Genomic DNA, 57671 nt, shown 5'->3' on the forward strand with positions numbered 1-57671 from the left:
TTCGACGAGGGAGGGCGCAAGGTGTACGATACGATAGCCGGCCGCAGGAGGCGGCTGGGGCTGGCCGCCTAGGCCGTCCGGAAAAACGTCCGCACCCCCTATGTGGGCGAATATGGGCTAATTATTTGGCTAAAATACCGTGGAACAACCTGCAACCTGGGAAACCCCGTGAAACGCCAGGGTCATTAACCCAAAACCCTGCCAATCGGCGATCCTGCGATTCCATATTGCGAACGCAAAGCTTCGCGTCCTCCTCCCTTCGTAGAAAAATCCTCTCGCGCCCCTCCGATGGGGCGAATAGAACCGAATAGAACCGAAAAACACCCCTCTCGTTTGCTGCTTACCCGTCCATTCCCAATAATCTATCCAAATATCAAAGAAGAGATGTTTCTTTTCGGAAAGCCGAAGACGGAGAAACGAGCGGGGGGATCTCAGCAGCTTTTTCAAATACCAAAGCGATGGGGGCCGCTAATGGGTCCGGCGATCGCAGCCCTGCTGGTTTGATTTGATAGGCAGGCCGTAGCGTTGCTCAATCTTGAATCGCGTTTGCCTCAGCCGCCCGGCGATGTGCAGATGAGCTGAATGACGGAGCAGATCCGGTGTTTTCCGGATCTGCTCGGTATCGCCAGGTCAAGTGGAAGAGCCGGTCTTCATAAGAACTCATGCTTCATCTGCAACTGCCCAGAAGAAAGGCGGCAGCCGCAATTGCTAGTTCAACGTTACGTCGTAAGATGCCAGCGTCTCGTAAGTGTCATTATCCCAGACCTCAATAACCATCTCGACGTTCGTCATTTCGCTAACGCTTGCGACATCATCGGAATCGGCATAGAAGAACGCGCCCTCTGCCAGCTTGCCAGGCAATACGACTTCGCCGCCCCAGAAATCGACCATCTTGCCATTGACGGAGCACGCATCAGAGGGAACCGTTACGTAGATGGGCTTGTCGGATTTATTGTTCACGTCAACAACGTAGCCCGAGCCTCCCCATTCGTCGCTCTTCTTCGCCACGACGTCAATCGTCCACATGTCGTCGTCAACAACGGCGACGGGAGTGAAGGAGGCATCGTAGGTCACTCCGCTGTCGGCAGAAGTAGCGTCATCTCCCTCGTCGCTAAGGATGCCCTCCATGCTCGCGGCATCTTCTTTGATCTTCGCTGCCTCTTCTGCGCTGACCTTCTGGAAGGTCATCTCCTCGCCATCAACAGCAATCGTAAGCTCTTCGCCATTCAGTTTGCCCGTTGCGGAACTGCCTTCGATGGTCAGCGTGAGTTCGGTACTGCTCTTTGCTTCCCAAGTGCCCGATATTTCCTCGCCCATCATATCAAGAACAGCAGTTTTGTCTTCGTTGAGGTCGAGTACGACGCTTATGCCGAACGCCTCCATGGCCGCAATGTCGTCTTCGGTTGCGCCTGCTACGTTCGTCATCTTCCAGTTTCCCTGGAAGTTCGCCGAAGCGTCTTTTTGCGCGCCGCTGCAGCCGGTAAACGCAAGGCTCAAAGCGATTACGAGCGCCAGCGCGGTGATCGATAACAGTCTCTTCATGATTTCCGTCCTCCTCAGTTCGAACGTTTTGTTCGTGAGACGGTTGCCTCACACCGCTATTGATACACTTCGAAAGTCTGCTAATCCATTACCTCGTTGGGTATTTTCTTGGGGCAAAAGAAAAAATACTTAAATTGAGTAGTGTCGCTGTCTTATGCATAACCGCAGTTCAATCACATGATTTCTGAATCCAAGGCCTAAATCGAATACTTCGGTTCTGAAAGTTGATGCGCGGACAATGTTTTGCTGGCATAATGAGCCGTGAGACTCGATCTTTTTCCTATCTGCTGCAATCAACGATATGAATGGGGGGTTGTGCGTATGAGAAGGATAGTCGGCATCATTCTTTCGTTGGCGCTCGCCTGCGGGCTGTTGCTCGGTGCCGGCTGCGTCCGCTCGCAGAGCAACCAGCCGACCACCATCACCATCTGGCACGTCTACGGTGGCCAGACGGATTCTCCGCTCAACGATCTCATCGATGTTTTCAACAACACGGTTGGTGTCGAAGAGGGCATCCAGGTTGAGGTCGCCATGGTGTCGGACAACAAGAACATCCACAACGGCATCATTGCCGCAGCGGCGGGAGAGCCAGGGTCGCCGAAGCTGCCCGATATGTTCGTTTCCTATCCGAAGACCGTTCTTGCTCTGCCTGATCAGAGCATCCTTGTCGATTATCGCGATTACTTCACCGAAGACGAGCTTGCAGCCTTCGTGCCGGCTTTTCTGGAAGATGGCGAAGTCGACGGCCATCTTGTGTGTTTGCCCGTTGCCAAGTCAACAGAGTTGTTCTTCGTCAACAAAACCGATTTCGACCGCTTTTCCGCTGCAACAGGCGTAACCCTTGACAGTTTGAGAACGTGGGAGGGTCTCTTTGACGCTTGTTGCGTCTACGAGGAATGGACCGACAGCCTTACGCCGGATATCGAAAGCGATGGGAAGGCGTTTTTCGCCCATGATTACCACTTCGATTACTTCCAAGTGGGCATTGAGTCTCTCGGAACGTCGTTTTTCGACGGTGACGACATCTCGTTCAACTCGACGTTCGCCCGCGTGTGGCAGCCTTATGCGCGCGCGGCAATCAGCGGAGGCCTGTGGCTGGGAGGCGGCTATGCGACCGATCCCCTTCGGACGGGGGAGGTGATTGCCAGCGTTGGCTCTTCGGCGAGCGTTCTGTATTACACCAACGAAGTTATTCGCGCCGACAACACCTCCGAAATCGTCGAGTTCGACATCATGCCCGTCCCGACATTCGCCGGCGGGGAGAAGATGGTGATGCAGCGAGGGGCAGGGATATGCACGGTAAAGTCGACGCCCGAAAAGGAGCAAGCCGCCATCCGGTTCCTGAAGTGGCTTACCGACCCCGAGCGCAATAGCCAATTTGCCGTAAGCACCGGCTATATGCCCGTTGTTCAGGAGGCGTACGATTCCTATTTGCCACAATGCATTGAAAAGCTAACCGACCAAAGATACGTTGAGCTTTATCGCGCCTACATAGAAACCCAGCGGGACTACCTGTTTTACAAAGCCCCTCAAACCGATTCGTATCTGCAGCTTGAAGATGCTTTCGAGTCGAACGTGCGAAAGCATCTCTCGGCGGCGCGCAACAGCTTCATCGAATCAGGAGACGAAAGCGGCGCGGCTCTCGACAGGCTCATCGCCGATAGCTACGAGCAGTTCAAGAAGGGAGTCTGATAATCCGGCAGCATGGATCCCGGTTACGAGCCATGCGATCGCGGAATGATGGCCTAGCATCTGTTTGTCGGGAGGTCAGATTCCCATAGATTGAAACCGGATTCTCGGTTGGCGAAAGGAGGGAGTCGCGCATGAACCGCATACGGCAGACGATCGAGCTTATGCATGCGACGTGCAAGGAAGTCTCCATGCGGCGCAAGCTTGTCGCATATTGGGCTTCGATGATCTTCGTCCTGCTTGCTGCGATGCTCATCCTCGCCAGCTTGTTCGGCGTGTTCTCCATCAGGGAGAGCAACCTCCGTCATGCGCTCGACGCCCATCATGCCAGCACAGTGGCAAGCGTCAAAAAGCAAACGAGCGTGCTTGCCGCCCATGCCATCGCGTTGTCTCAGGAATCTTCGAACGCCCTTGATCACCAGCTGCTCACCCATCCCACATCCAAGCTCAACGACGACCCGGAGGGCATTGCCCGCGCCGAACGCGCGTTGTTCTCCGTGTTGCGCACCGCGCTTGAGACGAGCCCGTGCAGCGGCGCTTTCGTCATCATCGACGCCACTGTCAACACACAGATCGACAACGCCGAAAACTCTCGCGCCGGCGTGTACATCAGGTTTGCGAATCTCAGTGTAAGCGAGGTTGTCGGTCAAGATATCGTTCTATTTCGCGGGACGCCCCAAATCGCTCGGGAAAACAGCCTCGAGCTCCATAATCGGTGGAGGCTGGAGTTCGACAGCTCTCTTATGCCCGGATACGAAACGATGCTCCGCGGTTCGACCGGGAGGGTTTCGGAAAGCTGCCGATGGACAAGCCGTTCGCAGCTTCCCGGCACCTGGGAGGGCGTGGCCATGGTCGTCGCTCCTGTCTGCTCTTCGAACGGAACGGTTCGCGGGGTGTGCGGTCTGGAATTGAACGATTTGCTTTTCAGCCTGTCCTATCCCGCGCAAGATAGCGAGTACGGCTCTGTGATGACGGCCGTAGCCCCTGTAAGCAACGACGTTGTGGACTTGCCCAAGGGCATGACCGGAGAGCTCAAATCAACGTATCTGTCCGACGCCGAAAAACTCTACGTTCGCGAGGACTCCGGCTTCAACGTGTATGAGGCGTCAAACGGCACGTTCGTCGGCCTTCACACGCCGCTTGGCCTGCAGACAACAGACGGCGAGGACGTGTGCGCCATCACCCTCGTTCCCCGAGAGTATTACAGCGCGATGGCCTTCGCCGACCGCATGAAGATCATCGTCGCCTCTTCGCTCCTGTTTGTCGGCGCGCTTATGCTGTCCCGGTATTTGTCGCGTCGATTCGTAAGGCCGATATCCGATGCGGTTGACGCCCTCAAGGCGGACGGATCCATCGGGGACGGCCTGACGGGTTTTTCCGAAATAGACGCGCTCGTTTCAGTATTGGATTCGAAAGCGGCGAGCATCAAGCCGAGCTTGCTTCCTCCCGATGTCGCCTCTTTGCTCGATGAGTTTTCGGCTCGTTTCGCCACGCTTACCGCCACGGAGCGCAAGATAGTAAAGCTTTATGCCGACAACTTGGAAACGAGCGAGGTCGCCGAGCGTCTGTTCATCAGCATCCATACCGCACGCAAGCACAATGCGAACATATATCGCAAGCTGAACGTCGGCTCGCGTGAAGAGTTGGTGCTCTATCTGGAGCTGTTCCGCCGATGCAAGAAGCTCGATGCCCTCTTCGGCGAAGGGGGCGTTTCGCAGAATCCGGAGGCTTAGCTGCCGGTCAGGCTCCTGATCAAATTAAGTACTTTCCCGCGTTCGCGTTGAAATACCCAATAAGGTAATGGAACTTCGCGGACCTCCCCCCGCATAATGCAGTCAACGGAAGGGCTCTCGCCCTGACCTCGCCCCGCAATTCAAACCCCGTCTCGGCGCTCGCCAAGAACTGCGCGGCAGCTATCAAGCGGGCTAGGAATGCAGGCGGCCCTTCCTCTGTGGCGTCGCAGTGGCTGAATGCTGCATTCGGTAAGGGAGGATGAACCATGGGACTGTTCGGGAAGCTTTTCGAGAAGAAAGAGTGCGCTATCTGCGGCGGAGAAATCGGTCTTTTGGGCAACCGCAAGCTTGAGGACGGCAACATGTGCAAGGCGTGCGCAGCCAAGCTGTCGCCATGGTTCGATGAGCGCCGGCACTCGACCGTCGCGCAAATCGAGGAGCAGCTTGAATACCGCGAAGCTAACAAGGAAAACGTCGCCGCGTTTCGCACGACGCTATCGCTCGGTGAAACCGCCAAGGTTCTTGTCGACGAAGACGCGGGCCGCTTCATGGTTACCTCGGCGCGCAATTATTCGGAAGCGAACCCCGATGTGCTCGAGCTTTCCGATATCACGGGATGCACTTACGATATCGACGAGGGCATCGACGAGGTGACGCGTTTCGACGAGAACAACGAGGCTGTAAGCTACGATCCTCCGAGATTCACCCACTCCTACAATTTCTATGTAACCGTTTACGTCAACAACCCGTATTTCGACGATATGCGCTTCAAGGTGAACAGCCGAACCGTCGAAGTCGAAGAGAGGCGCGGGCCTGCGGTTTCTGCGAACCCGGGCAGCATCAACCTCGTTATCGGCTCGCTTTCGGGAGCAGAGACGTTCAATCCCGAAGCCAGCGTCGAGTACCGTACGTACCGCGACCTGTGCGAAAGGATAGTAGCAACCCTTCTTGAGAACCGCCAAAGCGCACGTGAGGAAATCGCAGCGGCGGCGCCCAAAGCAGCGGTTGCGTGCCCGTATTGCGGTGCGACAACAACGCCCACAACGACGAACTGTTGCGAGTTCTGCGGCGGAGCCCTTGGCGATTAGGCTTCGCGCTGAATCGGACACCGGGCAACTGATCAACGGAGGCGGCCATGGCTTCGAGCGTGAAAATCTACCAGTGCCCTTCCTGCACGGGTCCTCTCGGATTCGATGCGGAAACAGGGTTGCTCGTATGCTCCGACGCCATAGAGGCCCTCTATGGCGTGCGCACCGAACCCGAGGCATCGGCTGAAAAGGCCGACATGGGTTCCAAAGAGGGCGGTTCGCCTTGGAGCCTGGCGGGAACAGGGGGTTCGACGATGCGGAAGCGCAGGAGATGCGATCATGCCGCTGCCCCTCGTGCGGGGCCGAGCTCGTTTGCGATCATGCGACCATAGCCGCGTCGTGTCCCTACTGCGACAATCCGACCGTGATCCGATCCAGGGTTGCAGGCGCGCTCAGGCCCGATCTCGTTATCCCGTTCAAGTTGGAGAAAGATGCGGCCGTTGCTGCGCTGAAGAAGCATCACGTGAAAAGGCCGTTTCTGCCGAGGTGCTTCAAGGATGAGAATCGAATTCAATCGATCAAAGGGATCTACGTCCCGTTCTTCTTGTTCGACTACACTGCTTCCGGGATCTCTGATTTATATAGTAAATAGTGCATATTTAGACAAAAGGAGAGGCCTCAGCCTCTGTATTTTTTGAGCCCATCTTTCTTGTGCTATGCTGGGCGCGGCAACTTCGCTGAAAGGACTTCCATGGCCGCTCTGCAACCTGATCCCTGTGCGCTCCTTCCCTTTTCCGCCGGACAGCTCACGCCGATGCAGGCGATTGAGGCGCGCCATGCCGTGCGCAGCTACACCGACGAGCCTCTCGCGCCCGAGGCGGTGGAGGTGCTGCGGGAGGCCATCGCCCGGGTGAACGAGGAGGCGAACCTGAACATCCAGCTCGTGCTTGACGAGCCGCGGGCTTTCACCGGCTTTAAGGCGCGGCTTGTGAACTTCACAAACGTGCGCAACTACCTGGCGCTTGTGGGGCCTGAGTGCAAGGAGCTCGACGGCATTCTGGGTTACTACGGCGAGCAGCTGGTGCTGCTGGCCCAGTCGCTCGGGCTGAACAGCTGTTGGGTCGGCGGCACCTACAAGGTGGTGAACCGCGCTTACAATGTGGATCTGGGCCAGAAGCTGGCCGCCGTGATAGCGCTCGGATATGGGACCACGCAGGGGGTGCCGCACCGGTCGAAGGCGCCCCAGGCGGTGGCCCCGGGCTACGACGGGGCACCGGAGTGGTTCAAGCGCGGGGTGGACGCGGCCCTGCTCGCTCCCACGGCCTTAAACCATCAGAAGTTCTCCTTCTCGCTTGACGGTGAAGTGGGCGACGTGCCGGTGGTGCGCGCGTCCACCAGGCGCGGAGCCTTCACCCAGATGGATCTCGGCATCGCCCAATGCCACTTCGAGATCGGTGTCGGCCCGGCCCTCTACCGCTGGGCGGAATAACCGACTTGAAGAGCCAAGAGAACCGCTCTCTTGGCTCCCGCTCAGATCCCCGTAGGGGGCGACCTTGGTCGCCCCTGTTTTGTCGTGAGCGGTTGTCCCGCTCGCGAGGGCTGACCAAGGTCAGCCCCTACGGGGAGGTGCGGCGGGAAGAAGGGCGCAGCGCTCGCTACTTCCCCGGCATGACCAGCTTCAGCAGGCGCATCTTCCTTTCGTTGAAGGGCGGGTTGCGGATGCCGGTCTCGATGAGGGTCGACTTCTTCATGGTGGACTTGTAGTGAGTGAAGGCGTCGAAGCCCACTTTGCCGTGGTAGGCGCCGATGCCGGAGTTCTGCACGCCGCCGAAGCCCATGGCGTTACTGCTCGCGTGAATGACCACATCGTTGATGGTGGTGCCGCCGCAGCGCACCGCATCCAGGATGTGCCGCTGGAACGCGCGGCTCTCCGAGAAGATATAGCAGGCCAGCGGATGCTTGATCGACCGCACAATGTCCAGCGCCTCGTCCACGTCGCGCCAGGTGATGACGGGCAGCGCCGGACCGAAGATCTCCTGGCTCATGAGCGGGTCGTCAATGGACACGCCCGTCACCACGGTGGGCTCAATCTGCAGCGTCGTGGGGTTGCGCCGGCCGCCGAAGGCGATGCGGGTGCCCTGGGGACGGTCGTCAATGAGCCGGCACACCATGTCGAAGTGCTTCTGGTTGATCATGTGCGGGTAGTCGGGGCTGGCCAGCACGTCCTCGCCGTAGTACTCGTGAATCCACCGCTGCAATTCTTCCACGAACTCGTCGGCCACATCCTCGTGCACAAGCGCGTAGTCGGGCCCCACGCAGGTCTGACCCGAGTTCAGGCATTTGCCCCAGGCGATGCGCTGGGCGGCGCGGCGGATGTCGGCGTCCGCGGCGATGAACACGGGGCTTTTGCCGCCGAGCTCCAGGGTGACGCTCGTCAGGTTCTGGGCCGCGGCCGCCATGATCTCGCGCCCCACACGCGGGCTGCCGGTGAACATGATTTTGTCGAATTCCACCTGCAAGAGCCAGTCGTTCATCTCGTTTGAACCGTGCCAGCAGTACACGTAGCGCGGATCGAACAGCTCGCGGCACATGTCACGCAGAAACTGCGACGTGTGCGGCGAGGTCTTCGACGGCTTCATAGCTACGCAGTTGCCCGCGCCAATGGCGTCCACCAGCGGAATGAGCGTCAGCTGCAGCGGGTAGTTCCACGGTGACAGCACGGCCGCCACGCCGAAGGGGTAGGGGTACACCGTGGACGAAGAAGGGAAGTGCGCAAGTGGTGTAGGCACGTGCCGCGGCCGCGCCCATTGGCGCAGCTTCTTCAGGTAAAGGCGGATCTCGTCGTAAACGAGCCCCAACTCGGTGGCGTACGACTCGAAGGCGGACTTTCCCAAGTCAGCATGAAGGGCGTCCAGGGCCTCCCGCTCGTGGGCAAGCAAGTAGGCTTGCAGCCGGCGCAGCTGGCGCAGGCGGAAGTCCACGGGCAGGGTGGCGCCGGTTTCGAAGAAGGCCTCCATCTCGTTGATCTGGTTCTGCACGTCGGCCATGGAGGTGGCAACGCCGTAGTTGTTGGGGATGGCAGCAGCTGCAGACGTGGAAGGCGCGGAAGGCGCGACAGATGCGGAAGGCACGGAAGGCGTTTCGCTCATGAGGACAATCCTTTCGAAGGGGAGGGCCGCCGCAACCAGGCGGCGTAACGCGGTGGGGCGACAGGGAGAGGCGTTGCTATTACAGCCGGCGCAGCACGTCCCAGCCGGCCATGGTGATGCAAGAGGGAACGACCTTGCCGATAAGGCGCAGCGCCGCCGACTGAGGGCTCGCGCAGGCCACGGCGAAGTGGGCCTTGTTCGCGCAAAGCGCCCGACGCACCACTTCCTGCGGTGTTTGCTCGCCGAAAAGGTGCCCCACGTCGTGGCCGCCGCCGGAGGTGCGCGCCACTTTCTCGAATCCGGTCTTTACCCAGGTGGGGCACAGGGCCGTAGCCGTGATGCCCGTGCCATGCAGTTCCCAGCGCAGGGCCCGGGTGTAGTGCAACACGAAGGATTTCGTGGCGGCGTACACATTCATATGGGGCAGAGGCGCAAACGCGGCCGCCGAGGCCACCTGGATGATACGGCCGCCCCCGTTCCATATAAGGCAGCGCCGCGCGGGTCATATCCACCAGTCCGCGGCAGTTCAGGTCGATCATGGAATCCACGGCGGCATCGGAAATGGTCTGCCAATCGCCGAACTTGCCGAAGCCGGCCGCGTTCACCAAGAACGTGACGCGGGGGTCTTCCGCGGAAAGCGTTGTGCGAATGTTCGCGATGTCGGCCTCGCTGGTGAGGTCGGCGGCTACCGCGCGGGAGGGCGTGTCCAGCTCGCCGGCCACGTCGGCCAGGGCCTTCTCATTGCGCGCGACCAGCCACAGCTCGTCGGCTACCTGCTGCGCGTCCAGCTGCCGCGCGAACTCGCGCCCCAGCCCGGAGGACGCGCCCGTGATGATGGCTACTCGTTTCGAAGGATTCATGGAAAGCCTCTTTTCTGAACAACCGTGGGTTTAACCTAACAGTCAGAAGGCTGTTTCCGCATTGGAAGCGGGCAACCGTTACAATGATGTGGCTCTATAAAAGCTTGAAAGGACCAAAGCCTCATGGCTGCTGAAAAACCAACGCCGCCCTTCGATACGTTTGTGTTCGATGTGGACGGCACGCTGCTCGACACGCTTGACGACCTCGTCGTGCTCACTAACGATGCGCTCGCCGAATTCAACCTGCCCCCGCGCACCCGCGAGGAGATCAACTCCTATGTGGGCAACGGCGTGAAGGCGCTCATGTACCAGGCGGTTCCTGAAGGGACGCCCCAGGACGTGGCCGACGCCTGCCTCGCCCGCTGGAAGGAGAACTACGGCACCTATCCCAACGACCTGACGAAGCCCTACCCGGGCATCCCCGCCCTGCTTGCCGAGCTGCGTCGGCGCGGTTGCAAGTTGGGTGTGCTGTCGAACAAGTTCGACGGCGGCGTGCAGTTCATCATGAACAAGTGCCTCCCCGATGCTGTGGATGTGCAGCACGGGGAAGGCGGCCCGCAGAACTTCCCGCGCAAGCCCGACCCGGTGGGGCTGCTCACCACCATTGAAGAGCTGGGAAGCACGCCGGCGCGCACGGTGTACATCGGCGACTCACCGGGCGACATCCACGTGGCTCGCAACGCTGGCTGCTATGCGGTCGGCGTGGATTGGGGCTATCACGACCCGGCCGATTTCGCCGCCGAAGGCTGGGAACCCGACCTGCTCGTAAGCGATCCGGAGCAGATTCTCGCTCTCGCTCCGGAAGCCTAACGCCTGTGTCGCAGCGAGGCCGCCTCATACTCTCATGGGTTATCGTTGCCCTGTGGGCGGCCGTGATCTTTTTCATGTCCGCCCATACCGGCAGCGATTTCGACGGTGCTGGTCCTTTGGCCGCAATTAAGCGCTGGCTCGTGAGCCTCGCCGCTCCCATTTTTGGCCCCGACACCGACATCGTGAACGTGGCGGCCCACTTTACCGAGTACCTGGTGTTTGGTGTGCTGCTCGTTTTGGCCGCGCGGCGCACATGGCCTGCGCTGGGTTGGGGAAAGCTCGCCCTCGTCGTCATCGCCCTCGCCAGTCTTTACGCCGTGACCGACGAGTTCCACCAATCCTTCGTCCCCGGCCGCGTGTGCGACCCCGCCGACTGGCTCACCGACACCCTGGGAGCCGCATTAGGAGCTAGCGCTGCTGTTCTTGCGCTTGAAAAGATGCTGGCCAAAGAGGCAAGTGGGTTGATCGGGCGAGGAAGGCGGGTTGATTAGGCGACGAAGGTCTCTGGCAGATACGAAGGGCGATTTCGGGCGGAAATTTCGACTTGTTAGACATGCGAATAGGTTCAAGAACGTACCGAGTCGCTATGTATAATGCAATTCATATATTAAGATGCGAATAAAGTATGATCATCTAATTCGCACTGTTATTGAGCGCCTGGCAAACTCTAACAAGTCGAAATTATTGTCCTCGCAAAGTGTTAGTCTTGCGAGAAATGGGCGCGAGGAGCTCCTGCGCCTACTCCGCGTTCCCGTAGCCGTCGGGGTTTTGGGACTGCCAGCGCCAGCCGTCCTCGCACATGCGGGCCATGTCGTATTCGGCCGTCCAGCCCAGCTCGTCGCGGGCCTTCGTGGCGTCGGCGTAGCACTCCGCGATGTCGCCGGGTCGCCGGGCCATGATGCGGTAGGGAATCTCGTGGCCGCACGCAGCCTCGAAGGCGTGAATGACGTCGAGCACGGAAGAGCCCTTCCCCGTGCCCAGGTTGAAAATGCCCACGCCCCGGCGCGTTCCGTCTTCTGCCGGCTCGCCAGCCACCGAGCCGACGCCGATCGGCTCGCCGGTGCCCACGCGTCCGGCCATCCAATCGAGCGCCGCCACATGGCCGCGGGCCAAGTCCACCACGTGAATGTAGTCGCGCACGCCGGTGCCGTCAGGGGTGGGGTAGTCGTCGCCGAACACACCGACCTGCTCCAGCTTGCCTACGGCCACCTGAGCCACATAGGGCAGCAGGTTGTTCGGAATGCCCTTGGGATCCTCGCCGATGCGACCGGATTCGTGGGCGCCGATGGGATTGAAATAGCGCAGCAGCACGACGTTCCACTCGTTATCGCCCGTGTACAGGTCGGAAAGGATCTGCTCGAGCATCGATTTAGTCCAGCCATAGGGGTTGGTGGCGTCGTGTTTCGGGCAGCTCTCAGTGATGGGCACGAACTCCGGCTCGCCGTACACCGTGGCGCTCGACGAGAACACGATGTTCTTGCAGCCGTGCTCGCGAGCAACTTCGCACAGAACCAGGGTGCCGGCGATGTTGTTCCAGTAGTACTCGAGCGGCTTGGCCACCGACTCGCCTACGGCCTTGAAGCCAGCGAAGTGAATAATGACGTCCACGGCGTGCATGGTGAAAATGGTCTCCAGGGCCGCGCGGTCCAGAATGTTCGCCTCGTAGAAGGTGAGAGAGGGCCCCGGCGCAACCTCGCGTACCGCGGCGCCGGCCACAGCCGCGACGGCCTCGGCCTCTTCCTCGTTGGGCAGATCGGCAAACACGGGCGCCACGCCGGTGATTTCGCCCACGCGCCGCACGGCCTCGCGACTGGAATTGCTCAGGTCGTCCACGATGACGACCTGGTAGTTACGCTCGAGCAGTTCCACCACGGTGTGGCTACCGATGAACCCGGCACCCCCCGTCACCAGTACGCAGGTTTCGGCGGGATCTTTCGCAAGCAGGGCGTTCGCCATGGGAGCCTTCTTTCTTGGAAACGACGACGCAGGTTTTGCGCTCTTGAATCGCATGACGCTATGGTATCAGGTTGGGATGGCTTGCCGCTATATTTGATGGAAAGCGCATGGTCAGGGCGGCCAGCGAGTTAGGGGGGTTCTCCTGACTCGCTTAGGGCAAGTCAGGAGTCGAGAGAACCGTCCTCCGACTCGCGCCCCCGCCTCACCCGCGCCCAAAGAAAGCCGCCTTCAACGAAAAGGCGACTTCTATGGCTCGCATCCTCTATAATCGTTCTCGCAACAAAACTCGCAGAAAAGGCCCAGGAGGCATTGCTCATGGCTGACATTCATTTTGGAACCGACGGCTGGCGCGCCATCATCGGCGAAGATTTCACGCCCGACAATCTGAACCGCGTCGTCGCGGCGGCGGCCCGCATCTTCAAGGAGGAGGCCGTGGCCGCTGGCCGCGATCCGCAAGCTCCGGGTACGCTCATCGTCGGCCATGATTGCCGTCAGGATGCCCACGCCTACGCCGAGCTGGCCGCTCAAGTGGCCGCAGGCGAGGGCTTCAACGTGCTGCTCACCGAGGACTATTGCCCCACGCCCACGCTGTGCTGGTCGGTGGCTCATAACGATGACGCGGTGGGCGGCATCATGCTCACGAGCTCCCATAACCCCGCCGAGTATCTGGGCGTGAAGCTGCGCATGGCCGACGGCGGCGCGAGCCCCGCTGAGTTCACCGACCGCGTCGAAGCCGTGCTGCCGCCCGAGCCGACGGACATTCTCGGCCCCTTCCAAACGGCCGACCTCATGACCGACTACCTGGCCGCCCTGCGCGAGCTGGTCGACGTCGAGGCCATCCGCGGCGCCAACCTGCGCGTGGTGTGCGATCCGCTTTACGGCGCCGGCCGCCACTATCTGGCTGGCCTTCTGCGCGACATGGGCGTGGAGGTCGTGGAAATCCACAACACGGAGGATCCCACCTTTGCCGGGCTGCATCCCGAGCCCATTCAGCCCTGGGTCGATGAAGGCCTCGCGAAAGTGGGCGAGCTGGGCTACGATGCCCTGTTCATCAACGATGGCGACGCCGACCGCATTGCCGCTGGCGACTCGCGCGGCAACTACGTGAACGCTCACCGCATCATCACGCTGCTCACCAAGCACATGGTCGACCGCGGCGAGACGGGCCGCGTGGTGTCCACAGTGACGGCGTCGGCTATGCTCGACCGCATGTGCCGCAAGCTGGGGCTGGAGCTCGTCAGTACGCCCGTCGGCTTCAAGTGGATCTACGGCGAGATGGAAAAGGGCGGCGTCATGATCGGCGGCGAGGAATCCGGCGGCATCGGGCTTCCCGATCACGTGAAGGAGCGCGACGGCCTGCTCATGGCACTCTTGCTCACGGAATGCATGGCCCAGTCGGGGAAGGACTTGGGCACGATCGTCGACGAGATGCTCGCCGATATCGGCCGCTTGGAGTTCGCTCGCCGTGGCCTTTCTATCACCGACGAGCAGATGGCCCGCTTCCGCGCCGAAACCGTGCCCACGTACACGGCCGATGAAATCGCCGGCAAGTGCGTCCTCGATGTGGATCGTCGCGACGGCGTGAAGCTCCTTCTGGAAGGCGACGCCTGGGTGATGATGCGCCCCTCCGGCACCGAGCCGCTCGTGCGGATCTACGCCGAGGCGGCCACCACCGACGAGGTAAACGAGCTTCTGGACGCTGCCGAAACGGTGGTCACGAGCCTGTAGGCCGTCTCGGCACAACGCGCCCGAAAGGCCGCCAGAGCCACTGTGCCCTGGCGGCCGCCCGACTTTTGAAGCACTGTTTGTAAAACAACCAAAATAGCGAAAAAATAGTGAAATTGGAGTTTCGCTATTCAGAAGGTCTCTCTACCGCAGCTTCTTCAGGAGCGCCCAGGCCCGCTGCTTGTCGGCGGGGGTGTTCATCATGCCTTCGAAGTCTTGGAAGATGATGGCGGTGCGGCCGAGGAGGCGATTGTCGGCATCCAGGGTCACGGGTGTGCGGTAGGCGGCCGAAAGCGCCTCGGCGGCGAAGGCGTCGCAGGCCACAAGCGCCACGGGGTCGAGGCCTTCCACGATAGTTCGCACGTCTTCCGCGCCCAGCTTGCCCTCGTCGGTTTCCACGACCACCTGCGCCAGAGGGGCAGTGCCGAACTCCAAGCTCACCGCCGATTTCTCTAGGGCCTCCAAGGCTGCGTCGCCCAAAGGGGTCTCGCTCAGCACGAGCAGCGTGGAGGTTGGCGCGCCGGTCAGGTGGCTGCCGTACAGCATGAGCACCGATTCGCCCGTTACCTCAAAAATGTTACTTTTCACGGAAGAAATCACACTCCCTCTTGCGCTGCGCTCGCACTCGCGATAAAACATTCCTGTATATAGTAGCAAATTCCAAGGAGGCGCCCATGTGCACCAATGGAGTCAACACCGGCCAGCTGGAAATGATGATCGACCAGATCGACGACCACATTAAGCTCGAGCGTCGCCATGCGCACGATCTGGGGCATTTGGCCTCCGACGCCGGGTTTGCCACGGTGGGGGAAAAGCTGCATGACGTGATGCGCCTGCTCGACGAGGTGCGCGCCGCACTTGACGAGGCCAAAGAGGCCATGGAAGATGACGCGAAGGATGCCGCCGGCTTCACCGTCGCCCGCGTCTAGGCGGCGCGACCGATGAGCAACGACCTTGTTCGTTTCTCCGTGGCCATGCCCGAGGGGCTGCTCATGGAGTTCGACCAGCTGGTGGCTCGCCGCGGCCTGGCGAAGAACCGCAGCGAAGTGGTGCGCGATTTGGTGCGCGACGCCCTCGTGGAAGAAGAGTGCGCAACGCCTGGGGGCCTTGTCATGGGCACGCTCACCATTATTTACGACCACCACTCCAACGATCTGCAGGAGAAGCTGCACACCATTCAGCACGACTACTTCGACACCATCATCTCCACGATGCACGTACATGTGGACGAGCATATGTGCTTGGAGGTTATCGTCATGCGCGGTGAAACGGGCCTCGTGCAAAGCGTGGCCAACCTCATTTTGGGCACCAAGGGCGTGAAGAACGGCAAGCTGGTGCTTACCACCACGGGAAGGTTTATGTAATGGCAGACGAGAAGGTAATGCTGGGGCATGGTTCCGGCGGTTCCATGATGAAGCGCATCATCGACGAGGTGTTCTTCGAGGCCTACGGCACCGACGAGCTTCTGCGCGGCGATGACGCGGCGGTGCTGCCGGCCCTCGCGCCGGGTGAGCGCATCGCCTACTCCACGGACAGCTTCGTGGTGACGCCGCATTTCTTTCCCGGCGGCGACATCGGCCGTTTGGCTGTGTGCGGCACCGTGAACGACGTGGCCACCTCCGGCGCCCGCCCGCTGTATCTCTCCTGCGCCTTCATTCTGGAAGAGGGCTTTCCCATGGATGACCTGCGCCGCATCTGCGCTTCCATGGCCGAGGCGGCGGCAGAGGCCGGCGTGCGGTTCGTCACCGGCGACACCAAGGTGGTGAACCGGGGCCATGGTGACGGCATCTATATCAACACGAGTGGCGTTGGCTCCCTTGCCGAGGGCGTGAACCTGGGCGGCGCGCAAATTCGCCCCGGTGACGCAGTGCTGGTGAGCGGTACCTTGGGCGACCACGGCATTACCATTATGAGCTGCCGAGAGGGCCTGAACTTCTCGGCGAACATCGAGAGCGATGCGGCACCGCTGAACCACCTCATCGCCGATGTGCTGGCCGCGGCGCCGCACACCCGTTGCTTCCGCGATCCCACGCGCGGCGGCATTGCCTCGACGCTGAACGAGCTGGCCGAGCAGTCCGGCACCGACATCACCGTGGACGAGGATGCCATTCCCGTGAAGGACGCCGTGCTGGGCGCCTGCGAGATGCTCGGCTACGACGTGATGCAGGTGGCCAACGAGGGCAAGATGGTCTGTGTGGTGGCCGCCGATGAGGCTGAGGCGGCGTTGGCCGCCATGCGGAAGAGTCCCTATGGTGCCGACGCCGCCATTATCGGGCGCGTGACCGAGGCCGACCCGGCCCGCGGCCCCAAGGTGTTCCTGCGCACCGCTTTCGGTAGCACCCGCATCTTGGACATGCTCGTCGGCGAGCAGCTTCCCCGTATTTGCTAGTTCGTTACGCACTCCTTAGCCGCCCCCTGAAAAGTTTTCTATTTCTACTTGCGCTTTGGCTCTTTCATGGTATCTTGCGCAGTGAAGTAACGGGGGGCGGAAAGCCCCTGCTTCATAGACGAGGATTATCACCCGAGAACGAAGGAGCTTCCCATGTCTCATCCCGTAATTGAAGCTGACGAGTGCATCGGCTGTGGCATCTGCGTTGACGCGTGCCCCCAGGAAGTGCTCGAGGTCGTCAATGGCGTTGCCGACGCCGTGAACGAGGAAGCTTGCATCGCTTGTGGCGACTGCGTCGAGGAGTGCCCCATGGGCGCTATCCCGGAGATCGTCGAAGACTAACTCGTCTTCAACCCGTCTCTGCGGAACAGGAGAGTGAGCGTCTGCGTCGCTGAGACTCGTTTAGTCGAAATATCTTGAAAGCCCGTTGCTGCTGCAGCGGGCTTTTCTTGCGAATGTAGCAAATGATCACGTAAAATGAGGTAGCCTGAAGCACCTTAAAGCGTTAAAATTGGCAAAATGGAAACGAACTGCACTGTGCAAGACAATACCTGGGAGTCACGTCGCATGCGAAAAAGCAATTGGATCATAGCTGCTGTGCTGCTGCTGGCCTCCATTGTTTTTCTCTGGGTGTGGCATGCCCTGCAGTTCGATCTTGTCGATAATCCTCTCGATATTGTTGTTACGGTTATCTGGTGGGCTGTTATTGCTGCTGCGTGCTTTGCCATTCATTGGGCGGAAAAGAAGCGCCAAGAACGCATTCGCACGATTTTTGTTGCTCCGGGGCTTTTGTATAACAGCGAAATGGGCGTTATCCGTCTTGATCCCGATGCGGAGTTGGTTGATGCTCTGCAGTCGGTGCTCTCGAATCTTACCTACGGATTCGATATGGCCGACCTCCCCTCCAATTCGTGCGTACGCTTCCAGCGCATCGTGCATTCGTCGAAGTTTGCCGATGCGGGTTCAATGTGGGAAGGCGATGTGGTGGAAGTCTCGCATCCCGATCGCCCCCGGGCCTTCCGTGATAGGGACGAGCTGGTGGCACTCGTCGGCGGCGCGCTGTAAGAGGGGCCAAGGCTCTTTCGTTTTCCTTTCCTGTGGGTTTTCGCGGAGTTTCCCGCGGCCTCTCTTCTAGAAAAATAACGTGATTGTGGCGGCGGTAGCCGCCTTCTTCTTGTCTGTCATTGCCGTTCCAGAACAGAGAAGCGACAAAATGTCAACAAATGGACTGTCGTTGCCCTATCAATACCCAATCATATAGCGTCTTTTTCGAGCATTCCTATCTAATGCTGCGTAGAATCCTCATCGATATTAAACACCTCTGCGTAACCGAATGGTGTTGCAAGCTTTGTTCGGAACTGAGGAAGAGGATGTTAGGCAGCAGCGAGTTGCCGAGTTAAGGAGAAGTTGGTGGAAATGAACACGATACAGCGACTCACCGACGCGCGTAATTGCATCGAAGGCAAAGTTGTAGCCGTTGTCCTTTCAGCGCTCATGGCGCTCTCGTTTCTGAATGCCTCGGTGTTCGTCGACGTAGCCTTAGCCGATGACAGCTTCGATAACAACGTTGAAGAAAAGACGATAGAATCGTCGGTCGAGAATGACGCTGCCAAGCAGCCTGCTGCAGAGAGCAGCGGCGCGGGGGCTGGCGTCGAAAGCGGCGGCTCCACCGTGATACCCTCAATCGACGCTTCGCAGAGCGACGCCGGAACAACGTTGACGGCTACAGCTGACGGCGTGGACGTCGAGCTTGAGGCGAACAGCGTCCTTCCTGAGGGTGCGCAGCTTCTTGTGGAGGTTGCCGAGACCGATCAGGCGAAGGCTGCTGCGAACAGTGGCCTTGCGGCGGGCGATGAGCTGTTTCGTATTTACCAAATCTCTCTCATTGACGAATCGGGCGCTGAGCTCAATCCTCTTGGTGTGAGCTATCGCATCACTATGAACTGGAAGAGCATGATTGCAAGCTCGATGCAGGTTTACCGCATTACGAGCGCCGACGGGGCTTCATTGGTTACGGTAGAGAAGCCGCTCACCTCTCAGGGTGAGATCAATCCGAACGAACTCACCTTTACTACGGCTGTTCTAAACGCGCCGTTCGCCTTTGCTATGCCTCAAAGTGCCGAGGATGAGAACGAGGCAAGTTCGACCGATGAGGTTGATGCCAGCCAGATTTCCTCCGAAATGAGCAAGGTTGACAACGGAGTGCTCGGAGAAAACGAGAACGTCGGCAGCGGCAATGCTGACGATGTCAACAATGTCGATAACGAGAACGATGCGTTCGCTGTGGAGGGTGTTGCTGAGGGCGAAGCCTCCGAATCGGACGGAAAAGCCAATCGGGCCGCCTCATCCGATGTGTCCGGAAGCGAAGACGATGTCGCGCAGCAGATCACCCTCTACGTAGGGGAGACGCGCGATCTGAGCCGCTTTGTCACAGCGGGGGGGGGGGGTACGTGGTCCTCTGAGAACACGACGGTAGCCACCGTTTCTTTAAACGGTAGCGTAAAGGCGCTTGTTGCTGGTTCAACGATCGTGCGTTGCGGGGAATCCACGTTCGCGATAACGGTGAAACCTGCTCCTGCATCGGACGATCCCGAAGGTTCGGAGCTGGCTTACTTCTATTTCCTTCCGCCTTCTGAAGATTCTGCCGACGCAAGTAGCGTCTCCTCGATGGTTGAGAGCATGTCTAAAGCCCAGTTTCTCGGCTCAGGTTTGGTTCAAATGCCCTATGGCTACGAAAGAGGCACCACACTCGTCAATGGCTCGGTGATTCCCGAGAGCAAGGATGCTAATGGCAATTTCGTTAAGAACAAAGTGGTGAATTTGGACGACCTGGTCATTTCGTCTCCCTCTGATTTTGACGTCAGCTTGGGCCTGCGCGCTTACTATAACGGCGCTCTCGATGCAAATCGATCGAAGATCAAGCTTGAAGATATTACGGACTACTCTTATGATGTTGTGTGCATCGCCGACAAAGCCACTTGTACCGATTACAACGGCGCGCTCCTTGCTCCATCTTCTGCGATGCGCGTTTATGTGCAAATGCATATCGAAACCGCCGATCAGTTCGCTGTTACGTATAAGGTCGCGTCGCCTACGGGTTTGCTTACCCACGCGGTATTGCACAATATGTCCGATCCGGCAATCGAGCTCGGCAGCTATGATCCCGATAGGGAAGCTGCGACGTCTATCGTTGTGGACGGTGCTACCTATTCGGGCGTTCAGCACACAAGTGAGAACGGCATCGACTACTATTTTGACGGCTGGTATCTCGATGGGCGCTATCGTCAGCGTGCTGATGCTGAGTATGAAGGGAAGGATTCAACGACGTTCTATGCGCGGTATTTGTCTCAGGACGCTCAGACGGTCACCTTTGATACGAATGGTGGTGCTTTCGCTGATGGCAGCTCCTTCAAAACGATCCGAGCTGACGAGGGCGGTGTCTATTGGCTTCCGGAGGCTCCCGAGCGCTTTGGTTACGAATTCGACCGATGGGTGAGCAACGAGACGGGCAGTCGGTTTGAAGCTGGCACTGGTCTCGTGATGGGAGATGCGGATGTTAGCTATACGGCGTCGTGGGAAGCTGCTCCTGCGTTGATCGTGCTCGATGCGTGTGACGGCGCTTTCGACGACGGAGACCCCTCGATTGCTCTTGAAGGCGTGACGGCTGGCCAGGTGAACCACGCGGAGGCGTCCACCCCCGTACTTGCTGGCTATAAATTCGTGGGTTGGAGCACCACTGCTGATGGCACGGGCGAGACGCTTACGGCATTGCCCAGCACCTTCGCTGGGGGCACCATGACCCTCTACGCTCAATACGAGGAAGATCCGAGCCAGTATTACACGGTGACGTATCGCACTACGGACATAGGTGTGCTTTCCCAGCCGGACTCTCTCGTCGCAGATGGTACAGAGCTCCATGACCGCAACCTGATTGGCGCCCATGCCGAAGGCATTAAAGGGGCTATGGCCCAAGCGCTCTTTCCTAACTATTACACGTTCGCAGGCTGGTTCAAGCTAACGCCATCAGAAGATGGACGAGTTGAATGGATGACTCTCGTTTCGACCGATCAGATGTTGACCCCCGAAATCGTTGCCGAAAATCTCAATTGGGTCGATGGGAAATGCGCTGATACAACGTTCTATGCGCGTTTCGACTACAATTCTACGGTCTCAACGGATACAGCTCCCTATGTAATAGAGTACTACGTAATGGATGATCAGGGCGCTTACCCGCAAGTGCCTACGCGCTCCTATGCCAGTATTTTGCAGAATGTGTCGGTGGGCGAGAACTACGAAATTTCCGAAGTCTATATCGGTAAGGGGGATAACGGATACGACTTTTCTTTCTTGGAGCCTGGGTTCCCCGATTCCTTCCCTGGCGTCGAGCCCATCGTAGATTTTGTAGCTGCTCGTTATACTCTCGATGAGGACCATACGACGAAGAGCGCATATTATTCAGGCGAGGGTGCTCTCACCTTCAAGGTGTATCTCGCGAAGCGTTTAGGTATCCGCTTTGAGGCCGGCGATCATGGCGAGCTGTCTTCCGAAAGTGTGGAAGGTGCAGAAGACGCGGTTAGCGCGAGCTCTGATGCTATTGAGTATCACCTCCTAAAGGGAGCTTCCTTTCCGCAAGTACCTGTTGTAAAACCCGATAACGGTTATCAGTTCACTGGCTGGAAAGCGGGCGCGGAAGATGCCAGCGATTACTTCAATCAGATTATCGATCGTGCCCTTACGGTGACGGCTCAGTATGATGCTCTTAAGGCGACGATTGCTTTCGAGCCAAACGGTGGATCTGAGGTTGCGTCGCTGGTAGGTGTGACCGACGGAGCCGTGAATACCGCGCTGCCGACGCCGGTGCGCGAGGGCTATACGTTTGCGGGTTGGTGTGGCAACGAGGAGCTCAATGGTGAGCCTCTTGCGGCGTTGCCGAGCGTGTTCCCGGCGGGGACGACCACGTACTATGCCAAATGGACGGCCGATTGCGCCAGGATCGTCTTCGATTGCAACGCCGATGACGCGACCGGTTCTCAGCCGAGCATCGAGGGCGTAACCGATGGCTCAATCTTGACGGTCTTCCCCGAAACAGCGGGTTATGCTCGCGAGGGCTATCAGTTTGCCGGCTGGAACACCAAGGCCGACGGCACGGGTGACACCGTGACGGCCTTCCCCGCCACCTTCCCTGCCGGCACCACCACCTACTACGCCCAGTGGAAGCTGGATGTGCGTGGGCTGGATGCCGCCTCCTTCTCCTTCCAGGGCACCTACAACGGGCGCGAGCGCGGCATCGCCATGCCGAGCGCGCTGAAGATGAAGGACGGCGAGACGCTGACGCTGTATGCGGCCGACAACAGCCCCATCGCGAACCCCCAGCGCTTCGCCAAGGACGTGGCCGACACCGCCCGCAACCTCACCGTGGTCATTCGCGACGCCAAGGGCGAGGAGCTGGCTCGCATCAACGGCGTGTCGGTGGTCGTCGATCCGGCGACGCTGACGGTGACGACGAGCTCGCTCATCTATCCCTTCGACGGCAACACTGCCACGAGCGCCGGTATTGCGGTGACGGGCCTGCAGAACGGCGAGACCGTGGGCTACCGCGCCACTGGTGCGGCCTCTCAGGTCGATGAAGAGGTGGAAAACGGCTTCGAACTGACCTGGGCCGCCGACGGCAACGGATACACGGCCAAGCCGGGCAACTACACGGTTGTGCCGAACCTGGGCACCATCCGCGTGGTCAGCTCCGCCTGCCCCGTGAAGGTGGAAGGCTATGTGGGTGTCTACGACGGCGCCGAGCACGGCATCAGCTACGAGGTGGCGGCCGAGGAGGCCGAGAAGGCCACGGTTCGCTTCGACGGGCCGACCACCTACACCAATGCCGGCACCCGCACGGTCAGCTACACGGTGGAATGCGCTGATCACGGCACCATGAGCGGCTCCATCGATATGAAGATCCTGCCGCGTCCGGTGACCATCGCCGTGGAGGACTCCTACAAGATCGCTTCCACCGCGGATCCTGAGTTCACGGGCGCCATTGTGGAAGGGCATCTCGTGCAGCCGAGCGACTTGGGCGCCATCTCCTTCGTGCGTACCAACGATACCGAGGAGGTTGGCTTCTATCCGGAGGTACTGACGGCCAACTACCTGCGCAACACCAATTATGACGTGCAGGTTGTTCCCGGTACCTTCACCATCGGCCCGGCCGGCTCTACGGTGGTGCCGCCGCGCAACCCGCTTCTGCCGCCGCGTTCGAGCCTGGGCGCGGGCATGCCGGCGGGGGCCACGACTCCGGCTGATGCCATTGCCGGCGTGGTGACGACGATGGTCGGAAGCCAGCGCGCCGCTGCCGTGGCCGAGCAGTTCGGGGCTGTGGCGGGCATCATTCTCGACGAGGACGTCCCCATGGCCGCAAGCGTCTCCTTCGATAACGAGGAGCCCACGGTGACGCGTGTCGGCAGCGAGGTCATCGAGGACGACGCCACGGCTCTGGGCGCCTTCGACGAGCCCCACTGCTGGGTGCACTGGGTGATGCTCATTGGCGTTCTGCTCACGGTGGGCTACGCTGCCGTGGTAGTGGCGAACCGCCTCGGTTACGCCCGCAGGATTGACGACTTCAACAACTCGCTTACCAGCACGGTTACGACGGGAACCGAAGATACTCGCGCGGCCCGAGTCGCCCATAAGGCCTAAGGGCGCAAGCGGCCGCAGAGGCCGACGAGTCGCACGGATCAGGACGCGCGACCGGCGGCCAACTCCATGGACTGCCCGCACGGATCAGGACGTGCGGGCAGTCTTGTTTTCAGATCTGGTTGAGCAAGTTCGAAGAAGGGTGCGACGGGCTACTGAACCTGCCAGAACCCCGACTTGTCGGAGCCGACGCGGGCGATGAGCCCCAAATCGCGCAACCGGCGGAAGCTGCGGCGCACGGTGCTCTCGCTGATGTTGAGGTTCTTGGCGATGCGCGGCGCGGTGAGGCGCCCGTCGATGTCGAGCATGGCGAGCACTTTCTCGTCATTCAGCGTGAGGCTCGTGTCCTGCTGGGTCGCCCGGGCTCGTGCCGTCTGCTGCACTTCGGGCAGGTCAGCTCGGGCCACTGGTGCGGCGCTGATGGTGTTCGCGTGCGTTATCGAGGCGGTCAAAAGGCTGTCTGAATCCATGGGGAAGCACACCATAGTCTCGTCGTCGCGTAGTTCGAAGATGGGCTCGGGCGTGCCGGCTTCCATGCAGCTCATGCGGATGCGCGAGACCCCGTTGCCCCAGCCGTCGATGATGCCGAGCGAGCGCAGGGCCGCCACGAGATTGGGGTTGTTGGGCCGCGATGTGTGGCGTCCGAGGAGCGCGCCCACGGTCCAGGTGCGGGGCGGTCGGCCCACGTTGTCGATGCAGAGGCGGTCGGTGAACACGCTCACCTGCACGGGGGCGCCGCTGTCGTAGTTCTTGTGGGCGAGCGCGTTCAGCACGGCTTCGTGCACCGCATCCCGAGGCGGTCGACCATGGCCACCGGCGGTGCCGAGACGGTAGGTGCCGTGCGGGGCCGGCTCCTCTTCCGGTAGGTACTTCTCAAAGAGCAGCTCGACGGTTGAGTGCACTTGCTCGATGAGGGAACCGAAGACCTCGTCCTCGTAGATGGGCGTGCCGCCGTGACTTCCAAAAAACCCGATGCGCACCGTGGCGCCGGGGATGTACTGGTGCGGCCGGTTATGCAGCAAAAGGATGCCGGCATTGGTGGGGGTGCCGACGCCGGTCATGAGGCCCGCATGGCGCAGCGTCTGCTCGATGGCCGAGGCCTCGTCAAGGTCGACCGTGAGGTCGGTATCGCGGGCCGCGCCGGTGAAGCGCGTGACGAGGCCCATGTTCAAGTCGTCCAAGCTGGCCTGCACCACGGGACGCTGCTCCCACTTGACGTCGGCCTCCATATCGCGTTGCATGAGCCGATCGAGTGCCTCATCGTCAAGGATGTGGTTCTCGCCATCTTTGTAGAAGAAGAAAATACCGCGGAAGCTGATAGGGTCATTGGCCGGCGGAATAACCACCTCCAAACAGAAACGACCGCTATCGAGCACCAATTCCACCGCGCAGGTGAGGTTGAGCGATTGCGCGATAAGCCCGGGAATGGTTTTCATGAGGCGGCTTGTGCGTCGCTTCACGGCGCCGCGGCTGTCTACGTCGGCATCCAGAATGAGGCGACCTCCACCGGCGTTGGCGATGCCGCAGACCAGCTCGAGGCATTCCGTGTCACGCCAAGGGGCCCGGCGAGCGATAGGAAGCGAAGATTCGGATGGGAGCATAATGGCCTCTCTTACCCTGGCAGTACCGTCGCATTACATTATATATAAACAGCTGCTCTCTGTTCGACAGCGAGAAGAAGGGAATGCCGGGCTCGTTTTGCAATGAGCGATCGACTCATAGACATAAATCGTTCATATATCGCTTCACGAGAGGCGCTTAGGAAAGTGAAGAGGCACGCGCTCAATTTCTTTGAATTCCCCCTGATAACAGCATTGTTTTAGTTTGGCAACAGAAGCTTCGTGTCGTGTCTGCACCATATTTCGGCGCGTATTGTGCTGGGAAGTGAGCTTGTCTCACTGAATGTTGTTGAGAAAACTTGACAGCACCAGACTAAGGTTTTATAGTGCATCTCAACATCATTCATCTATACGTGAAACTGTGAAAGCGAGGCAGTACACAATGGCTAAGATTCTTGGCATCGACTTGGGCACGACGAACTCCGCCATGGCCGTCATGGAGGGCTCCGAGCCCGAAATTCTGGTGAACGCCGAGGGCGATCGCACCACCCCGTCTGTGGAGGGCTTCCGCAAGGACGGCGAGCGCGTCGTCGGCAAGGCCGCGAAGAACCAGGCGGTCACCAATCCTGAGAACACCGTCTCTTCCGTGAAGCGCTTCATCGGCCGCTCCTACGACGAGACTCCCGAAGAGCAGAAGACCGTCAGCTACAAAGTCCAGAAGGGCAAGGACGGCCGCGCGGTCATCGATATCGACGGCAAGGACTACACTCCCGAGGAGATTTCCGCCATGGTGCTTCAGAAGCTGAAGACCGATGCGGAGAAGCAGGTGGGCCAGCCCATCACCCAGGCCGTCATCACCGTGCCGGCTTACTTCAACGACGCTCAGCGCCAGGCCACCAAGGACGCTGGCAAGATCGCCGGCCTCGAGGTGCTGCGCATCATCAACGAGCCGACGGCTGCAGCGCTCGCTTACGGCCTCGACAAGGTCGACCATGACGAGAAGATCCTCGTCTTCGACCTGGGCGGCGGCACCTTCGACGTGTCCGTGCTGGAGCTCGGCGACGGCGTGTTCGAGGTAGCCTCCACCGCTGGCGACAACCACCTGGGCGGCGACGACTGGGACCAGCGCATCATCGACTGGATGGCTGACAAGTTCCAGGCCGAGAACGGCATCGATTTGCGTAAGGACCCCATGGCCCTGCAGCGTCTGAAGGAAGCGGCCGAGAAGGCGAAGATGGAGCTGTCCTCCACCACGCAGACCAACATCAATCTGCCCTTCATCACCGCCGACGCCTCCGGCCCGAAGCATCTTGACTACACGCTGACCCGCGCCGAGTTCGAGCGCATCACCAAGGATCTGCTCGACCGCTGCAAGAAGCCGGTGGAGCAGGCGCTGAAGGACGCTGGCCTGAAGATGGGCGAAGTTGACGAGGTCATTCTCGTCGGCGGCTCCACCCGTATGCCGGCCGTGCAGGAGCTCGTGAAGCAGCTGACCGGCAAGGCCCCGAACATGTCCGTGAACCCGGACGAGGTCGTGGCCATGGGCGCCGCTGTTCAGGGCGGCGTGCTCGCCGGCGACGTGCAGGGCATCCTGCTGCTCGACGTCACCCCGCTGTCCCTCGGCGTTGAGACCATGGGCGGCGTGATGACCAAGATGATCGAGCGCAACACCACCATCCCGACCCGCAAGACCGAAATCTACTCCACAGCGGCCGACAACCAGACCTCCGTCGAGGTGCACGTCCTGCAGGGCGAGCGCGAGATGGCCGCGGGCAACAAGACGCTGGGCCGCTTCCAGCTGACCGGCATTCCGGCTGCCCGTCGTGGCGTGCCGCAGATCGAGGTTACCTTCGACATCGACGCCAACGGCATCGTGAACGTGTCCGCTAAGGACCTCGGCACCGGCAAGCAGCAGCAGATCACCATCTCCGGCTCCACCGCCCTGTCCGACGACGAAGTGGATCGCATGGTGAAGGACGCCGAGCAGCACGCCGAAGAGGACGCCGCTCGCAAGGAAGAGGCCGAGGTGCGCAACAACGCCGACGCTCTGGTGAACGCCACCCAGCAGACGCTGGACGAGCTGGGCGACAAGGTGCCGGCCGACGCCAAGGCCCAGGCCGAGGAGGCCATCGCCGAAACCAAGAGCGCTCTTGAGGGCACCGACGTCGACGCTATCAAGGCGGCCACCGAGAAGATCCAGCAGGCCGGCTACAAGCTCGCCGAGGTCGTGTACTCCACCGAGGGCGCAGCCGCCGGCGCCCAGGCCGCCGCTGCCGAGACGGCTCCGGCCGATGACACCATCGAGGCCGACTACGAGGTCGTCGATGACGAGAACGAAGGGAAGTAAGAACGATGACTGAGCCCGAGAAGGACCAGGTTACCTCTTCTACCCAACAGGACGTGGCCGCCGATGTGGCGGCCACCGCCTCCGCCGACGACGCCCGCGCGGCCGAGGTGGTTGCCGACGCCGAGGTGATCGAGGCCAACGAGGCCGGCGAGCTGGATGCCGAGCTCGAGCAGGCCGCCGCTGAAGCGGTGGCGAGCGCGATCGAGGAATCCGAGGAGCTGGCCGCCGCCAAGGCCGAGGCCGCTGATTGGCAGGACAAGTACGTGCGCCTGCACGCCGAGTGGGATACCTACCGCCGGCGCATGACCGAGCAGCGCGAGGCCGAGAAGGTCCGCGCCACGGAGAAGCTCATGGAGAGCCTTATCCCGGTGCTCGACGACTTCGCCCGTACGGTGGACTACGCCGAGACCAACGGCGAGACCGGCTTGCTCGGCGGCGTAAAGGCCGTGCAGACCAAGCTGTCCGATACGCTGGCCAAGGGAGGCCTGGTCGTGATCAGCCCCGCCGGTGAGGCATTCGACGCCCTTGAGTGCCAGGCCGTGGGTACGGTGGACGATCCGAGCGTTCCCGATGAAACGGTCGCGCAGGTTTACCAACCCGGATACAAAATGGGTACCAAGGTCATCAGGCCTGCCATGGTGACGATCACCACGGGCGGCCCCAAGAGGGAAAAGCCCGAAGAAGAGTAAGACGAACGAGGGCGGCCGCAGCTTGGCCGCCCTCGTGCTTGAAAGAGCAATTCTAAGTAACTAACTAAGGTAATGGAGGTGGAACGAATGGCGTCTACGCCCGATTATTACAAAACGCTAGGCGTTCCGCGCACCGCCACGGCCGATGAGATAAAGAAGGCGTTTCGCAAGCTCGCTCGCAAGCATCATCCCGATGCCGGCGGCGACGAGGCCAAGTTCAAAGAGCTGAACGAGGCCTACGAAGTCTTAAGCGACGAGAAGAAGCGCGCGCTTTACGACCAGTACGGCACGGCGAACGAGAACCAGATCCCCCAGGGATGGGGCGGTGGCCAAGGCTTTAACGTCGAGGATATCTTCGGTGGCGGTGGGGCCGGCGGCTTCGGCGGCAGTTGGGCCGACATTCTGGAGAGCATTCGCCACGGTGAAGGTGCGTTTGGGGGCAACTGGGACTTCGGCGGCGGTTTTGGCGGCCAGCCTCAGCCCCGTCGCGGCCAGGATATGAACGTGCCGTTGAACGTGACGTTCGACGAAGCGTTCAACGGCACGGAGAAGCGCATCACCGTGCGCATTCCCGGCAAGAGCGAGTCCGACACCCACACGGTGAAGGTGCCCGCCGGTGCTGTCGATGGCGGCCGCGTGCGCCTGAAGGGCCAGGGAGCTCCTGGCGAAAACGGTGGTGCGGCGGGCGACTTGCTCATCACCACTAAGATTGACGCGCATCCCTACTTCGGTCGCGATAAGGCCGACGTGACGGTTGATTTGCCGATCAATGTGGCGGAGGCAGCGCTCGGTGCTTCCATCGTGGTGCCCACGCCCGACGGCAAAAAGATCAAGGTGAAGGTGCCCGCTGGCACGCAAGACGGCAAGGTGCTCACCATTAAAGGCAAAGGAGCGCCCGATCTGAAGAACAAGGGGCAGTTCGGCAACTTGAAGATTCAGATTCACGTTGAAGTGCCCACGGACATGAACGACGAGCAGAAAAAGGCCATGGAGGACTTCCTCGCCGCGACGGGAGAGGAGAAGCGCCCATGGGCCTAGATGACAAGAACCGGCCGCTGTACATGATCAGCATTGCCGCGGAACTGGCGGGCGTGCACCCGCAGACCCTGCGCTCCTACGAGCAGAAGGGTCTGGTCACGCCGCGACGCACCAGTGGCAACACGCGCATGTACTCCCAGGCCGATATCGATCGGCTCAACCTGATCAACGAGCTGACGAGCGAGGGCATCAACCTCGCCGGTGTCACGCGCATCCTTGATCTGCAGAGCCGGCTGGATGAGCGCGAGGAAGAAGTGGAAGACCTGCACGCGCGGGTGCGCCGCCTCGCCGATCGCGTTCGCGAATTGGAAACCCGCACCCCCGTCGGCGCCATCGTCCGCGTAACGCCGACGAGGCGTTTACCATAAAGGAGAACGTATATGAGACTAGATAAATTGGCGGTGACGGCGCAAGAGGCTTTCCAGAACGCGATGGGCGTTGCTGGTGAGGCCGATGCCGCCGTTATCGAGCCCATTCACTTGTTGAAGGCGCTGCTCGATTCCGACGAGAACAACCTCGCCGCCATCGTGAAGCGCATCGGCGCCGACCCGGTCTGGCTGTCCCAGAACGTGGCCGACGAGATTGCCAAGATGCCCAAGCAGACTGGCGCCACTCCTATGGCCATTCCCGGTCAGGACCTTATCAAGGTCATCGATAACTCGGTGAAGATCGCCGAGAAGCTCGGTGACAGCTACGCGACGAGCGAGCACCTGCTCATTGCCCTGTCCGAGGACAAGGGTGCCGCGGGTCGCATCCTCACGACGGCGGGCGTCACCCGCAAGAACATCGAGGCGGCCTACGAGAGCCTGCGCGGCGACACCCGCGTGACCTCGCAGACCGACAAGACCCAGTTCGAAGCGCTGGAGCAGTTCGGCCAGAACCTCACTCAGCAGGCCCGCGAGGGCAAGCTCGATCCGGTCATCGGCCGTAACGAGGAAATTCGCCGCACCATCCAGGTGCTGTCCCGCCGCACCAAGAACAACCCGGTGCTCATCGGCGAGCCCGGCACCGGCAAGACGGCCATCGTGGAGGGGCTGGCCCAGCGCATCGTGGCCGGCGACGTTCCCTCGTCGCTGAAAGACCGCGAGATCGTCTCGCTCGATCTGGGCGCCATGATGGCCGGCGCGAAGTACCGCGGCGAGTTCGAGGACCGCTTGAAGAACGTGCTGCGCGAGGTGAAGGAATCCAACGGCAACGTCATCCTGTTCATCGATGAGCTGCACACCATCGTGGGCGCCGGCGCCGGCGGCGATTCGTCGCTTGACGCGGGCAACATGCTGAAGCCGGCTTTGGCTCGCGGCGAGCTGCGCGCCATCGGTGCCACCACGCTCGACGAGTACCGCAAGTACATCGAGAAGGACGCCGCCCTGGAGCGCCGCTTCCAAACGGTGCTCGTGAGCGAGCCGACGGTGGAGGACACCATCGCCATCCTGCGCGGCCTGAAGGAGAAGTACGAGATCCACCACGGCGTGCGCATCACCGACGGCGCCATCGTGAGCGCGGCCGAGCTTTCCGACCGCTACATCACCGACCGCTTCCTGCCCGACAAGGCCATCGACCTCATGGATGAGGCGGCTTCACGGCTGCGCATCGAGATCGACTCCATGCCCGAGGAAGTGGATGCCGCCGAGCGCAAGCTCATCCAGATGCAGATCGAGGAACAGGCCCTCATGAAGGAGACCGACATGGCCTCCCAGGAACGCCTGGAGAAGCTGCGCCACGACATCGCGGCCGCCCAGGAATCCCTCGATTCCCAGAAGGCTGAGTGGCAGAACGAGAAGGACGCCATCGTCGACGTGCAGAACCTCAAGGCCGAGTTGGAAAGCGCTCAGCTTGATGAGGAGCGCGCCACCCGCGAGGGCAACCTGCAGCTCGCTTCCGAGATCCGCTACTCGCGCATTCCCCAGCTGCAGCAGCAGCTGCACGTGGCCGAGGAAGCCGTGAAGATGAAGCAGCAGGACGGCGCTATCCTGAAGGAAGAGGTTTCCGAAGAGGAGATCGCGTCGGTCGTGGCTGCCTGGACGGGCATCCCCGTGGCCAAGATGATGCAGGGCGAGATGGAAAAGCTCGTCGATTTGGAAGAGGTTCTGAAGGGCCGCGTCATCGGCCAGGACGAGGCCGTGGGTGTCGTGGCCGGTGCCATCCGCCGCAACCGTGCGGGACTTTCCGACCCGAACCGTCCCATTGGCTCTTTCCTGTTCCTCGGCCCCACCGGCGTGGGCAAGACCGAGCTGGCCAAGACGCTGGCCGAGTACCTGTTCGATTCCGAGAAGGCCATGGTACGCATCGACATGTCCGAGTACATGGAGAAGTTCTCCGTGCAGCGCCTGATCGGAGCGCCTCCGGGATACGTGGGCTACGACGAGGGCGGCCAGCTGACCGAGGCCGTGCGCCGCAATCCCTACTGCGTGGTGCTGCTCGACGAGATGGAGAAGGCCCATCCCGACGTGTTCAACATCCTGTTGCAGGTGCTCGATGACGGCCGGCTCACCGACGGCCAGGGCCGCGTGGTGAACTTCAAGAACTGTATCATCATCATGACCTCCAACGTGGGAAGCCAGATCATCCGCGAGCATGCAGCCGAGGGTCGCGCCTACGACGAGGCCCAGGCCACCGGTGGCGAGACCATGGGCGAGATGGCCGAGAAGATGATGTCCATGACGCCCGAGCAGGCCGCCAAGCGCATGCAGGAGTTCACGAACAAGATTCAGGATGCCCTTTCCACGACGTTCCGCCCCGAGTTCCTGAATCGTATCGACGACGTGATCACCTTCAACGAGCTGTCCATCTCGGCTATCGAGCCTATCGTGGATCTGCAGCTCGAGCAGGTGCGCGACCGCCTGCAGGCTCGTCATATCACCTTGGACGTGACGCCGGCGGCCATGGAGCACTTGGCCATCGACGGCTACGATCCGGTGTACGGCGCCCGTCCGCTGAAGCGCCTCATCCAGCGCGAGGTGGTCGACCGCATCGCCGAGCGCGTCATCACTGGCGAGCTGCGCGACCGCAGCCACGTGCTCATCGACATCGATGCCGAGGGCAACTACGCCTGCCGCATCGAGGGCCCCATGGACCTGGACGGCCTGAACCTGGACGATCCCAGCTTCCTGACCGCCGGTGCCGACCCTAAGGAAACGTTGCAGGATCTGGATACTCTGAGCAACGGCGACCTCGGCGAGGATCCCATCGCCTAGTAAAAGGAGGGGCGACCTCGCCCCTCCGCGCACCGGTTTCCGGCATTATCGCCCGAACCCCCGCTCCGCTGTTCTCCTTCGGCTCAGGCGCCGCTCCTTCATGCTTTCATGGAGCGACTTGGGGTCGCGGATGGACAGCGTTCAGAGGTCTCGGTCAGCGACACCGGAAGCTGGCGCGCTACTCAACCGCATACCTCTTTCACAGCAAGCGCCCCGGGCAGCCAAGACCCGGGGCGCTTTTTGGTCACGAAGGTCCTTCCGTCCGTGTGGATAGCGACATCGTGACCGCGGTGACGATGAAAGCCTCCGTGCTGCGAAGCTGGGGGTTGGCGCTTACGACAGCGACTCAAGCTTCTCCAGGAGCTCCTCGCGCGAATGAATGTCCAGTTTCAGATAAATACTGCGCACTTGGGAGCGTACGGTGTGGAAGGAGACGGTGAATTGTTCTGCGATGGACTTCACCGTGTGCCCCTTGGCCAAAGGGACGAGAACGGCCGCTTCCCGCTCGGTGAGGTCGTGTTCCTTTGCGAGGTGAGCGCATTTGTCCTCGAGCGGCGAGGCGCTGGCGGCCGGCGATCGATGGGAGAGGCCAGTGTAGAAGAACCCGAATATCAGCACGAGCAGGGAGATCACGAGAAAGATCAGGGCGAGCACCAAAGCCGAGGGAGGGTCGAGGGCAAAGACCGTAACCAGAATCTCGCTTGCGAGGCGCGATGCGAAGAACAGGAATGCCGCCAGGCGAAAGCCGAGACAGGCAGGCTTTCCGACAGCGCTCGCCAACGTGCCCGGCAGGAAGAACATGAGTCCTCCCAGGAGGAACGCCGCCGTGTTGAGGAGGAAGGCGATGAGGTGTAAGCCGCTTTCGGGAAAAAGGATGACAAGCAGAGCGCTCAGGCAGATAAGGAGCACAAAGCCCGAGGCAAGCCAGAGGCCCGTGCGCAGCGCAAAGGGCCTTCTCTGGAAGTAGAGCGCGAAAGCCCCCGTGACTACGACGCCCGCAAACGATGTAGTGGCAATCGAAATACCCGCCGAAGGTGTGAACACGGTGCGGAAGGCGAAGCTGAGCAAGCTGTAGGCGCAGATAGCCAGGGGCACGAGCGCCGAGAATTCGGATCGATCTTCCGGCGACGCTGGAGCCTCCTCTTCTGGAGGCAATGGAGCAAGGAGAACGTCAAGGGCGACGGCGACGAGCATCAGCACGAGAAGCCCGAAGCGCGCGGGGACGGTCAGCGCCATGTAGAAGGTGAGCGCAAGCACGGCCACTATTCCCGCGCAAAGCATTTGGAAGGATCCGCGCCGGGCCGAAAGGGGTCGGGCCATGCGCGACCAGAGGCAGAGGAGTGAGGCGCAGGTCGCGCCCATGAGCACTTGGCGAAGAACAAGGTATTGGAGGAGCTCGCCGGAAGGAACGAGGGGCTGGGCAACCAAGAGCGTCGCAGTTGCAAGGCCGAACGCGAGAGAGGCGAACAGCGAGGGAGTGGGGCGGCCTTTTTTGGCGAGAGGGAGAGAGATGGCGAGCAGGGCGATAAAAGCTATCTGCCACGAGAAGGAGAGCATTGCCGGCGAAGCGTCCGATCCGGCTCCTGCGATTGCCGTCTGCCCCATGGCTATGAGCAGCCAACCCCAAATGAGGCCGGACAGCAAGGCGAGCCGAACCGTAGCGGGCAAGGTTGATCCCTTCGGATCGTCCTGTTCGCACACGTAGCCTTTTTCGCGTCGCGCCATCAAATAACCTGTCCCCACCTGCCATTTAACACAAAATGAACGAGTGAATCGCGGGCATTTAGCTCATCGGGGGCGATGAACTGCCACCCCTTTTCCCCGATTCTCTTCGCGGCGGAATTATACCGCTGCGTAAAGGAAAAGGAAACATGGAACGAGGAGGGTAAGAATGAAGGAAAATGTCACTGCCGAGGTTTTCCCCACGCTGCGCAACATCTCGCTTTCGCGCAGGACGTTTGTCGCCTGCGCGGCCATTGCGGCCGCCCAGGCTGCTCTCGTGTCTGCGGGGTGCGCTCCCGAGGTGCAACCATCGGGGGAGGGACTTGCCTCGACCGCGGCGTTTGCCCCGGGGACGTATACGGCGTCCGCGCCCGGCAAGAAGGGCCCGGTGACTGTCGAGGTGCGCATGTCCGAAAGCGCCATCGAGAGCGTCGAGATCGTGGAGTTCGAAGACACCGAGCGCATCAGCGCCCCGGCTCGCGAGCGGGTGCCGCAGCAGATTGTGGAGCTGCAGAGCTTGAACGTAGACACCGTGACAGGCGCCACGCTGACGAGTATGGCCATCATCGAGAGCGTGGCTGATTGCGTCAACCAGGCGAACGGAGACGCTTCGGCGTTGAAGAAGGCCGCGTCGCCAGAGAAGTCAGATGAGACCAAGGAGATCCAGGCAGATCTCGTGGTGTGCGGCGCTGGCGGCGCCGGCATGGCCGCCGCCGTCGCCGCGGCCCAGCAGGGCTTGAACGTGGTGGTGTTCGAGAAAACCGCCTATGCTGGCGGTAACGCGCTGGTCAGCGGTGGCTGGCTCGAGGTGTTCGAAGGCGTCGACGACATGAAGCCCGACATGACGGACGGCAACCGCGACATGTTCCATGCGACGCTCCAGAAGAGTCTGGACAATGGCGTTCCCAAGGACTTCGTCGATGCCGTGCAGGCCGACTTCGATGCGTATTTCGCCGCGGGCAACACGAAGGTGTACGACTCCATGGAGTACTACGCCCTGGACTACGCCTCGCGCAATGGCGGCCCGGCGAAGGAGTACTGGCTCCCCTATGCCCACAAAGTGAACGATCTGAACAACTGGCTTTTCGATCAGGGCTACACCGTGAGTGGCACGCTGGTCGGCATCGTCGGGTTCCCGTGGCCGCGCAAGGCCCATGCGGTGGACAAGGAGAACGGCGAGGGCTTCTTCAGCGTGTTCGACAACACGGTGGAGACCCAGAACCTCCCGATCACCTTCCTCTTCGAGACGCCCGTTTCCGAGCTGATCGTGGACGGCAAGGCTGTGGTGGGAGCCTCTGGCCAGTGCGCTGACGGCACCACTTATCGTGTTATGGCGGATCGCGGCGTCATTCTGGCTACTGGCGGTTATTCCGGCAATCCCGATCTGCTGAAGAAGTACAACGAGATGTGGCCCTGGGATGAGTCCACGGTTATTCCGACGACCAACAGCTACGGCCACACGGGCGATGGTCACGTGCTTGCCGAGGGCCTGGGAGCCGAGCTGAAGAACATGGGGCGTCAGATGGTGTTCCCCATTGCTGACTCCATCGACTATTCGACGGAGACTATCGTCGGCAATGCCGGTCTGGGGCTCTTCGTCAACGTGAACGGCGAGCGCTTCATCAACGAGTCGCTCGATCGCTTCGCCCTGTCCGCCGCCGTAATGAAGCAGCCCGAGGAGAAGCTGTTCATCATCAGCGATGCGCTCAACTCCGGTCTTGTGAACGGCTACAACGAGCAGGGCTACAGTGCGGACAAGCTCATCGAGGAGAGCAAGCTCTTCCGGGCGGACAGCATTGAGGAGCTGGCCCAGATGATCGGCGCCGATCCCTCGGTGCTTGCGAAGGCGGTTGACGATTACAACGCCATTGCACGTGGAGACGTGGCGGACACGGTGTTCGGTCGCGAGAACATGAGCGAGAAAGACGCTATCGTCGAGGCTCCCTTCTACGCCTCCCCGCGTACCTGGGCCGCCCATGTGACCATCGGTGGCGTTTCCGTCGGTCCCGATTACCAGGCCCTCACGGCCGACGGTGCGGGTATTGAGGGCCTCTATGTCGTGGGCGAATGCTCCGACGGCAACAGCGGTGTCTCCAGCATGAGCACAGGCCTTTCCTGCGTCAACCAGATGCTCGCCTAATCAGCCCCTCCCCATGGACGAGGCCCTCGCCGAACGGTCGGGGGCCTCGTTTGTGCTTGGTGGCCCTATGCCGGTTACGCAGCCACCTTCTCGGCGTTGCGGCCTTGATCCAGTCCGCCGAAACGACTTTGGAGCTGTGCCGGCTATGCCGCGGCCTTCTCGGCTTTGCGAGCCTTGCGGGCGGCGGCGCGCTTCTGCATGGCGTCGACGCAGGTGGCCACGGCCGCGTCGCCGGTGACGTTCACCGTGGTGCGCATCATGTCCAGGATGCGGTCCACGCCGGCCACCAGTGCCACGCCCTCCACAGGTAGGCCCACCGACTGCAGCACCATGGCCAGCATGATCATGCCGCTTCCGGGCACGCCGGCGGTGCCGATGGAGGCCAGCACGGCGGTCATCACGATGGTCAGCTGCTGGCCGATAGAAAGGTCGATGCCGAACACCTGGGCGATGAAGATGGCGCACACGCCCTGGTAGATGGCGGTGCCGTCCATGTTGATGGTGGCGCCGAGCGGCAGCACGAACGAGGTGACTTCCTTCGACACACCCATCTTCTCGGTGCACTCCATATTAATGGGTAGCGTGCCCATAGATGATGCCGAGGCGAAGGCGAAGCCCATCACCGGCATTTCGCCGCGTAAGAACTTCAGCGGGTTCATGCGGGCGAAGATTTTGATGATGCCCGAGTACACCAGGATGATCTGCACGATCATGGCCACGTAGGCCACCACGATGAGCCACAAAAGCGGCCGCAGCACATCGATGCCGTTGTTGGCGATGACGGGGCAGATGAGCCCGAACACGCCGAAGGGCGCCACCAGAATGATGCCGCGCATGATGGCGATGCACACGTCCGACATGGCGTTGCAGATTTTGATGACCGGCTCGGCCTTCTTCCCCGCGGCGATCATGCCGAAGCCGAACACCACGGCGATGACGATGACCTGCAACATGGTGGCGTCGGCCATGGGCTGGAAGAAGTTCGACGGGAACATGTTCACGATGGTGTCGATGAGCGACGGCTGCTCAGTGGCCTCATAAGAAAGCTCGCCCGAGGGCATGGTGTAGCCCGCGCCCACGTTCATCACGTTCGCGAAGATAAGGCCCAGCGTGACGGCACAGGCCGTGGTGGCCAGGTAGAACAGCACCGTCTTGCCGCCGATGGCGCCGACTTTCTTCACGTCGTCCAGCGACACGACGCCGGCGATGATGGAGAACAGCACCAATGGCACGACGATCATCTTGATGAGGTTCAAGAAGATGGTGCCGAAGGGCTTGATGTAGGTGTCGGCAATCTCCGGCGCTCCTTGCAACGCCATGCCGGCCAGCACGCCCAGAATGAGCGCGATGAAAATCCAGGTCGTCAGCGACAGGCGCTTGAACCACGGTTTCGGCTTGTCGTGGCCGTCCCCCTTGCTGCCGCCGTCAGGCGTCGATGGGGTTGCCTCGGCGGCGTCGGCAGGTGCCGAAATGATGGAGTCGTCGGCCATGGCAGTGCGTCCTTTCCCTTCGTGCATAAACCGCCCCTATTATAAGCATATCTGCAGGGAAATTAGGGCACGCGGCAAAGCGCTGCCAAGCGCAGCCAAGCGATCTAACGGCCCTGCAACAAATGGGGGAACGAGCCGCGCTGCTGTAGGGGAAGGGCCATAATGGCAACGAGGGGCGCCGGGGACGCTCCGGCGCGAGATGTGTGGAACGACATTTCTGCCCGAAGAAGATGGAGGCGACATGTTATGGTGTGCCGCACTTCAGGGGACGACATGCATGAAAGGAACGATGCTATGGATCGCAAGGAAATAGTTGCCGCCGCCGATGCTTACTGGGACGCTCATCGCGATGCCATCGTGGCCGATATCGCCAAGCTCGTGGAAATTCCCTCCACGGAGGATTTGGCCGCGGCCGCTCCCAGGGCTCCCTACGGGCCGGGCCCCGCTGCCGCGCTGGCGGCGGCGCTCGAGATTGCCGAGGGCATGGGCATGAGCGCCACCAACTGCGAGGGTCATATCGGGTTCGCCGATCTGCCCGGCGAGACCGACACCCAGCTGGGCATCATCGGGCACATGGACGTGGTGCCCGCTGGCCCGGGTTGGACTTTCGAGCCCTTCAAAGTGACGGAAAAGGACGGCTTCCTCATGGGCCGCGGCTGCTTGGACGACAAGGGCCCCTCGGTGGTGGCCCTGCACGCGGTGAAGTGCCTGGCGGGGCTCGATGTGGCGCGCCCCTACACCATCCGCTTTTTGTTCGGTGCCAACGAGGAAACCTCCATGGCTGACGTGGCGTGGTACCTCGAGAACTACGAGAGCCCGGCGTTCCTCTTCACGCCCGATGCCGACTTCCCCGTGTGCTACGGCGAGAAGGGCGGCTACGACGGGTGCATCACGAGCGCGCCCATCGCCGACCCGGTGATTCTGGACATCTCTGGCGGCGTGGTGACCAACGCGGTGCCCGGCGAGGCCTGGGCCGTCGTGCGCGCCGATGCCGCCGCGCTGCCCGCGGCCGAGCGCATTACCGTGGAAGACGCCGGCGACGGCACGGCGCGCATCGATGCTACGGGTGTGAATGCCCATGCCGCCTGGCCCGAGCGTGGCATCTCCGCCATCATGCTGTTGGCGAACTACCTGCTGGAGAACGGCCTGTGCAACCAGCAAGAACGCGAGTTCTTGGAACTCGTGCAAAGCCTCGTGTCCGACACCACCGGCGCCGGCGTGGGCATCGCCACGGCCGACGAGTACTTCGGACCGCTCACGGTAGTGGGCGGCACCATCCGCAAAGAGGGCGACCGCCTCGTGCAGACCATGGATAGCCGCTGGCCCACGTCCATCACGGCCGAGGAAATCACGGCCGCACTGACGAAGCTCACGGACAACATCGGTGCTACCTTCGAGAATACCCTGCTCATGGTGCCCTTCCTCGTGAAGCCCGACGATCCGGAGATTCAGGTGCTGCAGGACGCCTTCCAGTTCGTGACCGGCGACACCGAGCACAAGCCCTTCACCATCGGCGGCGGCACCTACGCCCGCGAGTTCAAGAAGGGCGCGTCTTTCGGCGTGAACATGCCCTGGATCGAGAACCCCGATTGGGTCGGTGGCGAGCACGGCCCCGACGAGGGCGTCTCCGAAGAGCTGCTGAAGACCTCCTTCAAGATCTACGTGCTGGCTCTCGCCGAGCTGCAGGGGTTGAAGATCGTGTAGAGGCGCTTCTCCCTCGACCTTGTTTCCCGGGCCCTGCATTCGCTGCAGGGCCTTTTTTTGCGATTGGGCGTCGGCGGAGGCGCGGGCATAGGCATTTTCGATACTCTCATCTGGAATTAACCCGTGATTTCCTGATGATCGGACATGACGGCCCGTCAGCTGTGCTATAGAATAGATTAAATGCAATCAGAGGTTTACTTTTTGGAGGACGACGTGCTTAACGCAATTATCGTTGACGACGAGGCGCCTGCCCGTTCTGAACTGCGCTTTCTTCTCGATGAGGTCGGCGGAGTTGAAGTGACAGCCGAAGCTGCCAACGTGCGCGAGGCTATCGAGAAGCTGAAAGAGTATCCCTGCGACGTTATGTTCATGGATGTGAACATGCCCGAGGCCACTGGCCTTCAATTGGCCGAGGCTCTGCAGCATCTGAAGTTCCCTCCGGCGGTGGTGTTCGTGACCGCCTATTCCGAGCACGCGCTGGACGCCTTCAAGGTGAGCGCTATCGATTATCTGGTTAAGCCGGTGGAGACCGAGCGCTTGGCTCAGGCCATCGCCCGCGTGCGCGAGCAGGTGGCTCTGCACTTGCAGGCTCACAAGTCCGAGCGCATCCCTGTGGAAAAGGGCGGCAAGAAGATTCTCATCGGCATCGATAAGATCCGTTTCGTCATGGCTCGCGACGACTACGCTTATCTGCAGACCGATACTGACCGCTACTTCTCCACAGTGAGCCTGGCCCAGCTGGAGAAGCGCCTCGACGGCCACGGGTTCTTCCGCGTGCACCGCGGCTATTTGGTGAATCTGTCCATGGTGGAGGAGATCGAGTCCGTTTCCGGTGGTACGCTGCTGCTGACTTTGAACGGCGTGGAGGAGAAGATTCCCGTTTCGCGCCGCCGCGTCAGCTCCCTGAAGAAGGCGCTGAACCTGTAGGACGCCTCGCTCTGAATGATACGCTGACGAGCCCCGCCCAGGGGCTCGTTTCGTTCACAGAACCGCCATAGGGTTGTGGGGATGTGGGCGCGTTTTGGTGGCGTTTGCTAGAATATTTCCACTAGATTAACGAGGAGGAGCCCCAGTGCAGCGCGTACGGGGCTCGTTTGCAATTCTGCTGGCTGGCGGAAATTGCCCAGAGAGAAGAGGAGCGCCATGCTCTCCGTTGACGTTGAGAAGCTGTATCCGGCGGCAAAGACCCTGGTGAAAGCTCGTGCAGCAAGCCGCATTCACGCCAAGGACGCCACGCTGTACGATTTCTCCTCCGAGGCGCAAGCCTGCGCGAGCGACTACATGGGATGGGCCGATCTAGCCACGAGTCCGCTGTGTGATATGGACGCCATCCAGGCTTTTGCCGACGAGGTGGTGGAAGCGGGTCTCGATACGATTCTGCTCATCGGCCAGGGCGGTTCCACTCAGGCGCCCATGACCATCACGAAGTACAACAAGCACGATTCCAATCGCGTGAAGTTCCGCACGTTGGATTCTGACTCGCCCGTGCGCGTGCGCGAGATGCTCACCATCTGCGATCCCCATCGCACGCTGGTCATCATCTCCTCGAAAAGCGGCGGCACCATTGAGCCGCGCATGCTGCTAGAGGCGGTGCGGGCCTCCTTCGAGAAGGAGTTGGGCGATCATGTGGTGAAGCACCTGGTGGCCATCACCGACCCGGGTAGCGATTTAGATCGGCAGGCACGGGAGGAAGGCTGGCGTGCGGTGTTTTCCGGCGAGCCCACGGTGGGCGGCCGGTTTTCTGCGCTCTCGGTGTTCGGATTGGTGCCGGCGGCGCTCACGGGTATCGACATGGAAGCGTTCATGGCTCACGCTCGCGCGGCTGAGGAGGCCTGTTCGGAGGACGCCATCGACAACCCGGCCATCAACCTGGCGGCATTCCTCTACGACAACTACCTGAAGGGTCGCAACAAGTTCTCGTTCCTCACTCCCAAGCGTGGGCGCGTACTGGGCCTGTGGATCGAACAGCTGGTGGCTGAATCGCTGGGGAAGAACGGCGAGGGCATCCTGCCGAACATCGAGATCGACTCGCTGCTGCTTACGGAGGATCCGGGCGACAGGTCCATCATCATGTACCAGACCCAAACCGATCTGTGGGACGAGCGCCGCAATTTCGAGATGAGCCTCGCCTACATCGACAACGCTATTCCGCGGCTGAACTACCGCATCGACACTGTGGAAGAGCTGGCTGAGCATTTCGTCATGTGGGAATACGCCATCGCCATGTGCGGCTATCTTATGCAGGTGTGCCCCTTCGACCAGCCCGACGTTGCCTCCGCCAAAGCTGAGGTGCTCGATATTCTGAAGAACGGCCAGCCGGAGCCCGATTTCACTGAGGTGTTCACCGACGAGGTAGACATGGGCCGTGTGGAAGTCTCCTTCGCCCCCATGTTCGAGGGCTGTGAGGACTTGCACGAGACGCTGTATGCGCTGCTGTCCTCCATTCAGCCGGGCGACTTCTTTGCGCTGAACGCGTTTCTTCCGTTTACGGGAGAGGGGCGGCGCGAGGCCATCGAGCAGATTCGCCATGGCGTGGCCGAATCCTTCGGCTGCGTGTCGTGCTTGGAGGTGGGGCCGCGCTACCTGCATTCCACGGGCCAGCTGCAAAAAGGTGGTCCGAACATGGGCGTCTTCCTCATTTTGTCGGCTGACGAATTGAAGGACATTCCGCTGCCGGAGGAAGCTGCGGCACCCAGCCTTGGCGAGCTGGCGAAGGCCCAGGCTGCTGGCGATTTGGCGACGCTCGCCAAGCGCGGGCGCCGCTGCGTGCATCTGCATTTGCCGGACAACTCCGGCGTAACGCTGCGTCAGCTGGCCCAGGTAGTCGATGATGTGATTGCCGACATCCTGACCGATCGGGCGTTGGCTGAGGCCGCCGCCATGGCCGAGGACGAGGAGCTGGCCGAAGCCACCGTGGTTGTGGAAGCTGCCGAGGCCAGCGAGACTGCCGTGGAAGCCGAGTTTGCCGATGCGCCCCAGGATGCCGAGGTGGAGGCTGCGGAGGTCGCCGTCCCCGAAGGCGAGGCGGACGAGGCGTAAGCGGCAAAGCAAAGCGCAAGGCAAGGGAGCTTACTCATGATCGATGCGGTCGATATTCATGTAAAGGGTATTGTGCAAGGGGTGGGCTTTCGACCCTTTGTGTACCGGATGGCGAAGAAGTACCTCATCAACGGCTGGGTGCTGAACGCCACCGATGGCGTGCATATTCACGCTGAGGGTGAGAGTGCGCTGGTGGACGAGTTCATCATGGAATTATCTGACAACGCGCCGGCGGCATCGAAGGTGGAGGAAATCGACATCAAGGAAGTTCCGCTGGAGGATTTCGACAGCTTCGAGATTCGCTTCTCCGACGATGAGGACGTGGCAGAGACCACACTTGTGTCGCCCGAGCTTGCCACCTGCGATGACTGCGTGGCCGAGCTGTTCAACCCGAACGACCGTCGCTACCGTTACCCGTTTATCAACTGCACGAATTGCGGGCCACGCTTCACCATCATCGATCACTTGCCCTATGACCGTGCTGCCACCTCCATGGCGGCGTTCCCCATGTGCGAGAAGTGCGCCGCCGAGTATGCCGATCCGCTCGACCGCCGCTTCCACGCCCAGCCCGATGCCTGCTTTGAATGTGGGCCTTCGGTAACGTGGCGTGTTGGGGCGGACGGGCCGATTTCGCTAGGGAAAACCCGCGAGGAGTCCGACGCCATTTTCGCGGCCGCGGTGGAGATGCTCATGGCAGGGAAGATCTTGGCCGTCAAGGGACTGGGGGGCTTCCATCTCGTATGTGACGCCAACAATGCCGATGCGGTGGCCGAGCTGCGCCGGCGCAAGCGGCGCGATGGGAAGGCCCTGGCGGTGATGGCCCAGGGAATGGGCGATGTGCGGGCGCTTTGCGAGGCGAGCGAAGAGGAAGAGGCGGTTCTGGCGGGGTCGACGCGACCCATTGTGCTGCTGCGTAAACGCCCTGGCGCGGCTATTGGCGCAGGCTTGGCCGATGGATTGTCCGAATTGGGGGTCATGCTGCCTTACACACCGGTGCAACATTTGCTCATGCACGATTTCGCTGAAGCGTGGTATGCGGCGAATCCGGCGGTGGACGAAGCGGGCGACGAACCGGGACGCCTGGTGCCGCTGCTTGTGATGACCTCGGGCAACGTACACGACGAGCCCATCTGTATCGCCGATGAAGAGGCGCGCGCAAAGCTGGCCGGCATCGCCGATGCCTTTTTGGGTAACAATCGCCCCATCCTCACGCGCTTCGACGACTCCGTCGTGCGGCTGATCCAGGTGGATGAGGTCGACGAAAAGCCCGTGTGCGCCATTCAGTTCCTGCGGCGGGCACGCGGCTATGCTCCCGTACCCGTGTCGGTGACGGCCGAGGGCGTTGCGCCTGCCGAGGGCATCATCTTCGCCGCCGGCCCCGAGCAGAAGAATACCTTCACGCTGCTGCGCGGCACCGATGGCTTCGTGTCCCAGCACATCGGCGACGTGGAAAACGCCGAGACCTACGATGCGTGGCTGGCCACGAAGGATCGCTTCGAGAGCCTTTTCGAAACGATTCCCACAGCGGTGGCATGCGACTTGCACCCCGAGTATCTCACAAGCAAATGGGCCCATCACCAGGGACTTCCCGTGACCGAGGTGCAGCACCATCATGCCCACATCGTGTCGGTTATGGCCGAGCATGGGCTGACTGATGCCGTCTGCGGCATCGCCTTCGACGGCACAGGCTACGGTGAGGATGGGGCCATCTGGGGCGGCGAGGTGCTGCTGGCGAACCGCCAGGCCTTCGAGCGTTTCGCGAACTTCGCCTACGTGCCCATGCCCGGAGGGGCTGCGGCCATCAAGCATCCGCTGCGCATGGCCTATGGCGTGCTGTGGGCCTACGACCTGTTGGAGCATCCTGCTGCTGCGGCGGCTTTGGCGCCTCTGGGCGATGAGGCCGAGGTGTGCGACACCATGATCGAGCGCGGGCTGAACACGCCCATGACGTCCTCGGTCGGGCGCCTGTTCGATGCGGCCAGCGCGCTGCTCGGCATCTGCACGGAGCCGAGCTACGAGGGCGAGGGAGCCATCCTTCTGGAGACGGCCATGGAAACCGCCGGGGCCGACGTGGCCGGCGCTGCGGCTGTCGAAGAGGCCGCGGGCGTGGCAGGCGAGGACGAGCTGGCGGCGAAGGAGCGCTACGCCGTCATCGTCGAGAAGAACACCGCCACCGAGACGAGTACCGCGCAGGACACCTCGGTGCTGCTCCTGGATGCCGAGCCCACCTTCCACGCGTTGCTGGACGACCTGGCGGCGGGAGTGCCGGCGTCCGTCATCAGCCGCCGCTTCCACGATGCCATGGTTGGCGCCATCGTCATGAGCGCCGAGTTGGTGCGAGCCATGTACGACATTTCCACGGTGGCGCTGTCGGGTGGCGTGTTCATGAACCGCTACCTTGTGGAGCACGCGCTGGCTGACTTGGCCGCTGCTGGTTTCACCGTCGCCATCAACCGCGATCTGCCTCCCAACGACGGTTGCATCAGCCTGGGCCAAGCCGTGGTGGCTTCCGCTCGTTCGGGCGAGTAGGGCGCCTCTCGAAACCTCGCCGACTTCCTTGGGCGAACCTGCGACAATGGGGCATTGAGAGACGAATCGAAGGAGCAGCGTATGTGCTTGGCAATTCCGGCGAAGGTGGCGGCCCTGGAAGAGGGGAACTTGGCCACCGTTGACATTTTGGGCGTGACCCGTGAGATTTCCGTCGACCTGACACCCCAGGCGCAGGTGGGCGACTACGTGCTCGTGCACGCCGGCTTCGCCATCGAGGTGGTGGACGAGCAGTTCGCCCTGGAGACCATCGAGCTGGTGAAGCAATTCCCCGAACTGGCCGATTTGGAAGAGGCTCCCACGCCGGCCTAAGGAGCGAAAACAGTGCATTTTGCCTGTTGAATCCGCCCGTGTATTACACTAGACTGACCGCACGGACGAGCGGACTGCTTCTTTCGTCGAAGGGAGCAGCTATGTACGTAAGCTGGATGGAACTCCTCACGTTTTGTTTGGTGATCGTAGCGGTGATTGAGTTGACCGCGCGTTTGCGGCAGTAGTCGCAGCGGGCGGCAATGAAAAAGCCGCCCCTCGCATAGGAAGAACGGCTCTTCATCACATTAATAGGAGTAATGTGAAGCAGTCGTGCCCGGTGCCACGGGCATTCCGCTTGTCCGTATTCTACACCCTTGAAGGAGTGGTTGCAAGAATGGACGCCATGCAGCAAGAACTGAAGGCATTCAAGGATCCGGCGTTGGCGCGGGGGCTCATTGAGTCCATTCAAGCGCTGGCCCCGGAGTCTGCTACGCTGATGGAAGTGTGCGGCACCCACACCGTGGCCATTGCGCGCAACGGCATTCGCGGTCTTATGCCCGAGGGGGTTCGTCTGGCGTCGGGCCCTGGATGTCCGGTGTGCGTGACGAGCAACCACGACATCGACAAGGTAATCGCGCTGGCCCGCGTGCCGGAAGTGACCATCGCAACCTTCGGCGACATGACCCGCGTGCCCGGCTCCACGTCCAGCCTGCTGGCCGAGCAGGCGGCAGGACGCGCGGTGGAAATCGTTTACTCGCCGCTGGATGCCCTGCGCCTGGCGCAGGAGAACCCCGATCGGCAAATCGTCTTCGTCGGCGTGGGCTTCGAAACCACCACGCCGCTCGTAGCTATGGCCATCAAACGAGCGCGCGCCATGGGCCTTGCGAACTTCACCGTATACGGCGCCCACAAGAACATGCCTGGGGCGCTGGAAGTCATCATCAACGACCCGGCGCTGAAGCTGGATGCGCTCATTCTGCCGGGGCATGTGTCCACCATCATCGGCGCGGAGCCCTATCGCTTCCTGGCCGAGAAGTACGGCATCCCCGGCGTCATTACCGGGTTCGAGCCGGTAGACGTGCTTCAGGGCATCGCCATGATCATGTGCCAGCTGCACGAGGGGCGCGCCGAGATTGAGATCGCCTACGCCCGCGGCGTCATGCCCGAGGGCAACCCCGTGGCACTCGCCGCCATCGACGAGGTGTTCGAAACCTGCTCCGCCACCTGGCGTGGCTTGGGCGAGATTCCCGGCAGCGGCTACCGCATCCGCGAGGAGTTCGCCGACTTCGACGCCATGCGCCGCTTCCAACCAGACGTGGAAGAGGTGCGCGAGCATAAGGGCTGCCGCTGCGGAGACGTGCTCCGCGGCATTATGGCCCCAAGCGAGTGTCCGCTGTTCCGGAAGGTCTGCACGCCGGAGAACCCCGTCGGTCCCTGCATGGTCTCCAGCGAGGGTAGCTGCGCGGCATACTATCGGTACTACTAGGGCAGCCCCGCTATGGCTGCGGCCTCTACTCACTATATGTACGTGTTGGAATGCGCCGATGGGTCGTTGTACACCGGCTATGCCGTGGATGTGCAGGCGCGGCTGGCGGTGCACAACGCCGGCAAGGGCGCGAAGTACACCCGCGCTCGTCTGCCCGTGAGCCTGCTCGCCTATGCCGAGTTCGCCACCAAGCACGATGCCATGCACGCAGAATACGTCTTCAAGCAGCTTTCCCGCAACGAAAAGGACGCCCTGCTCGCCGCCGCCTCCCACGCAACCTTCGAGGAGGCCCTGAAAAACGTGCTTACCTGACATGCCCGATGGGGCGACCTAAGAGAGGCAGCAAGTCACATCGCTTTCACGAATCTGGTGGCAAATGCCAGTTCGACCCCGAAATGGTAAGAGGGGGGAAGCCATTTCGGCTATGAAGTGGCACTTTCTGGCCATTTCGGCCTTCAACTGGCAGTGCGGTGCGCCACTTCGGGGTCGAACTGGCATCTGTCCCTTGAATTTCGAAGATGCCTAAGCTGACGGATGGCTTTGATCGGTTGGGCCGGAGGTTTGCTTGGGGCCCAGGTTCAGTTCCTCCAGGTAGCTGCTGGGCTCGATGTTGCAGGTGCGGACGCCGGAGCGGAGGCGGATGCGGGGGATGTGCAGGAGCAGGCGCTCGGCGGTTTCCAAATCGCAGCTTTCGAAGCTGGTGAAAAGGAGTCGTCGGGTGGTGCGTTGTTCGGCCAAAGTGATGGCGGCTCGGTCGGAGGCTTCCTGGCGGGCGCGGGCGCCGCCGACAACGACGCCGGGGTCGCACATATCGCGCGAGGGGATGAAGCCGTTCACGAAGCCGCCAAAGATGACCACCTCGAAAGTATGGCCGAAGAGGTCTTCGGGGGCGGCAATGGCGACGGCCGGAACGTCCGGGTCGGAGTTTCTTCCGCACGGCGCAGCATCCTTCCGTATAGAGGACGGCGCTGCTGCCGCGCTTTCTTCGCATGCTTCGCTGTGGCGAGCAGAGGAGAGGGACGTGACGCTTGCGGTGACCGCGGATGCAGAAGAGCTCTCCGCTGCCGAGTCGAGTGCGATGTCGGTTTCGGGTTGGTTCTCCTCGCTCTGCTCCCCGAGCAGTCGCTGGGCTACGCGGTAGGGGGCGAGCAGGCTTTGGGCGAAGGGGCTGGTTGCGGGAAGCCCGGGCAGGGTATCGGCATCCAAGGCCGCGAGGGCTTCCGCGAGGTTGAGGCCTTGGGGCTGCGCGACGCGCCGCAGCTCGGAGACGGCGGCGCTGCGGCCGAGGGCGTCGTCGAAGCTGAGCCACTGGCGCCACGCGATGGAGTCCCCGCAGGGGGAAGCCGACGGTTCGTTGTGGGACGCAATGCCGCTCATATCGGCACGAGCGCGGGCGCGGGATTCGCGCAAGCCGGTTGGTTGCACGATGTCGTCGCGAAGCTGCCTCAGAACGCGCTCGCGCTCGTCGTCGTTGGCGGGGACAAGATCGCCCTTGGGGGCTTTGAGGGCCGCATGTCCCAGTGACGCAGCGGGAATGCCCACCGATGCGAGGGCCCGTTGCAGGTTCGCGCGCCACGTGCGGTTCACGCATACAACGGCAATGGCGCCGGGGCTCGTGCCGCCGGCCAGCTCCTCGGCAATCGTGCGGGCGATAAGGCCCATCTCGCCGGCGAGGTCGGGAGCCGCCTCCCAGGCGCGGTCAAGGGCATGGAAGGGAGCCTCCAGCGTCACGCGTTGAAGAGGGGCGTGGGCCGCTTCGAATTCTTCGAAGCCCGTGGCGCAGGGGTAGGGCTCGAAGGCGGGAAGGGCGGCTTTCTCGCTTCCTGCCACGGCGATCTTACTCGTGGCCAGCAGGTTCACGAGGCGTTGGGAGGCGGGGCTCATGAGCAGGTAATCGTCGGCCAGCACGACGGGCGAGCCGAAGCGCTGGCGCAGCGTCGGTTCAACTTCCAAAGCGTGCACGGCCAGATTTACCACCTCGCCCGGCAGGATGGCGTCTTCGAAAGCGAGAATGTCGCGAGCCAGGTCGAGAATCGCCCGTTCTTCGGTGGTCTGAATCCAGTTAGGGTCGCCGTCGTTCAGGTTCGCAAGACCGCATTGCAGAAAGGCCCACAGCTCCCGTAGGCGCCGGCGTTTCAGGCCGCAGGTTTTCAGATCCTCGTAGAAAACGGCCTCCTCGGCGCGACTGAGCACGCGCCCGCCGCGACCGATGGCCCGCTGAGCGCGAGGATCGGCCAGAATGCGGCAAGCGTAATCGAAGGGCGTGGTTACTAGGCCCGTGCGCGGGCCGTGCTGACAAGCGGCGGGTTCGGCAAGCCCTACAGCCTCTACGGGCACGTTCGCCAGTCCGCGCTGCGAAAGGCGAAGTGCGGCGTCATCTGTTGTCACGGGCGACGCGCAGAAGAACAGCAATGGCGGCTGGGCGTCCGGAGTCGCGGGAGCCGCCTCGGCCCAGGCTACGGCACGTTCGACGAGCGTGCCCGTTTTGCCCGAGCGGGGATCGCCCGTGATGCAGAGCGCTTCAGTTGCTGTTGGCGATAGGGTCATAGGTAGCCTTCCGAACACGCTGGATGAGATGGTAGAAAGGGAAGCCCAGCAGTTCGAGGACATTGGGGAATCGAGACTGCCGGGCTCCCCCTGAACGGCCTTTCGCAGGGCGCAGGAAGGGGAGGCGCCTGATGCGGGGGCCGAAGCGGGGGGAGGGAGAGGGAAAGCTTCGGGAAAATGAGGAGTGCCGCATCGAAGGAGGAGGGGAAAGGCCGGTCAGGGAGAGGCTGGGCTGCGGTGCGATGGCCGTGCGGGTTGAAAGGCTTGCCTGCACGGTCGCCGCGCCCAGCTTCTTCCCAAGGAGAGGAGGCGGGCGTTACGAGAGAGCCTCGGATGGCTCGTCAAGGTCGAGGTCAGACCCGATGGCCGGTGTGCCGCTCGCCCCAGCCGGCGTTGGCTCCAGCGCCGGGGCGCCGGCTGTCTTGCGGGCGATAAGCGGGAAGCTGATGGCATGCCCGGGGCACACGTCGGCGCAGGCGCGGCAGCGGGTGCACTCGTTGAAGGTAGTGCCCAGCTCCGGATGGCGCGGGTTGATGCCCACCTCGCACACCTCGGCGCAACGCCCGCAGGTGGCACCATGGGAAGTCTCCAGGCACTTCGCATCGTCGATGGCCGGCTGGAACGTGCGATTGGCGCGACCGATGAGGCTCATGAACGACGAGATGGGGCACAGATGCGAGCACCATTTGCGGAAGAAGATCACCTCGGCGGCTATCAACACGGGAATGATGAGCACCGACCAGGTGACATCGCCGCCGCCGAACAGCGCGATAAGCAGAAACACCAGGGCGAACGAAAGGCCCACGGGGCACACGAGGCAAAACACCGGAAACCCGAAGATGGCCGCGGAAAGCAGGGTGCCGCCCAGGATGATGTGGCGCGAATCGGCCGGCTTGCGGTCGGCGCAGGAGGAGCATGCGCCTGCGCAGGAGGTTTTCAGGGCGCGCTTCTCGGCGCCGGAGGGGGGCGCGGCCTCCCCATCCCCCTTCTTGAAGATGCCGCGCAGCTTGCTCCACACGGGCACGGGGCATAGCCACCCGCAGAAGGCGCGCCCCAAAAGCAGGATGGCGGCCACAGCCAGCACGATGGAGATGACCGCTCGCGGCACGAGCATCTTGCTGGCGAGCATGGTGCCCAAGGCTCCGATCGGGCAAATGAGTGAAATAGATTCCCAGCCGAAGGCTGACAGGGTGCCCGCGCTGACGTGGGCGGCGTAGGCCACGCCGGCGGCGCCCAGCAGGGCCAGAGGGATGATGATGCGAAGTTTCTGACTCATGACGACTCCTTAGGCCTCGCTCTCGGGGACGACGATGATGGCGCGCGAGGTGGCGCCGGTGGTGTAGGAGCCCTCTTTCTGGGACACGCACACGCTCTGGCAGGCACCGCAGCCGTTGCAGTTGTCGGGCACGACGACGGGGCGACCGTTCTCGTCCAGCTCGATGGCCTCGTAAGGGCACGCGTCGTAGCAGAAGCGGCAGCCGTTGTTCTTGTCCCAGGCCAGGCACCATTCGCGAATGAGCACGGCCTTGCCGATGATGGTGGTTTCGGCGGTCGCGTCGGCGGGCAGCGCCAGCGCCTCGGTGGGGCAGGCCGCCACGCACAGCGGCACGCCGTCGTTCTCATCGGCGCAGAAGTCGCACCAGCTGTCGTTGAAGTTCGTCGTGGGGGTGCGCACGGAGACGATGCCGTCCTCGATGTGGGCCGGCCGCAGCGCGCCACGCGGGCAGGCTTCCACGCAGCGCTCGCAGCGAATGCACGACGCCACAAGCCGGTTCTCGTCCTGTCCTCCGGGCGGCCGCACCTGTGCCTCCGCGGGCACCAGCTTCAAGCCGCCCATGGCCAGAAGCACGCCGGCTCCTCCCACGCCCAGGGCGAAGGTGCGCCGGGACATGCCCGCGCCTTCTCGTTTCTTCTCGTCTCCCATGTCTTCTCCTCTACTTAGAGGGCCGGCGCGACGGGCGCGACCGGCCCGAACGCTAGTCCTCCGCGAGCAGCTCTTCCAGCACCTCGCGGTCGGTCTCTAAAAAGCCCTCCGTGAGGAAGGCGAGTCCCCGGTAGAAATCGGTCTTGGCAAACTTCTTCACCTCGGCGGTGAGCAGCGGCGCCCAGCTGGCCAGGTGCACATCGAGGAAGTTGTATTGCGTGCGCACCCATGACGCGGCTGTGTCGGTATCGCCCTGACAGAGCGCCTCTGCGGTGCGGTCGGAGAGAATCTGCAGGTACTCCAGCTCCAGGGCGATGTGATCCTCGCCCTCCTTCCAGCTCTCCTGCTTGGAAAGCCCGGCGGCGCGGTACAGCGCGAGCACCTCGTCGCGGGCGCTCTGCATGAGCAGGCGCTTCTCGCTGGAGTACACGCTTTCGAAGGGATAGGCCGCCGCGTGGCCCGAATAGCCGTGGCCGAAGAAGGTACGCATGTAGTCGGCGGCCAGCTCGGTCAAGGTGTTCTCCCAGATACCGGACAGGTAAGTGGCGATGAGGCGGTTGCCTTCGTCGCCGGCATCGGTGCCGGTCTCGACAGGCCATAGCGTGTCATGCAGCTCGTCGAGCAGCTCGGCGTCCACTTCCTTGGCATACAGCCGCGAGAGCAACCCGTAGGTGGCGCTGCGGTGCTTGAACAGCTCGATCAGTTCGGACGGCGCGAGAGCCGTCTCTTCCGGAATTTCCTCAGTCATGGCTCCTCCTTACCAGTTCACGCCATCGGTGAGAGTGGGTACATTGGCGCACGTCACGCCATCAACGGCTGGCACTTCGTAGTCGTCGATCACCTCGGCCAGCGCACCGGCCAGCGCCGCGCGGCCTGCATCGGTGGCGCGCCAGGCGCCGTCGGCCCAGACGAAGGCGCCGGCGCGCTCCAGGCTTTCCACGAAATGCTGCACGTAGAAGCGACGGTTCTCGGCGATGGCCGGATCGGTGTCGACGGCCACGGACATGAGCCCCATGGACGTGCCCTCTTCGGTGTCGGCCATGAGCAGAATGCGCTTGTACACGGGGAGGAACTCGGGCTCTTTGGCGAAGAGGCGCTCGATGCGCGCGGCGGGATCGTCCTCGGCGAGCACCGTGGCGCCCGCTTCGGTGGTCTGCCAGTACACCGGTGGCGGGGTGGTGGGGCGCCAGAAGGCGCGGCCGTCCACTTCCACCATCTCGGGTGCTCGCACCTCGTCGGTGTAGGGCTCGCCGGCATCGGTTACGCGCGCAAGACCGCCGGCCACTTCCAGCATGGTGCAGAAGTTGGAAGGCGTGTACACGGAGAACTTCCGCCCGCTGATGCGCTCGACGGTTTCCTTCATGGCACTGGTTGCCATCGGCGTCTCGCAGGCGGCCAGGATGCCCAGCAGCGTGGCGCGGTGCGGGCGCATCTGGGACAGAAGCTCGCGGGTTCGCTCCTCGGCGGGGCGGGCGGCATAGGTGGGATCGTCGGTGCGCACTGAGTTCTCGATGACGGGCACGCGATCGGGGTCGGGGGGCAGAAACTCGGTGCGCCCTTCCACGTTGGGCAGAAAGATCTCAGAGGAATCCAGCTCGGCGGGCTCGTTGCTGACGGCCCAGGTGTCCAGAGTCGGATCGAAGCTGAAGTTGAACGCGGACAAATCCGGTGTGCTCACGGGAGCTCCTTTCTAGTTCAGGCCGGCATCGCGCAGAAAGCGCTGGCTGCCGACCGTGGTTGGCCGTGCCGCTCCCATCTCGCTGATGAAGCGGGTGGGGGTCAGGCAGGCGAGGGAGATACCGTCGCGGGTGATCGTGCGGCGATAGGGCAGGCGAATCTGATCGGCTAGGGCAACGTCCGCCTGGGCAAAATAGGAGAGCACCACATGGGGCCGATCATCGGCGACAAGGTGGGCGAAGGCGGCGCGCTGCTCTTGTTGGACTGCGCGACTGGCCTCGTCGTCGCCCGTGGCCGCCGCCGTGGGCATAAGGCCCTCGGTGCAGCCGACGACGAACAGCCACTCAACGTTTCTCTCCGGGGTGCGGAAGTCGAAGATGACGGCGGCGCTGCCGCTCGGCACTTCGCCGGCCTCTGCGATGCTGGCGCGCACGCCCATGACCTTGCAGGCCTGGGCCAGCTGTACGGCCCAGGTGCGGTTCGGCACAGCGAAGCCGATTTGATGGGGCAGCACGGCGTGATCGCGCAGTAGCACGGCGGCTCCTGCGGCAATGCCGCGCACCTCATCGGCGGGGCTTTCCCACTTCACGAGGGCGTGCACGCCGCGTATCTCTTGGGGCTGCCGGGCCGCTGCGGGCGCGCCGTTGCGCGAGGCGGCCAGGTTGGCAGAAGCGTTCTCGGGTGCCATGGATATCTCCGCTAGTCGACGAAAGCCGCCGCGGCGCAATCGTAGGTGCGTGTTGCGCCATCGGTCCCAATGACGGCCCACAGGGTGTAATCGACGGGGAAGTCGAAGGGCTCTTCCTCTTCTTCCTCTTCGCGCTGGGGACGCGGCAGTGCCTCGGAGTCGGTGGGAGGCACGGCGGTGTTCTCGTAGCTCTTGGCGATGACGTCCTCGGCGAGAAGTTCCTCGCGGGTCTTCTCCGGCGCGCGCTCGGCCGCCTCGTCGGCAACGTCGCCAGCCGACGCATCCTCGTCGGTGTCGGGCTCTTCCAAAACCTCGGGATGCTCGGCTGCCCAGGCCTCCCAGGCGGTGTCGCGCTGGGCGTTCCATGATTCGGCGCAAGGCAGCTCCACGCGCACGGCCTCGGCGAAGGTGCCGTTGTTGCGCAGGTCGCGAGCGGCGGTGACCAGTTCGGCTACGGCCTCGTCGACATCTCCCGCGCCTTGGGGCCGCACGGCGACGGTGAAGGCTCCGGCGCCCAGTTCGATATCCAAGGTGTCGAAGTGCACTTCCGGATAGCCGATCTTGCGCTGGCGATCGTTGAACACCTTCATGTTGTTGCCGATCTTGCGCAGCATATTGCCGATCCAGGGCCCCACGATGGTCTCCCACCGCTCGTCGGCGCCTTCGTCGGCAGAGTTCAGATAAGAGTAGGTGCCCATGTTCACGATGAGGCGCGCCGTGTTGCGCACGGGGGCGTCCTCCGCGCTTTCGCACGCGTGGGTGCGAATAACGGGCGTGCCAATATGGGCGTAGCTCCGATTGATTTCGAGGATGGTCTGCTCGGCGGCGACGCGCTCATCCAGATCGAGCACGAGCGTCAGCGACGGTCTTAGCAGTGCCATGTTCCCTCCTTTTCTCTCGATTCCCCAATACGCCGAGAAGTTTAGGAGGGCTTTCATAGCCAGAATAATATGGCTCCTATGATTTCGCCTATGAAATGGCCTTTATGATGACGAAAACGCCAAGGGGGCTGTGCCTGGCAGCCTTTGTTCCGCCGCAGTTGGGACAAGGGTTGCGGGTCGCGGTTCCGGTCGACACGCATCGAGGACGCAAGGGGGAATCATGGCGAGCATCGACACTATGCTGGGACTCATCGGGAAGCTGGAAAGCCCGTACATCACCGTGCACCAAGAGCGGTGCGCGCTGGTGCGCAACCGCCACGCCGATTGCCTGCGCTGCGCCGAATCCTGCGCGTCGGGCTGCATTTCCTACGACGGCGAGGTGCTCACCGTGTCGCCCGAGAAGTGCATCGGCTGCGGCACCTGCGCCACGGTATGCCCCACCTGTGCTCTGGAGGCCCACCACCCGAGCGACGCCGCTCTTGCGGCGGCGGCCCGCGCATCGCGCGCGGCCAACGAGGGCGTGGCCTATCTCGGTTGCGGCGAGCTTTTGGAGCGGGCGCGCGGCCGCTACGATGAAGAGAAGATCGCGCGTGTGGAATGTCTCGGCCGCGTGGACGAGGCGCTTCTGGCCGATCTTGCCGTGGAAGGTGCGCGCGAGGTGGTGCTCATCCACGGCGATTGCGAGCGCTGCGAGCACAAGAGGGGCCGCGCGTGCGCCGAGGCGGTGGTGGAAACCGCTGAGAAGCTGCTGGAAATTTGGGGCTCGCCCATGACCGTGCGCTTCTCGGGCAAGCTGCCGGCCTCGGCCAAGAAGATGGCCGATCACGACAGCGGCCGCCGCGCCGTGCTCGCGGAAAGCGCCGCGTTGGCCGCTCGTGCCGGGGCAGTCGTAGCGGAAACGGCGGTGGCCGAGGTGCTGGGCGACGCCGGCAACGCGGATGCTGGGGCCGCGCCGGCGGCCGATGCTCGCGATGTGGGCCGCTACCTTAAAGTAATGGACGACGGCACCCTGCCGCATTTCATCCCCGACCGTCGCGAGCGCCTGCTCGACAGCCTGGCGGCCTTGGGCGAGCCGGAGGATGTCATGGTGGACACGCGCCTGTGGGGCCACGTCGTCATCGACACCGATGCGTGCGCCTCCTGCCAGATGTGCGCCGTGTTCTGCCCCACCGGCGCTCTAGCGAAGTTCACCGACGCCGACGGCACCTTCGGCGTGGAGCACCGCCCGAGCGACTGCGTGAAATGCCGCAGCTGCGAGGCCATCTGCCCGGCGCATGCCATCGAAATCTCCGAGGAGATCTTCGCCGTGGATCTCATGGGCGGCGTCACCGACCGCTACGTCATGCGCCCCCGCGCCGTGCAGCACGACACCCCCCACACTATCTGGCACAAAGCCCAAACCATGATGAAAACCGACCAAGTCTACGAGCGCTAATCCACCACCATGGATTCCACCAGATCGATGAGCTCGTGCTGGGAATGCACGTCCAGCTTGCGGTAGATGTGGCGCATGTGGGTGTTGGCCGTGCCGGCGGAGATGTAAAGCGCCTCCTGGATGGCGGCGGAATTGCGGCCCTTCGCCAGCAGGAACAGCACCTCGGTTTCCTTGCGCGACAGCAAGAAGGTGTCGGCCACGGCGGCGCACTTGCGCTTGAAGCGTCCGGCCTTCTGCTCGGGAGATTCTTGGGCGGCGGGAATCGCTCCTTCCGGAATCGCGTTCGGCGCAGAAGAAACAGTTGGTTTATCGGATGGCATGGGAGCGATAGCTTCTTCGATTGAGGGCTCGTTGGCGGCGCCTTCCCCGCTCATCAGCTCTTCCAAGTCGGTCTGGTCATCCAGCAGAGGGCAGAAGCGCCCGCGGATGAGCGTGCTGCGCATCTCGGCGCCGTTGGGCAGCGTTGCAACGCCGAGGGTCAGCGCGATGAGCCCGACCAAAGCCAGCATCATCGGTTCGGCCGACACCGCTTCCAAAAGACCCCCTGGTTGCAGCATGAGGAAACCGGCGAGGGAGCCGGCGGACAGAAGGCCGTGGCCGAAGCCGAAGGTGGTAAAGGCGCTCACACGGTAGCTCTGGGCGATGTCGGCGTACATGACCCACAGGCACGCTTTCAGCATGAAGTAGGAGCCGAACAGGGCGAAGCAGCGGAAGGTTCCGTCGGTGCCATAGGGGGTGCACAGCGTCACGAGCAATACGGCGATGAGCGGCACGAGCACGCGGAAGGCGAAGTTGCGCGACTTGCGCAGCGTGAGCATGGCCATGATGAGGGCTGCGCAAGCGAACAGGCTCGCCGCGAAGGTTGAGAACGCGAACGTGTTCTCCGCGCTGCCTTCGGACAGAAGCACGTCCAGCAGCGGCCCGGTGAGCGCGCAGCAGCGCAGGATGCCCAAAAGCACGCCGAAGATGATCGAGGGAACACCCAAGCGCGCTGCGAAGGAAGCGGTGCGCACGGGCATCGTCAGGAAGGCGAACTCCAGCTTGTCCACCAGATCGGCGGAGCACTTGTTCAGGCAGAGCAGCTCCGCGAAGGGCAATACCAGACAGAGGAGGGCGCCGACGGGCGCAACGACCGAGCTCACGATAAGCGTCAAGGTGAACACGAGGGCGCTGACCACGATGGAAAGCGCCGTGCACAGGGCAATCGTGGGCAGGTCGCATACGCTGGAGGAAACGCCGAAGCTCATGAGCAGCATAGCCGAGCCCACGCCGCTCGCTATGCCTGCCGCCACGAAGAGAAGTGCGGCCAAAGGCCCCGTCGGCACCGCGTTTCCCGCCATGCACAAAAGCGTCGCGCAGGCCACGAGACCTGCCGCAATCACGCGGTTGCGACGGATGTGCTCGGGCGTGTCGAAGAGCTGGCGAGCCTGCTTCAGAAACACGGCATACAGCAGTAAAGCCACGGCGTGGAAGATGCCGGAGGTGGCGGAGAGCAGCAACTGCATGGAATCCGCTTCGGGGAAGAGGATGTACTGCCCGTTGAACATGAAGAGATAGACCCAGGCCCAATGCAGTCCGAATCCCACGATAAGCGCCGGCGATGCTTTCCCCGGCGCTCCGGTCTCCTCCTCGCGGTATTCCACTTCAACTTTGATATGCGGCAGCTTCATGGTTCCCCTATTCCAGCTCAGTGCACGACAAAGCGGCCGGCGTGGCGGCCCCTTGCTTTTCGTTCATGTAGCTGCTC

Annotated in this window: 42 protein-coding genes and 1 pseudogene; 27 read left to right on the top strand and 16 right to left on the bottom strand. The window is 62.0% G+C overall.

Annotated features, from left to right (window positions below):
- Window positions 1-708 precede the first annotated feature (708 nt).
- Window positions 709-1542: a hypothetical protein gene (locus ACYVRU_RS04775; protein WP_461185763.1), complete on the bottom strand. Its 834-nt coding sequence runs from the start codon at window positions 1540-1542 to the stop codon at window positions 709-711.
- 321 nt (window positions 1543-1863) lie between these two features.
- Between ACYVRU_RS04775 and ACYVRU_RS04780 the strand changes: the two genes are divergently transcribed.
- The 4 genes from ACYVRU_RS04780 to ACYVRU_RS04795 all read left to right on the top strand — a co-directional run bounded on the left by ACYVRU_RS04780 (window position 1864) and on the right by ACYVRU_RS04795 (window position 7481).
- Window positions 1864-3234, top strand: coding sequence for an extracellular solute-binding protein (locus ACYVRU_RS04780; RefSeq protein WP_330046850.1), 1371 nt, complete (start codon window positions 1864-1866; stop codon window positions 3232-3234).
- A 188-nt stretch (window positions 3235-3422) separates the two neighbouring features.
- Entirely contained in the window at window positions 3423-4964 is a 1542-nt protein-coding gene (locus tag ACYVRU_RS04785) for a helix-turn-helix transcriptional regulator (protein WP_461185764.1), read from the top strand.
- Between the two features lie 266 nt (window positions 4965-5230).
- On the top strand, window positions 5231-6052 hold the full coding sequence (locus tag ACYVRU_RS04790) for a DUF4428 domain-containing protein (protein ID WP_418379621.1): 822 nt from the start codon (window positions 5231-5233) through the stop codon (window positions 6050-6052).
- 691 nt (window positions 6053-6743) lie between these two features.
- Window positions 6744-7481: a nitroreductase family protein gene (locus ACYVRU_RS04795; RefSeq protein ID WP_461185765.1), complete on the top strand. Its 738-nt coding sequence runs from the start codon at window positions 6744-6746 to the stop codon at window positions 7479-7481.
- A gap of 166 nt (window positions 7482-7647) precedes the next feature.
- On the opposite strand, the gene ACYVRU_RS04800 is transcribed toward ACYVRU_RS04795, so the two are convergent.
- Together ACYVRU_RS04800 and ACYVRU_RS04805 are read right to left on the bottom strand one after the other, a co-directional pair.
- Window positions 7648-9141 carry an aldehyde dehydrogenase family protein gene (locus tag ACYVRU_RS04800; protein WP_461185766.1) on the bottom strand — a complete coding sequence of 498 codons (1494 nt, stop codon included), beginning with the start codon at window positions 9139-9141 and terminating at the stop codon, window positions 7648-7650.
- Window positions 9142-9220: 79 nt separating this feature from the next.
- Window positions 9221-10001, bottom strand: a pseudogene (locus tag ACYVRU_RS04805) (SDR family NAD(P)-dependent oxidoreductase).
- Between the two features lie 123 nt (window positions 10002-10124).
- Between ACYVRU_RS04805 and ACYVRU_RS04810 the strand changes: the two are divergent.
- Together ACYVRU_RS04810 and ACYVRU_RS04815 are read left to right on the top strand one after the other, a co-directional pair.
- A complete protein-coding gene (locus ACYVRU_RS04810; RefSeq protein WP_417000542.1) occupies window positions 10125-10811 on the top strand; it encodes an HAD family hydrolase in 687 nt (228 codons plus the stop codon).
- A gap of 5 nt (window positions 10812-10816) precedes the next feature.
- Window positions 10817-11302: a VanZ family protein gene (locus ACYVRU_RS04815; RefSeq protein ID WP_461185767.1), complete on the top strand. Its 486-nt coding sequence runs from the start codon at window positions 10817-10819 to the stop codon at window positions 11300-11302.
- Window positions 11303-11549: 247 nt separating this feature from the next.
- Here the strand turns inward: ACYVRU_RS04815 and galE are convergent, their stop codons facing one another.
- Window positions 11550-12767, bottom strand: coding sequence for a UDP-glucose 4-epimerase GalE (gene galE / locus ACYVRU_RS04820; RefSeq protein ID WP_461185768.1), 1218 nt, complete (start codon window positions 12765-12767; stop codon window positions 11550-11552).
- A 315-nt stretch (window positions 12768-13082) separates the two neighbouring features.
- Here galE and ACYVRU_RS04825 point away from each other — a divergent pair, with 315 nt between their 5' ends.
- Window positions 13083-14495 (top strand): phosphohexomutase domain-containing protein, encoded by a 1413-nt coding sequence (locus ACYVRU_RS04825; RefSeq protein WP_461185769.1) that lies wholly within the window; start codon window positions 13083-13085, stop codon window positions 14493-14495.
- 141 nt (window positions 14496-14636) lie between these two features.
- Here ACYVRU_RS04825 and ACYVRU_RS04830 read toward each other — a convergent pair whose 3' ends face one another.
- Window positions 14637-15080: a hypothetical protein gene (locus ACYVRU_RS04830; RefSeq protein ID WP_418911264.1), complete on the bottom strand. Its 444-nt coding sequence runs from the start codon at window positions 15078-15080 to the stop codon at window positions 14637-14639.
- A gap of 86 nt (window positions 15081-15166) precedes the next feature.
- Between ACYVRU_RS04830 and ACYVRU_RS04835 the strand changes: the two genes are divergently transcribed.
- The 6 genes from ACYVRU_RS04835 to ACYVRU_RS04860 all read left to right on the top strand — a co-directional run bounded on the left by ACYVRU_RS04835 (window position 15167) and on the right by ACYVRU_RS04860 (window position 23568).
- Window positions 15167-15421, top strand: coding sequence for a dynein gamma chain protein (locus tag ACYVRU_RS04835; protein WP_114538587.1), 255 nt, complete (start codon window positions 15167-15169; stop codon window positions 15419-15421).
- 12 nt (window positions 15422-15433) lie between these two features.
- Window positions 15434-15856 (top strand): nickel-responsive transcriptional regulator NikR, encoded by a 423-nt coding sequence (gene nikR / locus ACYVRU_RS04840; RefSeq protein ID WP_022738200.1) that lies wholly within the window; start codon window positions 15434-15436, stop codon window positions 15854-15856.
- Window positions 15856-16881 (top strand): hydrogenase expression/formation protein HypE, encoded by a 1026-nt coding sequence (gene hypE, locus ACYVRU_RS04845; RefSeq protein WP_461185770.1) that lies wholly within the window; start codon window positions 15856-15858, stop codon window positions 16879-16881. The genes nikR and hypE overlap by 1 nt, the downstream gene beginning before the upstream one ends.
- Window positions 16882-17034: 153 nt before the next feature.
- Window positions 17035-17223 carry a 4Fe-4S binding protein gene (locus tag ACYVRU_RS04850; protein WP_022738207.1) on the top strand — a complete coding sequence of 63 codons (189 nt, stop codon included), beginning with the start codon at window positions 17035-17037 and terminating at the stop codon, window positions 17221-17223.
- A gap of 195 nt (window positions 17224-17418) precedes the next feature.
- Entirely contained in the window at window positions 17419-17946 is a 528-nt protein-coding gene (locus tag ACYVRU_RS04855) for a hypothetical protein (RefSeq protein ID WP_461185771.1), read from the top strand.
- Between the two features lie 351 nt (window positions 17947-18297).
- A complete protein-coding gene (locus ACYVRU_RS04860; RefSeq protein ID WP_461185827.1) occupies window positions 18298-23568 on the top strand; it encodes an InlB B-repeat-containing protein in 5271 nt (1756 codons plus the stop codon).
- Between the two features lie 149 nt (window positions 23569-23717).
- Here the strand turns inward: ACYVRU_RS04860 and ACYVRU_RS04865 are convergent, their stop codons facing one another.
- On the bottom strand, window positions 23718-25166 hold the full coding sequence (locus ACYVRU_RS04865) for an ATP-binding protein (protein WP_461185772.1): 1449 nt from the start codon (window positions 25164-25166) through the stop codon (window positions 23718-23720).
- A 400-nt stretch (window positions 25167-25566) separates the two neighbouring features.
- Here ACYVRU_RS04865 and dnaK point away from each other — a divergent pair, with 400 nt between their 5' ends.
- The 5 genes from dnaK (at window position 25567) to ACYVRU_RS04890 (ending at window position 32392) form a co-directional block, all read left to right on the top strand.
- Window positions 25567-27471 (top strand): molecular chaperone DnaK, encoded by a 1905-nt coding sequence (gene dnaK, locus ACYVRU_RS04870; protein ID WP_114538592.1) that lies wholly within the window; start codon window positions 25567-25569, stop codon window positions 27469-27471.
- Window positions 27472-27476: 5 nt separating this feature from the next.
- Window positions 27477-28160, top strand: coding sequence for a nucleotide exchange factor GrpE (locus ACYVRU_RS04875; protein WP_302383518.1), 684 nt, complete (start codon window positions 27477-27479; stop codon window positions 28158-28160).
- A gap of 87 nt (window positions 28161-28247) precedes the next feature.
- Entirely contained in the window at window positions 28248-29198 is a 951-nt protein-coding gene (locus ACYVRU_RS04880) for a DnaJ C-terminal domain-containing protein (protein ID WP_461185773.1), read from the top strand.
- Window positions 29189-29566, top strand: a complete 378-nt coding sequence (locus ACYVRU_RS04885) for a heat shock protein transcriptional repressor HspR (RefSeq protein ID WP_114538594.1) — start codon at window positions 29189-29191, stop codon at window positions 29564-29566. The genes ACYVRU_RS04880 and ACYVRU_RS04885 overlap by 10 nt, the downstream gene beginning before the upstream one ends.
- Window positions 29567-29578: 12 nt before the next feature.
- Entirely contained in the window at window positions 29579-32392 is a 2814-nt protein-coding gene (locus tag ACYVRU_RS04890; RefSeq protein ID WP_461185774.1) for an ATP-dependent Clp protease ATP-binding subunit, read from the top strand.
- A 333-nt stretch (window positions 32393-32725) separates the two neighbouring features.
- Here the strand turns inward: ACYVRU_RS04890 and ACYVRU_RS04895 are convergent, their stop codons facing one another.
- A complete protein-coding gene (locus ACYVRU_RS04895) occupies window positions 32726-34060 on the bottom strand; it encodes a helix-turn-helix transcriptional regulator (RefSeq protein WP_461185775.1) in 1335 nt (444 codons plus the stop codon).
- 223 nt (window positions 34061-34283) lie between these two features.
- Between ACYVRU_RS04895 and ACYVRU_RS04900 the strand changes: the two genes are divergently transcribed.
- On the top strand, window positions 34284-36254 hold the full coding sequence (locus ACYVRU_RS04900) for an FAD-dependent oxidoreductase (RefSeq protein WP_461185776.1): 1971 nt from the start codon (window positions 34284-34286) through the stop codon (window positions 36252-36254).
- Window positions 36255-36397: 143 nt separating this feature from the next.
- On the opposite strand, the gene ACYVRU_RS04905 is transcribed toward ACYVRU_RS04900, so the two are convergent.
- Window positions 36398-37771 (bottom strand): dicarboxylate/amino acid:cation symporter, encoded by a 1374-nt coding sequence (locus ACYVRU_RS04905; protein WP_461185777.1) that lies wholly within the window; start codon window positions 37769-37771, stop codon window positions 36398-36400.
- 267 nt (window positions 37772-38038) lie between these two features.
- Between ACYVRU_RS04905 and ACYVRU_RS04910 the strand changes: the two genes are divergently transcribed.
- The 7 genes from ACYVRU_RS04910 to ACYVRU_RS04940 all read left to right on the top strand — a co-directional run bounded on the left by ACYVRU_RS04910 (window position 38039) and on the right by ACYVRU_RS04940 (window position 47084).
- Window positions 38039-39448, top strand: a complete 1410-nt coding sequence (locus ACYVRU_RS04910) for a Sapep family Mn(2+)-dependent dipeptidase (protein WP_114538599.1) — start codon at window positions 38039-38041, stop codon at window positions 39446-39448.
- Window positions 39449-39661: 213 nt separating this feature from the next.
- Window positions 39662-40375, top strand: coding sequence for a LytR/AlgR family response regulator transcription factor (locus ACYVRU_RS04915; protein ID WP_041714276.1), 714 nt, complete (start codon window positions 39662-39664; stop codon window positions 40373-40375).
- Between the two features lie 216 nt (window positions 40376-40591).
- Window positions 40592-42487 carry a glucose-6-phosphate isomerase gene (locus ACYVRU_RS04920; protein WP_302148044.1) on the top strand — a complete coding sequence of 632 codons (1896 nt, stop codon included), beginning with the start codon at window positions 40592-40594 and terminating at the stop codon, window positions 42485-42487.
- A 36-nt stretch (window positions 42488-42523) separates the two neighbouring features.
- Window positions 42524-45016 (top strand): carbamoyltransferase HypF, encoded by a 2493-nt coding sequence (gene hypF, locus ACYVRU_RS04925; protein ID WP_302148045.1) that lies wholly within the window; start codon window positions 42524-42526, stop codon window positions 45014-45016.
- Window positions 45017-45097: 81 nt separating this feature from the next.
- The gene (locus ACYVRU_RS04930; protein ID WP_223901218.1) at window positions 45098-45346 is read left to right on the top strand and encodes a HypC/HybG/HupF family hydrogenase formation chaperone; all 249 of its coding nucleotides are present in this window, start codon (window positions 45098-45100) and stop codon (window positions 45344-45346) included.
- 334 nt (window positions 45347-45680) lie between these two features.
- Entirely contained in the window at window positions 45681-46772 is a 1092-nt protein-coding gene (gene hypD, locus ACYVRU_RS04935; RefSeq protein ID WP_302404182.1) for a hydrogenase formation protein HypD, read from the top strand.
- Between the two features lie 12 nt (window positions 46773-46784).
- Window positions 46785-47084 carry a GIY-YIG nuclease family protein gene (locus tag ACYVRU_RS04940; protein WP_302404181.1) on the top strand — a complete coding sequence of 100 codons (300 nt, stop codon included), beginning with the start codon at window positions 46785-46787 and terminating at the stop codon, window positions 47082-47084.
- A gap of 210 nt (window positions 47085-47294) precedes the next feature.
- Here the strand turns inward: ACYVRU_RS04940 and ACYVRU_RS04945 are convergent, their stop codons facing one another.
- The 7 genes from ACYVRU_RS04945 to ACYVRU_RS04975 form a co-directional block, all read right to left on the bottom strand.
- Entirely contained in the window at window positions 47295-49319 is a 2025-nt protein-coding gene (locus ACYVRU_RS04945) for a hypothetical protein (RefSeq protein ID WP_278571951.1), read from the bottom strand.
- Between the two features lie 316 nt (window positions 49320-49635).
- Window positions 49636-50595, bottom strand: a complete 960-nt coding sequence (locus tag ACYVRU_RS04950) for a 4Fe-4S binding protein (RefSeq protein WP_117283723.1) — start codon at window positions 50593-50595, stop codon at window positions 49636-49638.
- A 9-nt stretch (window positions 50596-50604) separates the two neighbouring features.
- Window positions 50605-51243 (bottom strand): 4Fe-4S dicluster domain-containing protein, encoded by a 639-nt coding sequence (locus ACYVRU_RS04955; protein ID WP_302404179.1) that lies wholly within the window; start codon window positions 51241-51243, stop codon window positions 50605-50607.
- A 52-nt stretch (window positions 51244-51295) separates the two neighbouring features.
- On the bottom strand, window positions 51296-51991 hold the full coding sequence (locus ACYVRU_RS04960; protein ID WP_461185778.1) for a TorD/DmsD family molecular chaperone: 696 nt from the start codon (window positions 51989-51991) through the stop codon (window positions 51296-51298).
- 9 nt (window positions 51992-52000) lie between these two features.
- On the bottom strand, window positions 52001-52921 hold the full coding sequence (locus tag ACYVRU_RS04965; protein WP_302404177.1) for a hypothetical protein: 921 nt from the start codon (window positions 52919-52921) through the stop codon (window positions 52001-52003).
- A gap of 12 nt (window positions 52922-52933) precedes the next feature.
- Window positions 52934-53608 (bottom strand): hypothetical protein, encoded by a 675-nt coding sequence (locus ACYVRU_RS04970; protein ID WP_302404176.1) that lies wholly within the window; start codon window positions 53606-53608, stop codon window positions 52934-52936.
- Between the two features lie 11 nt (window positions 53609-53619).
- A complete protein-coding gene (locus ACYVRU_RS04975; RefSeq protein WP_302404175.1) occupies window positions 53620-54489 on the bottom strand; it encodes a hypothetical protein in 870 nt (289 codons plus the stop codon).
- Window positions 54490-54709: 220 nt separating this feature from the next.
- On the opposite strand from ACYVRU_RS04975, the gene ACYVRU_RS04980 reads away from it, so the two are divergent.
- Window positions 54710-55924 (top strand): 4Fe-4S binding protein, encoded by a 1215-nt coding sequence (locus tag ACYVRU_RS04980; protein WP_302404174.1) that lies wholly within the window; start codon window positions 54710-54712, stop codon window positions 55922-55924.
- Here ACYVRU_RS04980 and ACYVRU_RS04985 read toward each other — a convergent pair.
- The gene (locus ACYVRU_RS04985) at window positions 55921-57594 is read right to left on the bottom strand and encodes a response regulator transcription factor (RefSeq protein ID WP_461185779.1); all 1674 of its coding nucleotides are present in this window, start codon (window positions 57592-57594) and stop codon (window positions 55921-55923) included. The two genes, ACYVRU_RS04980 and ACYVRU_RS04985, sit on opposite strands and share 4 nt — an antisense overlap.
- Window positions 57595-57671: the final 77 nt, after the last annotated feature.

Source organism: Adlercreutzia sp. CNCM I-6216, from assembly GCF_977113345.1.

What these genes read in the sequence shown, in the direction of transcription:
- ACYVRU_RS04775 (WP_461185763.1), bottom strand. Translation starts at nt 1,542, where the DNA reads ATGAAGAGACTGTTATCGATCACCGCGCTGGCGCTCGTAATCGCTTTG.
- ACYVRU_RS04780 (WP_330046850.1), top strand. Translation starts at nt 1,864, where the DNA reads ATGAGAAGGATAGTCGGCATCATTCTTTCGTTGGCGCTCGCCTGCGGG.
- ACYVRU_RS04785 (WP_461185764.1), top strand. Translation starts at nt 3,423, where the DNA reads ATGCGGCGCAAGCTTGTCGCATATTGGGCTTCGATGATCTTCGTCCTG.
- ACYVRU_RS04790 (WP_418379621.1), top strand. Translation starts at nt 5,231, where the DNA reads ATGGGACTGTTCGGGAAGCTTTTCGAGAAGAAAGAGTGCGCTATCTGC.
- ACYVRU_RS04795 (WP_461185765.1), top strand. Translation starts at nt 6,744, where the DNA reads ATGGCCGCTCTGCAACCTGATCCCTGTGCGCTCCTTCCCTTTTCCGCC.
- ACYVRU_RS04800 (WP_461185766.1), bottom strand. Translation starts at nt 9,141, where the DNA reads ATGAGCGAAACGCCTTCCGTGCCTTCCGCATCTGTCGCGCCTTCCGCG.
- ACYVRU_RS04810 (WP_417000542.1), top strand. Translation starts at nt 10,125, where the DNA reads ATGGCTGCTGAAAAACCAACGCCGCCCTTCGATACGTTTGTGTTCGAT.
- galE (WP_461185768.1), bottom strand. Translation starts at nt 12,767, where the DNA reads ATGGCGAACGCCCTGCTTGCGAAAGATCCCGCCGAAACCTGCGTACTG.
- ACYVRU_RS04825 (WP_461185769.1), top strand. Translation starts at nt 13,083, where the DNA reads ATGGCTGACATTCATTTTGGAACCGACGGCTGGCGCGCCATCATCGGC.
- ACYVRU_RS04835 (WP_114538587.1), top strand. Translation starts at nt 15,167, where the DNA reads ATGTGCACCAATGGAGTCAACACCGGCCAGCTGGAAATGATGATCGAC.
- nikR (WP_022738200.1), top strand. Translation starts at nt 15,434, where the DNA reads ATGAGCAACGACCTTGTTCGTTTCTCCGTGGCCATGCCCGAGGGGCTG.
- hypE (WP_461185770.1), top strand. Translation starts at nt 15,856, where the DNA reads ATGGCAGACGAGAAGGTAATGCTGGGGCATGGTTCCGGCGGTTCCATG.
- ACYVRU_RS04850 (WP_022738207.1), top strand. Translation starts at nt 17,035, where the DNA reads ATGTCTCATCCCGTAATTGAAGCTGACGAGTGCATCGGCTGTGGCATC.
- ACYVRU_RS04860 (WP_461185827.1), top strand. Translation starts at nt 18,298, where the DNA reads ATGAACACGATACAGCGACTCACCGACGCGCGTAATTGCATCGAAGGC.
- ACYVRU_RS04865 (WP_461185772.1), bottom strand. Translation starts at nt 25,166, where the DNA reads ATGCTCCCATCCGAATCTTCGCTTCCTATCGCTCGCCGGGCCCCTTGG.
- dnaK (WP_114538592.1), top strand. Translation starts at nt 25,567, where the DNA reads ATGGCTAAGATTCTTGGCATCGACTTGGGCACGACGAACTCCGCCATG.
- ACYVRU_RS04875 (WP_302383518.1), top strand. Translation starts at nt 27,477, where the DNA reads ATGACTGAGCCCGAGAAGGACCAGGTTACCTCTTCTACCCAACAGGAC.
- ACYVRU_RS04880 (WP_461185773.1), top strand. Translation starts at nt 28,248, where the DNA reads ATGGCGTCTACGCCCGATTATTACAAAACGCTAGGCGTTCCGCGCACC.
- ACYVRU_RS04885 (WP_114538594.1), top strand. Translation starts at nt 29,189, where the DNA reads ATGGGCCTAGATGACAAGAACCGGCCGCTGTACATGATCAGCATTGCC.
- ACYVRU_RS04890 (WP_461185774.1), top strand. Translation starts at nt 29,579, where the DNA reads ATGAGACTAGATAAATTGGCGGTGACGGCGCAAGAGGCTTTCCAGAAC.
- ACYVRU_RS04900 (WP_461185776.1), top strand. Translation starts at nt 34,284, where the DNA reads ATGAAGGAAAATGTCACTGCCGAGGTTTTCCCCACGCTGCGCAACATC.
- ACYVRU_RS04905 (WP_461185777.1), bottom strand. Translation starts at nt 37,771, where the DNA reads ATGCACGAAGGGAAAGGACGCACTGCCATGGCCGACGACTCCATCATT.
- ACYVRU_RS04910 (WP_114538599.1), top strand. Translation starts at nt 38,039, where the DNA reads ATGGATCGCAAGGAAATAGTTGCCGCCGCCGATGCTTACTGGGACGCT.
- ACYVRU_RS04920 (WP_302148044.1), top strand. Translation starts at nt 40,592, where the DNA reads ATGCTCTCCGTTGACGTTGAGAAGCTGTATCCGGCGGCAAAGACCCTG.
- hypF (WP_302148045.1), top strand. Translation starts at nt 42,524, where the DNA reads ATGATCGATGCGGTCGATATTCATGTAAAGGGTATTGTGCAAGGGGTG.
- ACYVRU_RS04930 (WP_223901218.1), top strand. Translation starts at nt 45,098, where the DNA reads ATGTGCTTGGCAATTCCGGCGAAGGTGGCGGCCCTGGAAGAGGGGAAC.
- hypD (WP_302404182.1), top strand. Translation starts at nt 45,681, where the DNA reads ATGGACGCCATGCAGCAAGAACTGAAGGCATTCAAGGATCCGGCGTTG.
- ACYVRU_RS04940 (WP_302404181.1), top strand. Translation starts at nt 46,785, where the DNA reads ATGGCTGCGGCCTCTACTCACTATATGTACGTGTTGGAATGCGCCGAT.
- ACYVRU_RS04945 (WP_278571951.1), bottom strand. Translation starts at nt 49,319, where the DNA reads ATGACCCTATCGCCAACAGCAACTGAAGCGCTCTGCATCACGGGCGAT.
- ACYVRU_RS04950 (WP_117283723.1), bottom strand. Translation starts at nt 50,595, where the DNA reads ATGAGTCAGAAACTTCGCATCATCATCCCTCTGGCCCTGCTGGGCGCC.
- ACYVRU_RS04955 (WP_302404179.1), bottom strand. Translation starts at nt 51,243, where the DNA reads ATGGGAGACGAGAAGAAACGAGAAGGCGCGGGCATGTCCCGGCGCACC.
- ACYVRU_RS04960 (WP_461185778.1), bottom strand. Translation starts at nt 51,991, where the DNA reads ATGACTGAGGAAATTCCGGAAGAGACGGCTCTCGCGCCGTCCGAACTG.
- ACYVRU_RS04970 (WP_302404176.1), bottom strand. Translation starts at nt 53,608, where the DNA reads ATGGCACCCGAGAACGCTTCTGCCAACCTGGCCGCCTCGCGCAACGGC.
- ACYVRU_RS04975 (WP_302404175.1), bottom strand. Translation starts at nt 54,489, where the DNA reads ATGGCACTGCTAAGACCGTCGCTGACGCTCGTGCTCGATCTGGATGAG.
- ACYVRU_RS04980 (WP_302404174.1), top strand. Translation starts at nt 54,710, where the DNA reads ATGGCGAGCATCGACACTATGCTGGGACTCATCGGGAAGCTGGAAAGC.
- ACYVRU_RS04985 (WP_461185779.1), bottom strand. Translation starts at nt 57,594, where the DNA reads ATGAAGCTGCCGCATATCAAAGTTGAAGTGGAATACCGCGAGGAGGAG.